The sequence below is a fragment of the Spongiivirga citrea genome (assembly GCF_010671565.1).
Taxonomy (GTDB): domain Bacteria; phylum Bacteroidota; class Bacteroidia; order Flavobacteriales; family Flavobacteriaceae; genus Spongiivirga; species Spongiivirga citrea.
In genome coordinates this window covers 288,358-346,028 of the sequence record NZ_JAABOQ010000003.1, presented here as the reverse complement: position 1 = coordinate 346,028, position 57,671 = coordinate 288,358, and the positions used below count along the sequence as shown (strand labels likewise).

At 36.6% G+C, this 57,671-nt stretch carries 53 protein-coding genes (2 of these 53 only partly in view); 32 read left to right on the top strand and 21 right to left on the bottom strand.

The window, feature by feature from the left end; all coding sequences use genetic code 11:
- Positions 1-554 carry the 3' portion of a UDP-2,3-diacylglucosamine diphosphatase gene (locus GWK10_RS08220; protein WP_164031434.1) on the top strand. 202 nt of this gene lie to the left of the window's left edge, so only the last 554 of its 756 coding nucleotides appear in the window; the start codon falls outside the window, past its left edge; it ends in the stop codon at positions 552-554.
- Positions 555-591: 37 nt separating this feature from the next.
- Here GWK10_RS08220 and nadD read toward each other — a convergent pair whose 3' ends face one another.
- The 10 genes from nadD to GWK10_RS08170 all read right to left on the bottom strand — a co-directional run bounded on the left by nadD (position 592) and on the right by GWK10_RS08170 (position 9,675).
- Positions 592-1,173, bottom strand: a complete 582-nt coding sequence (gene nadD, locus GWK10_RS08215; RefSeq protein ID WP_164031432.1) for a nicotinate (nicotinamide) nucleotide adenylyltransferase — start codon at positions 1,171-1,173, stop codon at positions 592-594.
- 5 nt (positions 1,174-1,178) lie between these two features.
- Positions 1,179-1,760, bottom strand: coding sequence for a guanylate kinase (gene gmk, locus GWK10_RS08210; RefSeq protein WP_164031430.1), 582 nt, complete (start codon positions 1,758-1,760; stop codon positions 1,179-1,181).
- Entirely contained in the window at positions 1,760-2,632 is an 873-nt protein-coding gene (locus GWK10_RS08205) for a YicC/YloC family endoribonuclease (protein WP_164031428.1), read from the bottom strand. Before GWK10_RS08205 ends, gmk begins: the two co-directional genes overlap by 1 nt.
- A gap of 628 nt (positions 2,633-3,260) precedes the next feature.
- Positions 3,261-3,683: a VOC family protein gene (locus tag GWK10_RS08200; protein ID WP_164031426.1), complete on the bottom strand. Its 423-nt coding sequence runs from the start codon at positions 3,681-3,683 to the stop codon at positions 3,261-3,263.
- A gap of 8 nt (positions 3,684-3,691) precedes the next feature.
- On the bottom strand, positions 3,692-4,441 hold the full coding sequence (locus GWK10_RS08195) for a 3-keto-disaccharide hydrolase (RefSeq protein WP_164031423.1): 750 nt from the start codon (positions 4,439-4,441) through the stop codon (positions 3,692-3,694).
- Positions 4,442-5,173, bottom strand: coding sequence for a 3-keto-disaccharide hydrolase (locus tag GWK10_RS08190; RefSeq protein WP_164031421.1), 732 nt, complete (start codon positions 5,171-5,173; stop codon positions 4,442-4,444).
- A gap of 12 nt (positions 5,174-5,185) precedes the next feature.
- A complete protein-coding gene (locus GWK10_RS08185; RefSeq protein WP_164031419.1) occupies positions 5,186-6,238 on the bottom strand; it encodes a sugar phosphate isomerase/epimerase family protein in 1,053 nt (350 codons plus the stop codon).
- Between the two features lie 35 nt (positions 6,239-6,273).
- Complete coding sequence (locus GWK10_RS08180) at positions 6,274-7,413, bottom strand: Gfo/Idh/MocA family protein (protein ID WP_164031417.1); 1,140 nt, start codon at positions 7,411-7,413, stop codon at positions 6,274-6,276.
- 29 nt (positions 7,414-7,442) lie between these two features.
- The gene (locus tag GWK10_RS08175) at positions 7,443-8,672 is read right to left on the bottom strand and encodes a nucleoside permease (RefSeq protein ID WP_164031415.1); all 1,230 of its coding nucleotides are present in this window, start codon (positions 8,670-8,672) and stop codon (positions 7,443-7,445) included.
- Positions 8,673-8,703: 31 nt separating this feature from the next.
- Positions 8,704-9,675, bottom strand: a complete 972-nt coding sequence (locus tag GWK10_RS08170) for a sugar phosphate isomerase/epimerase family protein (RefSeq protein ID WP_164031413.1) — start codon at positions 9,673-9,675, stop codon at positions 8,704-8,706.
- 174 nt (positions 9,676-9,849) lie between these two features.
- Here GWK10_RS08170 and GWK10_RS08165 point away from each other — a divergent pair, with 174 nt between their 5' ends.
- Together GWK10_RS08165 and GWK10_RS08160 are read left to right on the top strand one after the other, a co-directional pair.
- Positions 9,850-11,562 carry a GMC oxidoreductase gene (locus GWK10_RS08165; protein WP_164031411.1) on the top strand — a complete coding sequence of 571 codons (1,713 nt, stop codon included), beginning with the start codon at positions 9,850-9,852 and terminating at the stop codon, positions 11,560-11,562.
- A 9-nt stretch (positions 11,563-11,571) separates the two neighbouring features.
- Positions 11,572-12,213: a gluconate 2-dehydrogenase subunit 3 family protein gene (locus GWK10_RS08160; protein ID WP_164031410.1), complete on the top strand. Its 642-nt coding sequence runs from the start codon at positions 11,572-11,574 to the stop codon at positions 12,211-12,213.
- 109 nt (positions 12,214-12,322) lie between these two features.
- On the opposite strand, the gene GWK10_RS08155 is transcribed toward GWK10_RS08160, so the two are convergent.
- From GWK10_RS08155 to GWK10_RS08140, 4 genes are all read right to left on the bottom strand, one after another.
- Entirely contained in the window at positions 12,323-12,796 is a 474-nt protein-coding gene (locus GWK10_RS08155; RefSeq protein ID WP_164031408.1) for an OsmC family protein, read from the bottom strand.
- Between the two features lie 70 nt (positions 12,797-12,866).
- Positions 12,867-13,376, bottom strand: coding sequence for a plastocyanin/azurin family copper-binding protein (locus GWK10_RS08150; protein ID WP_164031405.1), 510 nt, complete (start codon positions 13,374-13,376; stop codon positions 12,867-12,869).
- Between the two features lie 25 nt (positions 13,377-13,401).
- Positions 13,402-14,361 carry a YheT family hydrolase gene (locus tag GWK10_RS08145; RefSeq protein ID WP_164031403.1) on the bottom strand — a complete coding sequence of 320 codons (960 nt, stop codon included), beginning with the start codon at positions 14,359-14,361 and terminating at the stop codon, positions 13,402-13,404.
- Positions 14,361-15,365: a bestrophin family protein gene (locus GWK10_RS08140; protein ID WP_164031401.1), complete on the bottom strand. Its 1,005-nt coding sequence runs from the start codon at positions 15,363-15,365 to the stop codon at positions 14,361-14,363. The genes GWK10_RS08145 and GWK10_RS08140 overlap by 1 nt, the downstream gene beginning before the upstream one ends.
- Before the next feature lie 104 nt (positions 15,366-15,469).
- On the opposite strand from GWK10_RS08140, the gene GWK10_RS08135 reads away from it, so the two are divergent.
- Both GWK10_RS08135 and GWK10_RS08130 read left to right on the top strand, forming a co-directional pair.
- Positions 15,470-16,459, top strand: coding sequence for a lipid A-modifier LpxR family protein (locus GWK10_RS08135; protein WP_164031399.1), 990 nt, complete (start codon positions 15,470-15,472; stop codon positions 16,457-16,459).
- A gap of 43 nt (positions 16,460-16,502) precedes the next feature.
- Complete coding sequence (locus GWK10_RS08130; protein ID WP_164031397.1) at positions 16,503-16,979, top strand: acyl-CoA thioesterase; 477 nt, start codon at positions 16,503-16,505, stop codon at positions 16,977-16,979.
- Here GWK10_RS08130 and GWK10_RS08125 read toward each other — a convergent pair.
- Positions 16,976-17,866 (bottom strand): DMT family transporter, encoded by an 891-nt coding sequence (locus GWK10_RS08125; protein WP_164031392.1) that lies wholly within the window; start codon positions 17,864-17,866, stop codon positions 16,976-16,978. The genes GWK10_RS08130 and GWK10_RS08125 overlap by 4 nt on opposite strands.
- Positions 17,867-17,875: 9 nt before the next feature.
- Positions 17,876-18,226 (bottom strand): arsenate reductase family protein, encoded by a 351-nt coding sequence (locus tag GWK10_RS08120; protein ID WP_164031391.1) that lies wholly within the window; start codon positions 18,224-18,226, stop codon positions 17,876-17,878.
- Between the two features lie 70 nt (positions 18,227-18,296).
- On the opposite strand from GWK10_RS08120, the gene GWK10_RS08115 reads away from it, so the two are divergent.
- From GWK10_RS08115 to GWK10_RS08050, 14 genes are all read left to right on the top strand, one after another.
- Positions 18,297-18,755, top strand: coding sequence for a DinB family protein (locus GWK10_RS08115; protein ID WP_164031390.1), 459 nt, complete (start codon positions 18,297-18,299; stop codon positions 18,753-18,755).
- 7 nt (positions 18,756-18,762) lie between these two features.
- On the top strand, positions 18,763-20,007 hold the full coding sequence (locus GWK10_RS08110) for a cation:proton antiporter (RefSeq protein WP_164031388.1): 1,245 nt from the start codon (positions 18,763-18,765) through the stop codon (positions 20,005-20,007).
- Between the two features lie 115 nt (positions 20,008-20,122).
- The gene (locus GWK10_RS08105; RefSeq protein WP_164031387.1) at positions 20,123-21,280 is read left to right on the top strand and encodes a cystathionine gamma-synthase; all 1,158 of its coding nucleotides are present in this window, start codon (positions 20,123-20,125) and stop codon (positions 21,278-21,280) included.
- A gap of 206 nt (positions 21,281-21,486) precedes the next feature.
- The gene (gene gdhA, locus GWK10_RS08100) at positions 21,487-22,830 is read left to right on the top strand and encodes an NADP-specific glutamate dehydrogenase (protein WP_164031385.1); all 1,344 of its coding nucleotides are present in this window, start codon (positions 21,487-21,489) and stop codon (positions 22,828-22,830) included.
- Positions 22,831-22,913: 83 nt separating this feature from the next.
- On the top strand, positions 22,914-23,633 hold the full coding sequence (gene recO / locus GWK10_RS08095; protein ID WP_164031383.1) for a DNA repair protein RecO: 720 nt from the start codon (positions 22,914-22,916) through the stop codon (positions 23,631-23,633).
- A complete protein-coding gene (locus tag GWK10_RS08090) occupies positions 23,617-26,169 on the top strand; it encodes a TonB-dependent receptor (protein WP_164031380.1) in 2,553 nt (850 codons plus the stop codon). The genes recO and GWK10_RS08090 overlap by 17 nt, the downstream gene beginning before the upstream one ends.
- A gap of 110 nt (positions 26,170-26,279) precedes the next feature.
- Positions 26,280-29,678, top strand: coding sequence for an isoleucine--tRNA ligase (gene ileS, locus GWK10_RS08085; protein ID WP_164031378.1), 3,399 nt, complete (start codon positions 26,280-26,282; stop codon positions 29,676-29,678).
- 4 nt (positions 29,679-29,682) lie between these two features.
- Positions 29,683-30,066: a TraR/DksA family transcriptional regulator gene (locus GWK10_RS08080; RefSeq protein ID WP_164031376.1), complete on the top strand. Its 384-nt coding sequence runs from the start codon at positions 29,683-29,685 to the stop codon at positions 30,064-30,066.
- 147 nt (positions 30,067-30,213) lie between these two features.
- On the top strand, positions 30,214-30,738 hold the full coding sequence (locus GWK10_RS08075; protein WP_164031374.1) for an RNA polymerase sigma factor: 525 nt from the start codon (positions 30,214-30,216) through the stop codon (positions 30,736-30,738).
- A gap of 5 nt (positions 30,739-30,743) precedes the next feature.
- Positions 30,744-31,529 carry a HEAT repeat domain-containing protein gene (locus tag GWK10_RS08070; RefSeq protein ID WP_164031911.1) on the top strand — a complete coding sequence of 262 codons (786 nt, stop codon included), beginning with the start codon at positions 30,744-30,746 and terminating at the stop codon, positions 31,527-31,529.
- 22 nt (positions 31,530-31,551) lie between these two features.
- Positions 31,552-32,307, top strand: coding sequence for a DUF4097 family beta strand repeat-containing protein (locus GWK10_RS08065; RefSeq protein WP_164031372.1), 756 nt, complete (start codon positions 31,552-31,554; stop codon positions 32,305-32,307).
- A gap of 51 nt (positions 32,308-32,358) precedes the next feature.
- Complete coding sequence (locus GWK10_RS08060) at positions 32,359-33,078, top strand: DUF4097 family beta strand repeat-containing protein (RefSeq protein WP_164031370.1); 720 nt, start codon at positions 32,359-32,361, stop codon at positions 33,076-33,078.
- A gap of 73 nt (positions 33,079-33,151) precedes the next feature.
- A complete protein-coding gene (locus GWK10_RS08055; protein ID WP_164031367.1) occupies positions 33,152-33,778 on the top strand; it encodes a DUF4097 domain-containing protein in 627 nt (208 codons plus the stop codon).
- 64 nt (positions 33,779-33,842) lie between these two features.
- Complete coding sequence (locus GWK10_RS08050; protein WP_164031365.1) at positions 33,843-34,517, top strand: lipoprotein signal peptidase; 675 nt, start codon at positions 33,843-33,845, stop codon at positions 34,515-34,517.
- Here the strand turns inward: GWK10_RS08050 and GWK10_RS08045 are convergent.
- The 3 genes from GWK10_RS08045 to GWK10_RS08035 are packed head-to-tail and all read right to left on the bottom strand — an operon-like array spanning position 34,493 to position 36,931.
- On the bottom strand, positions 34,493-35,068 hold the full coding sequence (locus GWK10_RS08045) for a 5-formyltetrahydrofolate cyclo-ligase (RefSeq protein WP_164031363.1): 576 nt from the start codon (positions 35,066-35,068) through the stop codon (positions 34,493-34,495). The genes GWK10_RS08050 and GWK10_RS08045 overlap by 25 nt on opposite strands.
- Positions 35,061-35,477, bottom strand: a complete 417-nt coding sequence (locus GWK10_RS08040) for a response regulator (RefSeq protein ID WP_164031361.1) — start codon at positions 35,475-35,477, stop codon at positions 35,061-35,063. The genes GWK10_RS08045 and GWK10_RS08040 overlap by 8 nt, the downstream gene beginning before the upstream one ends.
- Positions 35,478-35,482: 5 nt before the next feature.
- Entirely contained in the window at positions 35,483-36,931 is a 1,449-nt protein-coding gene (locus tag GWK10_RS08035; protein ID WP_164031359.1) for a sensor histidine kinase, read from the bottom strand.
- 144 nt (positions 36,932-37,075) lie between these two features.
- Between GWK10_RS08035 and GWK10_RS08030 the strand changes: the two genes are divergently transcribed.
- From GWK10_RS08030 to GWK10_RS07975, 12 genes are all read left to right on the top strand, one after another.
- Positions 37,076-37,630: a TetR/AcrR family transcriptional regulator gene (locus GWK10_RS08030; RefSeq protein ID WP_164031357.1), complete on the top strand. Its 555-nt coding sequence runs from the start codon at positions 37,076-37,078 to the stop codon at positions 37,628-37,630.
- Between the two features lie 68 nt (positions 37,631-37,698).
- Complete coding sequence (gene uvrC / locus GWK10_RS08025; RefSeq protein ID WP_164031355.1) at positions 37,699-39,498, top strand: excinuclease ABC subunit UvrC; 1,800 nt, start codon at positions 37,699-37,701, stop codon at positions 39,496-39,498.
- Complete coding sequence (locus GWK10_RS08020; RefSeq protein WP_164031909.1) at positions 39,491-41,716, top strand: patatin-like phospholipase family protein; 2,226 nt, start codon at positions 39,491-39,493, stop codon at positions 41,714-41,716. Before uvrC ends, GWK10_RS08020 begins: the two co-directional genes overlap by 8 nt.
- 77 nt (positions 41,717-41,793) lie before the next feature.
- Positions 41,794-42,951 carry a homogentisate 1,2-dioxygenase gene (locus tag GWK10_RS08015; RefSeq protein ID WP_164031353.1) on the top strand — a complete coding sequence of 386 codons (1,158 nt, stop codon included), beginning with the start codon at positions 41,794-41,796 and terminating at the stop codon, positions 42,949-42,951.
- Between the two features lie 48 nt (positions 42,952-42,999).
- Complete coding sequence (locus GWK10_RS08010) at positions 43,000-43,470, top strand: CCC motif membrane protein (protein WP_164031351.1); 471 nt, start codon at positions 43,000-43,002, stop codon at positions 43,468-43,470.
- A 144-nt stretch (positions 43,471-43,614) separates the two neighbouring features.
- Positions 43,615-44,754 carry a 4-hydroxyphenylpyruvate dioxygenase gene (gene hppD / locus GWK10_RS08005; RefSeq protein WP_164031350.1) on the top strand — a complete coding sequence of 380 codons (1,140 nt, stop codon included), beginning with the start codon at positions 43,615-43,617 and terminating at the stop codon, positions 44,752-44,754.
- 432 nt (positions 44,755-45,186) lie between these two features.
- A complete protein-coding gene (locus GWK10_RS08000) occupies positions 45,187-45,966 on the top strand; it encodes a DUF3108 domain-containing protein (protein WP_164031348.1) in 780 nt (259 codons plus the stop codon).
- 136 nt (positions 45,967-46,102) lie between these two features.
- Positions 46,103-47,074 carry a tryptophan 2,3-dioxygenase family protein gene (locus GWK10_RS07995; protein WP_164031346.1) on the top strand — a complete coding sequence of 324 codons (972 nt, stop codon included), beginning with the start codon at positions 46,103-46,105 and terminating at the stop codon, positions 47,072-47,074.
- Entirely contained in the window at positions 47,071-48,444 is a 1,374-nt protein-coding gene (locus GWK10_RS07990; RefSeq protein WP_164031344.1) for a peptidoglycan DD-metalloendopeptidase family protein, read from the top strand. The genes GWK10_RS07995 and GWK10_RS07990 overlap by 4 nt, the downstream gene beginning before the upstream one ends.
- Positions 48,377-50,029, top strand: coding sequence for a glucose-6-phosphate isomerase (pgi, locus tag GWK10_RS07985; protein WP_164031341.1), 1,653 nt, complete (start codon positions 48,377-48,379; stop codon positions 50,027-50,029). The genes GWK10_RS07990 and pgi overlap by 68 nt, the downstream gene beginning before the upstream one ends.
- 151 nt (positions 50,030-50,180) lie before the next feature.
- The gene (locus tag GWK10_RS07980) at positions 50,181-53,405 is read left to right on the top strand and encodes a TonB-dependent receptor (RefSeq protein WP_164031339.1); all 3,225 of its coding nucleotides are present in this window, start codon (positions 50,181-50,183) and stop codon (positions 53,403-53,405) included.
- Positions 53,406-53,510: 105 nt separating this feature from the next.
- Positions 53,511-53,960: a hypothetical protein gene (locus tag GWK10_RS07975; protein ID WP_164031337.1), complete on the top strand. Its 450-nt coding sequence runs from the start codon at positions 53,511-53,513 to the stop codon at positions 53,958-53,960.
- Between the two features lie 26 nt (positions 53,961-53,986).
- Here GWK10_RS07975 and GWK10_RS07970 read toward each other — a convergent pair whose 3' ends face one another.
- On the bottom strand, positions 53,987-55,048 hold the full coding sequence (locus tag GWK10_RS07970) for an endonuclease/exonuclease/phosphatase family protein (RefSeq protein WP_239540729.1): 1,062 nt from the start codon (positions 55,046-55,048) through the stop codon (positions 53,987-53,989).
- Complete coding sequence (locus GWK10_RS07965; RefSeq protein ID WP_164031333.1) at positions 55,038-55,181, bottom strand: hypothetical protein; 144 nt, start codon at positions 55,179-55,181, stop codon at positions 55,038-55,040. Before GWK10_RS07965 ends, GWK10_RS07970 begins: the two co-directional genes overlap by 11 nt.
- A 159-nt stretch (positions 55,182-55,340) precedes the next feature.
- Between GWK10_RS07965 and GWK10_RS07960 the strand changes: the two genes are divergently transcribed.
- Positions 55,341-57,671 carry the 5' portion of a TonB-dependent receptor gene (locus tag GWK10_RS07960; protein WP_204263106.1) on the top strand. Its footprint extends 384 nt past the window's final position, so 2,331 of the gene's 2,715 nt are visible here — the first part of the coding sequence; its start codon is at positions 55,341-55,343; its stop codon lies beyond the right edge, outside the window.

The window sequence follows — 57,671 nt, the reverse complement described above, 5'->3', positions numbered from 1 at the left end:
CTAGAACGCTCGGAAAGCTTGCTGAGATAACCGATAGCGGAATTCCTATTTATTATTTTGTAGGCAACCACGATTTATGGATGAATGGTTATTTTGAGGAAGAGCTCAACATACCAGTATTTCATAAACCAAAAGAATTCACATTCAATGATACCACATTTTTTATTGGTCATGGTGATGGCTTAGGCCCTGGGGATAAAGGCTATAAACGAATGAAAAAGGTGTTTACCAATCCATTTGCAAAATGGTTATATCGATGGTTACATCCTGATTTAGGAGTAAGGCTAGCACAATATTTTTCAGTCAAAAACAAGCTGATTAGCGGTGATGATGATGTCAAATTTCTAGGTAAAGAAAACGAGTGGTTGGTTCAATATTCAAAAAAGAAATTAGAAGATAAGCATCGCGATTATTTTGTGTTCGGCCATCGTCATTTACCTATGGAAATTAACCTTAAGGAACAATCAAAATATGTGAACCTTGGTGATTGGATTCACTACTACACCTATGGAGTTTTTGATGGAGAGAAGATGGAGCTAAAGGAATACAAATAATAATGGTTGTCTGGTCGAGCGCAGTCGAGACCAATCTCTATCTATAAAAATTCATCTCATCGACATACTGCCAAACATTTTCGGGTAATAGTGGGCGTATATTCTTTCCTTCTTTTATAGATTTTCTAATAAATGTGGAAGAGATTTCCATAATAGGCGCAGCAACATGGGTTATTTTAGGATGATCGTTAAACTGCAAATCGACTTTACTATTGGAAATACGAGGATACACAAACAGTTGGTGATTTTCGATAATCACTTCGTAGTTTTTCCATTTGTGAAAACTCTTCAGATTGTCTTCACCCATAATCAACGCAAATTGGTACTCAGGATATTTTTCTTGAATGTAAGCCAGCGTATCAACAGTATAATTAGGTTGTTTTAAACTGAATTCAATATCGCTCGCTTTTAGTTTTGGATAGTCTTTTGTTGCCTGAAAAACCATATCTAATCGCTGGCGATCATCTAGCAAGCTTGTTTTTTGTTTAAACGGACTTCTTGGTGTGACCACAAACCAAACTTCATCTAGCTCACTAAATTCCGCTAAATGATTCGCAATGGCTAAATGTCCTACATGGATAGGATTAAAAGTGCCAAAATATAATCCGACATGCTTCATAGTAATTACTTTGCACCAACAAAATCAGCCACCAATTCTTCAGCCTCTTGAAGGGCTACGTCAAGATCGTAATTTTTAATAACCTTATCAAACTGAGGTGCTGTCGCTAGCTCAACCGAAGCTTTAGCGATACGCATATTAATCTTATCTTCACTTTCTGTCTTGCGCTTTTTTAAACGTATTTTAAGCTCATCAACACTTGGGGGTTTTACAAAAACCGCAAGGGTGCGATCGGGGAATTTTTTCTTTATACGAAGTCCACCTACAACATCAATATCAAAAATAACATGCTTTCCAAGTGCCCAAATGCGTTCTACTTCGCTCTTTAAGGTTCCGTAAAAATTGTCACGATAAACTTCTTCCCATTCTAAAAAGTCATCGTTTTTTATGTGTTGCTTAAATTGTTTTAGCGACAGAAAGTAGTAATCTTTTTTATCCACTTCGTATTTGCGCGGTTCACGAGAGGTAGCTGATACTGAAAACGCTAAATTAAGTTGCTCAATATCTAAAAGGTGTCTTACGATGGTCGTTTTCCCTGATCCTGAAGGTGCAGAAAAAACGATGAGTTTTCCTTCAAAATCTGACATTACAATACATTTAGCATTTGTTCCTTAATTTTCTCAAGCTCGTCTTTCATTTGCACCACTAGTTGCTGCATAGCTGCATAATTAGATTTAGAACCAATAGTGTTTATTTCACGACCGATTTCTTGGCAGATAAAACCTAATTTTTTCCCATTACTATCAGCTGATGCAAGTGTTTCTTTAAAGTAGTCTAAGTGATTTTTAAGCCTTACTTTTTCTTCGGTGATATCGTATTTTTCAATATAGTAAATCAACTCCTGCTCAAAACGGTTTGGGTCGTGCTGCTCTTTTAACTCATTAATGCCTTTAGTAAGTCGCTCACGAACTTGCTCAATACGTTCAGGATCGATTTCTATTACTCGATTTAATAAACTGTCTATATTGCTAACACGGTCTAGGAAATCTTTTTCTAAAACTTTTCCCTCGTCTAAGCGGTATTTATTAATTGCCTCAAGGGCTAATTTAATCTCATTTTCAATAGCCTTGAATTCACTTTCATCAAGCTCTTCACGAGTAGTAGTTAATGAGTCGGGCATGCGAATTGCCATTTTGGCTAATTCAACTTCTTGATCTCCACCTTTAAAATATGGACTTAAATCTCGAATTTGGTTCATATATTCCTTAACAACCACCTCATTTACCTTACTAGATGTTTCTTCACCTGTAATTTCTAAATAAAGTGAAAAATCGACCTTACCACGGTTAAGCGATTTGGAAATAAGTTGTCTAATAGCAAGTTCTTTTTCCCGGTATAAACTTGGAATTCTGGTATTCAGATCCAGGTTTTTACTGTTTAAAGATTTGATCTCGATGGTGATTTTTTTGTTTGGAAGTTGAAGTACGGATTTTCCGAAACCCGTCATTGATTGAATCATAATCTAAAATATAGTTGTGCAAAGGTAGTGCAAAATTGGTTAGTGCGTTTGGTGGATTAAATCTTAGATGAAGGTGAAAATGGGAGCTTGTAGGTCTAAAATTAGATTTAAATTCGTAATCCACTCAAAAACAGCCTTATTTATTAATGTTACCGATTAAAAACAATTAAAATAGATTAAAAACACTAAATAACGTTAATAAAAGTGCATTTTATCGATATTAAATTGCATATAATCGATTTTATTGTACATTTGAACTATCGCACAAACAAAACTATATAAATCAATATTCCATTAAACATTTCTTACCATAAAGTTCTTCAATACTTCACTTACTCAAGCCATCAAAGCAATTGATGTACACGCAGAAGCTTTTGAAAAAGAATTGGACGCTGTTTTAGCAAGTGAGCCAAAAGAATATTAAGTATTAGGTAATGTACTTACAGCATTGTTCGTACTACCAATGATCGTTTTCTTTACCATCTCGGTATTTAACTAAGAGATAAAAGAAACGACGACTAAAACATTAGAGTTTGTTTGGATTAGTGATTAATAGTTTTGGTTAATTACCAAAAGAAAAAGCCTCTTTTTACCAAGAGGCTTTTTTATGTTTTTCAGTGAATTGAAATTATTCGACGGCATTTCCTTTGTCATCAAGTTCTAAAAAGGGATTATATGCAATTTCCCAAAGATTATCATCTGGGTCGGCCACATAACTACTGTAGCCACCCCAAAATACTTTTTGAGGTTCCTTGACGATTTTGACTCCTTTGCTTCTTAGCTCGTTTACGATAGTATCAACTTCTTGCTCGGTTTTAGTATTATGAGCTAAGGAGAATGCTTTAAATCCTGACCCTTCAGGACTCACTTCGGCATCTTCTGCGAGTTTATCTTTCGGATAGAGTGACAATAAAATACCATTTAGTTGGAAAAACGAAATGGATTCGTTGCTTGCGTTTGTTTTTTTCCAACCGAATTTTTGTTCATAGAATGCTGTAGACACTTTGAGATCGTTTACTCCCAATCCGATAATGGTCATTCGCTGTTCCATGAAAAGTTCTATAGTTTGCGAAGCCAAATATTTCGGTATTGCACTAGATTACCGTGATCTTGAAGCACGATAGATCCTACTCCATGGACGTCGTTTAAGGGTGGGCCAATATATTCTGTAGAGCCTTTTATTTCAACATGATCTTGTACCACAACACCATTATGGATTACTGTAAATGTGCCAGATTGTACTTTTTTACCATTGTGAAAAACAGGTTGATGGAAAATGATATCATAGGTCTGCCATTCAGTTGGTGATTTTGTAGCATTTGCCAGCGGGATAGTTTGCTTATAAATTGCCGTAGCTTGGCCATTGCTATAGGTGCGATTATTATAACTATCTAGAATTTGAACCTCATATTTTTCTTGAAAAAACACACCGCTGTTGCCACGACCTTGTCCTTCACTTTCAATTTTGTCTGGAGCACTCCATTCTAAATGCAATTGAATACTTCCAAATTTTTCTTTGGTTTTAATATCACCAGTGCCGGGTTTTACAGTCATGGTTCCATCACCATTTACTGTCCATTTAGCTGGAGTCTCTTCTTTTCTGTTTTGCCAAGCATCTAAGTTGGTGCCATCAAAAAGCACAATAGCGTCTGATGGGACGTTGTTTTCATTAAATGAGAGTTGCTTGGGTTCGTTGGTCCAATCTTCAGTTTCTTTCGGACTCATTTCTGATTTCTTTTCCTGAGCAGAAAGGCCAAGAAAACCAACTAATCCAATCGTAAAGAAAGTATAAATACGCTTTGAAGTCATTTATTTTAACTCTTTTATTTTAATATTTCGATACCAAACAATATCGTTGTGATCCTGCAAGCAAATCCTTCCTGTTCTAAATTCGCCAAAACCATCCCAGCCATTAAATTTACTATCAGCAACCATGGCATCCCATTCTGGACCATGCACCGCGAATTCTGAAATCTTTATATCATTTAGAGTGACTTTTCCTTTATTGGCATTATGATCTATTTGAATTACACAGGTATTCCATTCTCCAGCAGGCTTAGCAGCCTCTACTTTTGTTGGAATCATATCATATAATGCACCAGCCATTCTATCTGGGCCATTTTTGGCATCAGGATGACGCTCATTATCTAGTATTTGAATTTCTGGACCAGTTGCATAGGGCACACCAAACTTCTCATTCTCCTTTACTCCCCAGAAAATTCCACTATTACCACCTTCAGAAATTTTCCAATCGACTGATAACTCAAAATTAGTGTATTCACCATCGGTAACAATATCTAAGGGGCTATTATCAGAACGCTCTGTTGGTGGAGTGAATTTCATAGTGCCATTTTCTACAGTCCAATGTTCCATAACCGAGTCTTTACCATAGGAGTGCCAACCTGAAAGATCAGTACTATTAAATAGCAAAACCCATTCAGTAGCCTTTTCTTCAACTTCCGCTGTTTTTTCTTCCTTATTGGTTTGCTTGCACCCGCTAAGGATCATTAAAAGTGCTAGACCAAATATTGTTTTTTTCATTCTTTCAAAATATTAAATACCTAAAATCCGCTTTAATTTTTCTTTATCCACTTCACCACCGGCGAAATCATCAAAGGTTTTTTGTGTGGCTTCAATAATATGATCGGCTATGAATTTTGCGCCTTCGCGAGCTCCTTGCTCCGGGCTTTTTATACAGCATTCCCATTCCATTACTGCCCAAACATCACAACCATATTGTGTAAGTTTTGAAAAAATGGTTTTAAAATCGATCTGTCCATCGCCTAGAGAACGGTAGCGACCAGCGCGATCTCCCCAGTCTAGATAACCACCAAAAGCTCCTTTTTTCCCTGTAGGATTAAACTCAGAGTCTTTTACATGAAACGATTTTATAAACTCGTGATAATGGTCAATGTATTTAATATAATCTAATTGTTGAAGCACAAAATGACTCGGGTCATATAAAATATTTACGCGTTTGTGCTTTCCTGTCGCTTCTAGAAAACGCTCGAAAGTTACACCGTCATGAAGGTCTTCTCCTGGATGAATTTCATAACAAACATCAACACCTTGTTCATCAAATACATTTAAAATAGGAAGCCACCGTTTTGCCAACTCTTCAAATGCCATTTCAACCAAACCGTCAGGGCGCTGTGGCCATGGGTGCCATGTATGCCAGATTAATGCTCCAGAAAAAGTGGCGTGTGCATTTATACCCAGTTTTCTACTCGCTTTTGCTGCATTGGTTACCTGTTTAACGGCCCATTCCGTACGCTTCTTAGGATTGTTCTTACAATCATCAGGCGCAAAGTTATCGAACATGATATCATAAGCTGGGTGTACCGCAACTAATTGACCTTGTAGATGCGTTGAGAGCTCTGTAACCTCTAGTCCGTAGCTATTTATTTTTCCCTTTAACTCATCACAATAATCCTGGCTATCTGCAGCCTTATCAAGATCGATAAGTCGACTTTCCCAAGTGGGAATTTGAATACCTTTATATCCTAGATCGCTCGCCCATTTACACAATCCGTCAAGACTATTAAATGGTGCTTTGTCGTCCATAAACTGAGCTAAAAATACCGCAGGTCCCTTTATCGTTTTCATTTGTTACTATACTTTTTGGTTGGTTAGAATGGGTTTTATTTGTCAATATCCACCCAAACATTTCCTTTTTTATGAGAATCGACTGCTTTTTCTATAAAGTCCATTCCTCGAGTACCATCGATTACGGTTGGAAACTCCGCATGGTCGTATGCTTCGCCTTTGATAGCTTTGGCAACACCTTTATAGATATTTCCCATCGAATCGAATATGCCCTCAGGATGTCCTGGAGGTAACTTAGTACCGTCTAAAGATAGTTCAGTATTATATTCGTGTCCTGGTTTTAAAACACGAAGTGGCGTTCCATCTTCCAAATGATATAGATAATTAGGGTTTTCCTGTTCCCATTTTAATCCGCCTTTATCACCATACACTCGAATTGCCAAACCGTTTTCTTCGCCAGTTGCGATCTGACTAGCTCGAATAACACCTTTGGTATTTTCATCGAGTCTGATCAGGATGGTTCCATCGATATCCATTTGATTATCATCATACAGATAATTGAGGTCTGCTAGAATTTTACTAACATGTTTACCAGTTACGAACTCAACCATATCAAAGGCGTGAGTTCCAATATCACCAATGCAACAGCTGATGCCCGATTTTTTAGGATCAAGACGCCAAGTGCTTGAACGCTTTGATTTATCATGAATAATTGGGTTAATCCAACCTTGGTAATACCTGGCATCTATCTTTTGAATTTTTCCAATGGCACCACTAGTGATCATTTTACGCATTTGGCGTATCATTGGGTAGCCAGTGTAGGTATATGTGACAGCGAAGATGCTTTCGTTTTCTTGAACCAATTTTTTGATGATCTTAGCCTCATCATAGGTTGTAGTCATTGGTTTTTCACAAATGACATGAAATCCATTTTCGAGTAAGGTTTTTGCCATTGGGAAATGCAAAAAATTTGGCGTCAAAACTGATACTACCTGCATCCGTTGGCTCTCAGGAAGCTTGGTTTCCTCTGCGATCATAGTTTCAAAATCGGTATAAATACGATCGGTAGGAATTCCGATTTTATTAGCAAAAGCTAAATTGTCATCATAGTTAGGATTAAAAACTCCACCTACAATTTCATATTGATCGTACATGGCTGATGCTACACGATGCAGCACACCGATAAGCGAATCGCCACCGCCACCTAAAATTCCTAATCTTATTTTAGCACTCATTTGATTGATTTGTTGTGTTTAAAATTGAGCTATTCTTTGTATTCTATTTTTTCGTTTTTAAAGGCCAGTGCGAAAAGAACTAAAACACCCGCAGCAAATGCAGCTGGATAAATCCAGATATCTCCCCAGGAGTGAATTCCATCAGCATTAGTGAAATTTGCTGAGATTTTACCGGCTATCCAAAAGCCAATCAACATCCCAACTCCATAGGTTGCAAGTGTAATAAGACCCTGAGCCGCACTTTTATATTTTTCTCCAGCTTTGCTGTCTGTGTAGATTTGACCTGAAACGAAAAAGAAATCATAACAGATACCATGCAATGCAATACCTACAGCTAACATGAAAAACAAATCACCAGCATTACCATAAGCGAATAATACGTATCGAATTGCCCATGCTAGCATACCTACAAGAATGGTCTTTTTAAATCCGAATTTCTTAAAAAATATTGGTAACAAAAGCATGAAAAGGACTTCTGAAATTTGACCTGCCGAGGCCCATGCTGTCGAATTTTCTACCTTTAATTCGGTTAAAAACGGGCTCAAATTTTGGTAGTAGAAGGCCAAAGGAATACATATGAGGACGGATGATAAAAAGAAGATTAAAAAGTTTCGATCCTTTAGGAGTGAAAGAGCTTCTAAACCTAAAATATCGGAAATGGTAACCTTTTCACTCCTATCAATTCTTGGAGGTGTTTTGGGCAATGTAAAACTAAACAGCCCTAAAACCCCAGAAGCAATTGCAACCATCAAAAAAGTGTTTTTCAACATCCCATTAGCAATATTCTCAGGTGAATCCCATGCGAATGCAAGACTGATAATCCATCCAGCTAAAATCCATCCAATGGTTCCAAAAACACGAACTAGTGGGAAATCCTTAGCAGGGTCTTTCATCTGATTAAATGCGACAGAGTTTACCAAAGCTAATGTTGGCATATAGCCAATCATATATCCTAATACTAAAGGATAAAAACTACCAAAGTCTGTTGACTGGTACATTAAATACATTAGCCCAGCACCAATTAGATGAAGTACACCTAAAATTCGTTCGGCGTTGAAATATCTATCAGCAATTAATCCAATAATGAATGGGGCAATAATGGCCCCCCATGACTGTGTAGAAAATGCCTGTGCAATTTCTCCATCTGCTGCACTTAAGTTATTTCCTAAAAATGTTCCAAGTGTCACAAACCATCCTCCCCAAATAAAAAATTCGAGAAACATCATGAACGATAGTTGAAACCTAGTTCCTGCTTTCATATATAATTAGTTTGGTTATTTTACGCTGTGTTTATAACTCTTTAGCTACTTTTAGAAGTAAATCTCTAGTTGCAATAATACCTGCTTCTTCTGCTAGTGTTTGTCCTTCATATTCTACACCAACAAAGCCATTATAACCTGCATCCTTTACAATTTTCATCATTTTCACATAATCAGTTGCGGTTTCATTACCTTCAGCATTAAACTCATGTGATTTTGCACTCACAGCGAACGCCTTTGGCATCATTTCCTCCACTCCTTTGTAGCGGTCATATTCTTCAACACACTTCGCATCCCATTGCGCACCACCTTCTCTTTTTAAACAGAAGTTCCCAAAATCAGGAAGTGTACCGCAATTATCCATAGCTACTGCATTCATTACTTGCATTAATAAACCTGCATTGGAAGATAAGTATCCATGATTTTCAACTATAACACTGATATTTTTGGTAGCTGCATAATCCGATAGTTTTTTCAAACCATCAGGTGCGGTCTTTAACCAGGTCGCTTCGTCATTTGTGCCAAATAAATTGACTCTAACTGAATGACAGCCTAAAGTTGCGGCAGCGTCTACCCACTTTTTGTGATTTTCGACGGCAGCATCTCTGTCTTTTTCATCTTCAGCAGCAAGATCTCCTTCGCGATCAATCATTATTAGGACATTGGTAACACCATATTTTTCGCTTTCGCTTTTCATTCTGGAGACAACACTGTCCATTCCTACTTTTTCAATTTCTTTAGTGTATAGTTGACTCACATATTCAATGCCTTCAAAATCGAGTTCTTTAGCTTTTTTGGCAAAATCGAATGGACTCATTTCTCCTCCTCTAATAGCACGGTTAAAAGACCATTGTGCGAGTGATAATTTAAAGAAAGGTTCTGCGGCTTTTTGAGATTCAATTTGCGCAGTTTCGGCTTCAGAATTTTCCTTTTTGTCAGAATTTTTCTTGCATGAAACAAGAAAAAAAGTCAAAGCGACTAACGTAAAAACTATTTTTTTCATTGGTTGGATTTATAGATGTCTAATACTTTATCGTTTTCGTTGAAAGGTAGCGTAAAATTTAACGAAATCTAAATTTAAGCTATTTTCGAAAGCTGCAAAATAATACTTCAAATTTTATATATTTGATAGTCTTTTCGAGGAAAAATTAACAAATACCCAGTAATATATCAATCTATGGAGGAACAACCAAAATACGATGCTATCGTAATCGGTTCTGGAATAAGTGGTGGATGGGCCGCCAAAGAGCTATGTGAAAAAGGACTAAAAACCTTGGTTTTGGAGCGTGGTCGCATGGTAAGGCACCTTGAATACCCTACAATGAACAAGGATCCTTGGGATTTTAAATTTAAAGGAAGCCAGACAGCTGAAGAGGCTAAGAGACAAGAAAAACAAGCCCGTACAGGCTATACTACGAGAAAAGGAAGTGCGCACTGGTTTGTTGATGATATAAAGCATCCATATAATGAGACAAAACGCTTTGATTGGATGCGTGGTTATCACGTAGGTGGAAGATCGATCATGTGGGGAAGACAAAGTTACCGCTTGAGTAATCTTGATTTTGAGGCGAATAAAAAAGATGGTATTGCTGTCGATTGGCCTGTTCGTTATGAAGATCTTGAAAAATGGTATGATTATGTAGAAGAATATATCGGGGTTAGCGGAGAAAATCTTGGCTTACCTCAATTACCAGATGGTAAATTTCTGCCTCCAATGGAATTGAATTGTGTGGAGGAGCATTTAAAAAAGAATATTGCTGAAAATTATAAAGATCGCCTTTTAACTATAGGTCGGACAGCACACAATACCTCAGTTGATAAAGAATTTGAGGGGCGCAGCGCTTGTCAATATAGAAATAGGTGTATTCGTGGGTGTCCTTTTGGGGGGTATTTTAGCTCTAACTCTAGTACGTTACCTGCAGCAGAACGTACAGGAAATATGACTCTAAGACCGCACTCAATCGTAGCGGAAATTCTTTACGATGACAATACAAAAAGAGCAACAGGTGTAAAAGTGATTGATGCGGAAAGTAAAGAAACTATGGTATTTAATGCCAAGGTTATTTTTTGTTGTGCATCGGCAATTGCTTCTGCTTCAATACTAATGCAGTCTAAATCTAAGCGTTTTCCAAACGGACTTGGTAACGATAGTGGTGAATTAGGACATAATATTATGGACCATCATTTAGGTGCCGGAGCTTCAGGCAAGTATCCAGGTTTTGATGATAAGTATTACAAAGGAAGAAGACCAAATGGTATTTATATTCCACGTTTTAAAAACTTAGGAGATAAGGAAACAAAATCGGATAAATATATAAGAGGTTTTGGATATCAAGGAGGAGCAGGTCGCAACGGAATAGCCGAACATGTTGCAGAAATGGGTTATGGAGAAGAGTTTAAAGAAGGTGTGTTAAAACCTGGAGATTGGAGTATGGGCCTAGGTGGTTTTGGAGAAACACTGCCTTATCATGAGAACAAAATGACCTTAGATTACGATAAGCTTGATGAATGGGGTTTACCAACCGTGACCTTTGATGCAGAGTGGAAAGAGAATGAATATAAGATGCGTGAGGACATGAAGTCTGAAGCTAAAGAGATGCTTGAAAAAGCTGGTTTTGTCGATGTACAAACTTTTGATAATGTAGCTGCACCTGGAATCGGCATTCATGAAATGGGGACTGCCCGAATGGGTCGTGATCCTAAAACGTCTGTCCTAAATGCCAACAACCAATTGCATACGGTACCTAATGTGTATGTTACTGATGGTGCTTGTATGACTAGTGCTGGATGTCAAAACCCATCACTAACTTATATGGCATTTACTGCAAGAGCGGCTGATCATGCTGCAAAGTGGGTGAACGAAGAAAAATCAAAAGAAAACAATGCTTAATCATACGAAATGGATAGAAGACATGCATTAAAAAATATAGGACTTGGAGCAGGATTCTTGGTTGCTACTCCAACAATTTTAAGTATTCTAGAGGGCTGTAAAGAAGAAACTCCATGGATTCCGAGTTTTATGACAGAAGAAGAGGGTACTGTGGTTTCGAAAATGGTAGATATTATTCTACCAAAAACGGAAGGGCTTCCTGGAGCTAAAGAATTGAATATTGCGCAATTTATTGACTCATTCCATGATCAAGTGGTAGATGAAGAAGGACAGTCTATGTTTAAAAAAGGCATTGATGGTTTTATGAAAGTACTTGGTGTTAGTGGGGAAAACCCAGCTAAAAAACTTGATGATAAGGCTTATACCGATTTGTTTGACAAATATCTTCGATTGAATAAAGATGGAAGAAAAGTATATGATGAAGCAATTGGTGAAGCTTTTGCAGCAGCTGGAGAAGACGGTGAACCTGATTTGACTCAAGATCAACTGGCCTACTCATTTGCAAATGGAATAAAGGGAATGACTGTTTGGGCATTTCATACAAGCGAAGCAATAGGCGAACGACCAGAGGTGTACTTACCTGTTCCTGGCAGCTACAAGGGATGTGAGTCATTAGAAGAATTAACAGGAGGACAAGCTTGGTCGCTTTAGGCTAGATAATTGAATCCAACCAAAAACCTGGGTCTGTAATTATGTAAATAATGCGGACCCTTTTTTATTTGTTATGTTTGAGTGAGTGTAGTCTATACCTTCAGTTTAACTATTCACTTAATTGAATCTCTGCTTCGTGTAAAATCTCAAAATTACAGGAGTTCGCAATAAAACAAAGTCTGTTCGCTTCTTCATGAAGCTGGTGCGCTTTTTCCACATTACTTTCAAAGGAGATTACAATCTTGGGTTTTAATGTTACCGATGTAAAACGGCCACTACCATCTTTAGTTTCCTCCATTATGCCGCTAGCTTGATCAATATAATCTAATACAACGATCTTGTTTACACTGCATAAGTGCAAGTACCACAACATATGGCAGGACGATAAGGAAGCGACTAATAATTCTTCAGGATTATAATGTTCAGGATTCCCTCTAAATGAGGGGTCTGAAGATCCAGGAATTGTAGTTTTTTTATTGTTGGCTTTAATTTCGTAATCTCTGGAATAAGAGGTGTAGGAGGCTGTTCCTTTTCCTTTATTTCCTGTCCATTTTAAATTGGTTGTATAATGATGTGTTTTCATAGGTTTAAAAATAAAACCCCAAAAGCCATAAGACCTTTGAGGTTTGTTTAATACATTTTTATGGAAAATGCTATTCCACAATAAATTTTCCTTTCATTAATGCTAAATGCCCTGGGAAGCTACAAATAAAATCATAGCTGCCTGGAGCTGGTGCATCAAACTCGATTGTATCATTTTGACCACCACCTAACATTTTGGTATGTGCAATGGTTTCATCACCATCAGGGATATAGCCATTATCTTTAAACTCAACTGCATTTGAAACATATTTTTGTAGGTTGGTGCCTTGTTTCAGCAATACAAAATTATGTCCCATAATATTGATATCCATTTTACCAACGTGGGTCAAGGTTAGTTTTACTTTTTGACCAGCTTTTACTTTGATTTCGGTTTTATTAAAACGCATTAGATCATTACCTGTAATAGAAATTACTGCAGTATTCGGATCTTCTGACTCGCTAGAACTGCTTTGACCTTTAAGTTGAATTTTTGGTTTGTCTTCTTTTTTCTCTTTACCACCGCAACTTACTAATGCGATTGAAAGAACAAGCATGTAAGCTACTTTTACTACTGTTTTCATGTACTGATTAATTTATATGGTAAAGTTACAATTCATTCACGAAATTTAATGCGCGTTTTTCGTTATAATATTGATTGTTTTTGTCATAAAAACCAACGTGACCTCCATATTTTGGGGTTTCCAAAAACAAAAATTCATTTTGCTCAGCGATTTGAGTCGGAAAACAGGCTGGAGACAAAAAAGAATCATTGAGTGCATTAATCAGTAATGTAGGGGTCTTAATTTTTGCCAGATGTGGTAGGGCACTTGCTTTTTCATAATAATCTAAGGCATCCTCAAATCCGTGTGCCTTTGATGTGTAAAAATCATCAAAGTCTTTTAAGGTGATTATTTCATCGATGCGTTTGCCATTAAACCACTCCGGAAACTGCACTTTTTTTTGTTCTAATTTGGCGATTAGATTCCTTTTAAAGCGATTCGCGTATATCTTGTTTTTAAGTTTGTGTATTTCTAACATAGAGCCATACAAATTACAAGGAACCGAAATTGCAATTCCTGCTTTTATAGGTTTAGGAATCTCTCGACCTTCACCCAAATATTTCAACGTTAGATTACCACCCAAGCTAAATCCTTTAATGACGATATCATCATAACTGTACTTTTCAAGAATGTGATTTACAACAGCTTCCAAATCTTCGGTTGCTCCAGAATGATATGCCCTAAACGTAGCATTCGATTCGCCACTGCATCCGCGCATATTCATCGATACCGTGTCAAAGTTGTGTTGGTTGAAAATTTTTGCACTTCCTATAACATAAGGACGTTCTGCGCTGCCTTCAAGACCATGTAGAATAATACCCAATTTTCGCGAGCCATTTTTAGTAAAGCTCCAATCTAAATCTATAAAGTCATTATCTGGCGTTTTGATACGTTCTCTCTCGTAGTTTACACCATTTACTTTGCGTATCAGGCCCGCATAGATCGTAGAGAAGTGCCCATTTTTAAATAAATGAGGCGGATTGTAATGAGAAGGTACTAATGGCATTAATACAGGATATTATCTTGTGGAGTTATTTTTGGAGGTAGGTCTTTTTCATCAAGCATATCGCATAAATCGATTTCAATAGTTCGGCATAGCGCCGTCATCGGAACATCATTGATTCGACCTTCAAAAGGATCTTCACTATTACTACCAACCTTTTCCATGGTGGTGAAAATCCAGGAAATTAATACAGAAAATGGAACCATTAACAATAAAAACCATTCCTTTTTAAAATTAGTAGGCAGTTGATCAATCTGACTTTCGAAAACTGATAATAAACCGAACGGAAGCAAAAGCACAAAAATCCATGTAAAGACCGTGCTGAAATATGCATATTGTCTTGGAAACGGAGTGTTTTTAATTCGCTCACATTTGCCTTGAAGATTATAAAATTCTGCTAGGGTATTGTGAAAAGTCTGCTTATCAAACTCGGTAATCTTGCCGTCATTTAATAGCTGTTTTAAATGCTGCGCTTGGTTTTTGATTAGGTGTGTCGCTACATTTTTTCGGTTCTCAAGGTCTTGTTCTTCGGCATCACTTAGATAATGCTCAAGCCCGATACAAGTTGGGTTGCGTTCGCCATGACGATCAAACATTCGCTCGACTGATCGTGATTCTCTAATACTAAATGAACTAGGTTGACGAAGTTGAATTCGTAGGGCATTAAGCCAAGCAATATGACGATAAATCAAAATGCGCTTTGTTTCTGGAACGTCATCTACAATTGCTAAAACCTGATTTGCCCATGTACGAGAGTAGTTGACAATACCACCCCAAATTTTTCGCCCTTCCCAAAAACGATCGTAACTCTGACTGTTTTTAAATCCAATATAAAAGGCAACAGCAATACCAATAACACTTAAAGGTTGAAAGGGGATGTAAATACTATTCCATCCTAAAAAGTAGTAAAATGAAAATATTAATGCTGCCCAAAAAGTGAAGAAAACAAGATTTTTCCAGGCATAGCGCATAATAATACCCCAGCCAATATTTCTTTTTATGTACATAGATTGATGATTGTATAGTGTTGGTTAAAATTAGCTAAAATTATCCTTAATTGCAGTTTAAGTTTGTGAATGAAAATATATTCTGTGTACATTGCAATCACTAAATGAAAAAGAAAGTTTTACGATTATTTAAAAGTAGTTTGCTGGCGTTTTTTGCTGGCATTTTTTGTGTTGCAGCCCAAGAGACAGATACGTATAAAAACCAGCTTAGTTTTTCTACTGACAATGATATATTCGTTATCGGTCGCGACTTCGATCGCTATTATTCGTTTGGGATAAAATTAGGGTATCAGTTTAAAACAGAACGGTTTCTTGGACTTCAAAAATTGTTTAAAAACAAAATAGATCAGTCTTATACAATTGATGCCAGTCTTGAGGGTTTTACTTCTTCGAATGCTGAGAAATTTGCCGCAACTATTGATATAGAAGGGCCTGAGAATTTTGACCGACCGTGGACTGGAATTCTTTATGCGCAGCTTAAAACGACCTATGCTTTTGAACGATCTTTCGTTAGGCTAGGATTATTAACAGGTATCATGGGCCCCTCCTCTCAGGCAGGAGCATTACAGCTGTATTGGCATGCCGATATTTCTAATGATCTAGAATACGAGGGTTGGCAATTTCAAAACCCTGATCAGTTATTGCTTAATATTTCAAGCGAATACATTTACGATCTTACGCCGACGAGTAAAACCTTTGGTTTATTTGCGGGAGGTCAAGCCCGTTTTGGGAATTTGTATATTGATGCAATGCCTGTTTTCGGTTTTAGGTTAGGATTATTTGAGTCTATTAGTAAAACGGCATCATTTGGTAACCAATTAATGGCAAATAAGAAAGTGACGGAGTACTTTTTTCAATCTAAATTCGGCCTTGGTTTAGTGGCTTTCGACGGAACTGCACAAGGAAATTTGTTGCGATCTGATAGTCCCTATAAAATTGACGATCTTAGTAACAGTTTTGCAACCATGATTCATGGCATTCATTTAAATGCAGATTGGCTAACCCTTGGGTTGGTTTATACATGGGAGTATGGCAGAGTAGTGCCTAAAAGCACTCATATCTATGGAGGCCTTCATGGTAGTGTCCGGTTTTAAATGGGCTCCCTAACTAAATATAGAGCGATCTAAAAAAGGAAATATGTATTATAAAGAATTCGATATTCGATGGAATGATCTTGATGCCAATAGGCATTTAGCTAACTCATCATATATAGTATTTATGGCTCATACCCGTATGAGTTTTTTGGGAGAAAATGGCTTTGGTCAAAAACAGATGCAGCAATACAATTTAGGCCCAATCGTATTTCATGAACATGTGTATTATTTTAGAGAAGTGATGGCCGGTTCTGTGATACGGGTATCGATGGAACTAGGAGGAATGTCAGAAGATGGTATGTTTTATGAATTTCGACATAACTTTTATGATGAGAATGGGCGAAATATGACATATGGGAACATGATTGGCTCTTGGATTGATCTTAAAACAAGGAGGCTCACGGCATTACCCAAAGAGTTATTAGCTATTGTAGATAAACTTCATCACGCCGATGATTTTAAAATACTAACAAAAGAAGATACTAGGAAAGCAGCTAAAATACCTAAGGATCTCAGCTAGTTGGAAGCTGATTTTTTGGTGACCAAATATACTCCTGCTAAAACAGTAAAGGCGGCTATTATCTTTACAACGTTTAGGGAATCTGAGCCAACAATAACGGCGAAAGCAATTGCCATTAATGGTTGTAAATATACAAAAGCACCCATCGTAGAAGCTCTTAGATGACTTAATGCAAATACACCAAGTAAATAGGTAGAAAACGTAGTTCCCACAACAACAAATATCATTCTCCATATAGCATCAAATGGGAGTGTTGTCCATTTTACTTCAGTGAATTCATTGATGGTGAAGGGTATATTAATTAGCAACCCGAATAAAAAGAGCCATTTCATTAAGGTAAAAACGTTGTATTTTGCAGTGAGTGGTTTTACCATAACTAAATAGAATGCATAGGCAATGGCGTTGACTACAAAAAGTGAATTGCCAAGAGGGATATTAGGCGCATCCATTCTAATTTCTTGGCCAAAAACAATTAAAACAAGTGCCCCTGTGAAACCCATAAAAATACCAATCCAACGTAAGCCTCTTATCTTTTCTTTTATCAAGTAAGCAGATAAAATAAAAACTACAATTGGAGTTATAGTAATTACAATAGAACTTTGTATAGGGGTAGATAAACTAAGTCCTTTAAAAAAGGCAAGCATATTAATGAACATACCAAAGCAAGCAGCACCTATTATGCGAAGCCAATCTTTCTTATCAATTTTTTGCTTTGGTGCCCAAATGCTAATTAACCAAAATAAGATAGTCGCACCTACAACTCGCAGTAAAATAAAGCCGAATGGTTTTATATAAGTCGGCATAACATCTTTTGCTACAGTATGATTAATAGCATAGATTAAATTAGCGCCAAGTGCGGCTAAAATAGCCAGCGTGCGTTTGCTCATTATGATATTTTAGTGAATAGCATTTTTAGCTGCTTCAACCACACTTTTATTATTGCCAACAAAAATCTTGTCATCAACAATAATTACTGGTCGCTTTAGAAAAGTGTAATGTTCTAAAATGAGATTTTTAAAGTCGCTTTCATCAAGATTTTGATTCTTTAGATCACGTTGTTTGAACAATTGAGCTCTTTTACTAAATAAGGTTTCGTAATCGCCAGCCATGTCCTTCATCTCCGCTAATTGAGCTTCGGTAATTGCTTCTTTCTTGATATCCTGTAAAATAAAATCTGTTGGCAAATTCAGCTCTTTAATAATGCGAATACAGGTGCTGCAAGAGCCTAAGTGATATATTTTTTTCATTGTAGTAGAATTGCTAAGCAAAGAAAATTCATTTAGGGCAAATTCAGCTATATTTATAAAAAAATAAAAGATGAGTTTAGTTTTAGAAGCTACCTTACAAAATCGAAAATTGCTATACTATTTTCTCAAAACAATTCCATTAGAAAAGCTAAATCACATTCCAAACGGATTCAATAACAATATTTTTTGGAATATTGCCCATTCAGTTGCAACGCAACAACGTTTGGTATATGGTTTATCTGGCAAGAAGTTGTTGGTAGATGATGAATTTGTAGGGGCCTATAAAAAAGGAACAAAACCAGAAAAAGATGCTACGATCGATGAGGTAGAGGAACTAAAAAAATCGGTTTTTACAACTATTGACCAGACTATTTCAGATTTCCAAGATGGATCGTTTACAACCTACGAGCCATATGATCTTTCAACAGTGAAAATGACATTAAAATCAGTAGAAGATGCCATGCAATTTAATCTGTATCACGAAGGATTGCATATTGGATATATAATGGCACTTATAAAGGCGGCATAAATTAGGTATGGATTATTATTCAATTGCGACTGTTCTCATAGTTTTATCGGCACTTTTTGGTTTTGTAAATGTGCGTTTTTTAAAACTGCCAATTACTATAGGATTAATGTTGATTACTATAGTATTTACTTTGCTAATTCTTGCCTTAGGATATTTTGATGAAACGCTATTAATCAAAGAAAAAGAGTTTATATCTCAAATAGATTTTAAGACTGTATTACTAGATGGCATGCTTAGCTTTTTGTTATTTGCAGGTGCGCTGCACACAAATTTTGAACAATTAAAAGTTCAACGAAAGCCAATTTTCATTTTTGCAACATTAGGAGTATTAGCTTCTACTTTTATAATAGGAGGCTTAATGTTTATGATTTTGAAGTTAATCGATTTTCCGGTCGATTTTATTTACTGTCTACTCTTTGGAGCACTTATCTCGCCAACCGATCCTATTGCGGTTTTAGGAATTTTGAAAAAAGCAAACGTTCCTAAAAAACTAGAGACAAAAATTGTAGGCGAATCACTTTTTAATGATGGCGTAGGCGTAGTCATTTTTTTGACTATTTTTTCTATTGCAAAATCGGCTGATGCCTCTTTTGAGGTTGCAGAAGTTGCCAAATTGTTTGGTTTAGAGGTATTGGGTGGAATAGCACTTGGGGCTGCTCTCGGCTTTGGTGCATATCGAATGATGAAGTCTATCGACAATTACGACGTGGAGGTTATCATTACGCTTGCGGCTGTAATGGGGGGGACTTTATTAGCACATCAAATTCACGTTTCCGCACCATTGGCTATGGTTACTGCTGGATTGATTGTAGGAAATGATACAATTAGAGGGACCTCAATGTCAGAAATAACCGAGGCCTATGTCGACAAGTTTTGGGAATTAATCGATGTGCTTCTAAATACTGTTTTATTCGTCATGATCGGTATGGAAATGTTGGTGCTAACCTTCGAAGGTAAATATGTTATCGCTGGCTTACTCGGAATTCCTATCGTTTTACTATCTCGCTATATCTCACTCTGGTTACCAATCAATTTTTATTCTAAAAAATTAGACTTTGTTCCAAAAACCAACATAATAATGACATGGGGTGGACTTCGCGGCGGAATTTCGATTGCGTTGGCACTAAGTCTGACCGCAGATATGAATAGAGAACTCTTTTTAGTAGTCACTTATATTATTGTGGTTTTCTCAATTATCGCGCAAGGACTCACTGTAGGCCCTCTTGTAAAACGGCTAGCGAGTAAATCATAATTAAGGCTTGTAAGGACTCTAACTTTTTTACCACAAAAGGCATCAGCCAAGTTGCAAATTAGTATATGTTAACCCATATAATAAATGTAATTTTGTGCCGACTTAAACACATATTATGAGTTCTGAAAAAACAAACTTCAACACAAAAACAATACATGGTGGGCAAGACAATATAGATCCTGCATATGGTTCAGTAATGCCACCTATATACCAAACAAGTACCTACTCTCAAACGACTCCGGGAGGTCATAAAGGCTTTGAATATTCTCGTTCAGCGAATCCGACGCGTACTGCCTTGGAAAAGAGTTTGGCCAGTATTGAAAATGGGAATTTTGGACTTGCTTTTGGCAGTGGCCTTGCAGCAATCGATGCGGTTATAAAATTGCTGAAGCCTGGCGATGAGGTTGTGTCTACTAATGATCTTTATGGTGGTACATATCGTTTATTCACCAAAGTATTTGAAGATTTCGGTATAAAATTTCATTTCATTGGAATGGAAAATGCCGCTGATATCGAGAATTATGTGAATGATAATACGAAGCTTATTTGGGTAGAAACACCAACAAACCCGATGATGAATATTATTGATATTGAGTTAGTAGCATCAGTAGCTAAAAAACACGATATTTTGCTGGCAGTTGATAATACATTTGCGACACCGTATTTGCAACAGCCAATAGATTTAGGGGCTGATATTGTAATGCACTCAGCGACAAAATATCTTGGCGGACATAGTGATGTAGTTATGGGCGCATTGGTAGTTAAGGATAAAGATCTAGCCGATCGTTTATACTTTATCCAAAATGCAAGTGGCGCTGTTTGCGGTCCAATGGATAGTTTTTTAGTACTAAGAGGAATTAAAACACTACATGTACGCATGCAACGCCATTGCGAAAATGGCAAGGCGATAGCTGAGTATTTAGCAAAGCATCCAAAAATTGAAAAAGTATATTGGCCAGGATTTGAATCACACCCAAATCACAATATAGCAAAACGACAAATGAATGATTTTGGAGGGATGATTTCTTTTGTGACCAAAGGAAATGATTATGACGAGGCTATTCGAATTGTTGAAAACCTTAAAATATTCACACTAGCCGAATCTCTAGGCGGTGTAGAAAGTTTAGCAGGACACCCTGCGAGTATGACGCACGCATCTATCCCAAAAGAGGAGCGCGAAAAAACAGGAGTTGTCGATTCTTTGATCAGATTAAGTGTTGGTATTGAAGATGTAAATGATCTTATCGATGATTTAAAGCAAGCGATAGGTTAATTATCTGTATATCAATAATTTAATGTATATTTCTTCTTGAATTATGCAATAATATGGCATTGATGAAGTGGTCTTCTTTCATTAGTGGAGAGGATTTTTGTTGAGATTTATTAATATGAAAAAAATCACACCTTATTTTTATCAATATCATATCTTTGCACTCAAATTTTAATCAATAACTACGAATCCAATAATCAACCACACGTATGCAAGCTAAAATCGATGCATTTATGGAAGAGGTTCGTGCGCGGAATGCTCATGAGCCAGAATTTTTACAAGCAGTTCAAGAAGTTGCTGAAACGGTGATACCGTACATTGCCTCACAGGAAATTTATAATGGTAAAAATATTTTATTGAGAATGGTTGAGCCTGAGCGTGCGATTCAATTTCGCGTGCCTTGGGTAGATGATAAGGGAGAAATACATGTAAACCGGGGGTATCGTATCCAGATGAATTCTGCTATCGGTCCTTACAAAGGTGGATTGCGTTTTCATCCAACTGTTACGATGAGTGTTTTAAAATTCTTAGCCTTCGAGCAGGTCTTTAAAAACAGTTTGACAACGTTGCCAATGGGTGGCGGTAAAGGTGGTTCTGATTTTGATCCTAAAGGAAAATCGGACGATGAAATCATGCGGTTCTGCCATAGCTTTATGAGCGAACTTTTCCGACATATCGGTCCAAATACCGATGTGCCTGCAGGTGATATAGGAGTTGGTGGTCGCGAAATCGGATTCTTATTCGGGATGTATCGTAAAATGCGAAATGAGTTTACAGGGGTATTAACCGGTAAAGGATTAAGTTGGGGTGGATCTAAAATCCGACCAGAAGCAACTGGTTATGGTACTGTATATTTTGCACAAAACATGCTCGATACCAAAGGAGAATCTTTTGACGGCAAAACAGTTGTAATTTCTGGTTCAGGAAACGTAGCGCAATATGCAGCAGAAAAAGCAACACAACTAGGTGCTAAAGTGGTAACACTTTCTGATTCATCAGGATTTATTTATGATAAAGACGGAATCGATGCCGATAAGTTAGCTTTTGTGATGGAGCTGAAAAATGTAAAGCGCGGACGTATTCATGAATACTGTGATAAATATCCTTCGGCAGAATTCCATAAAGGAAAAACTCCTTGGGGCATAAAATGTGACATCGCATTGCCATGTGCAACACAGAATGAATTAAATGGAGATGATGCAAAAACCTTAATGGATAATGGTTGTATGTGTGTCAGCGAAGGCGCGAATATGCCTAGTACACCAGAGGCGATGCATGCTTTCCAGAAGGCAAAAATATTATTTGCACCAGGTAAGGCATCAAATGCAGGTGGTGTTGCTACTTCAGGTCTTGAAATGACACAAAACTCATTGCGTTTTAACTGGACACGTGCAGAGGTTGATGAAAAACTAACGCAAATTATGGCCGATATTCATGCGAGTTGCGTGGAATATGGAACAGAAGATGATGGAAGTGTTGATTATGTGAAAGGAGCGAATATTGCAGGTTTTGTAAAAGTTGCAGATGCTATGTTAGCACAAGGAGTGGTCTAAGAATTTAGTCATTTAGCTATATATAAAAAGCCCTGCTGAGAAGCGGGGTTTTTTGTTGAATAAAACGATGTATTTTTGAATTCATGCTACTCACCACAAAAGCCATAGTTATTTCTTCTTTAAAATACGGCGATACTAGTTTAATCGTTAAGTGTTTTACGCAGGAAGCTGGTTTAAAATCATATATGTTGAAGGGTGTTCTAAAGTCAAAAAAAGGAAAGCTTAAGACAGCATATTTTCAACCTTTATCACAGTTGGTTATCGATGTTAACCACAAAAATAAAGGCACTTTGGAAAGTATACGAGAAGTGAAAACGGCCTATGCTTACAAAAGTGTTCATACAGATATTAAAAAAGCATCCATTGCGATGTTTTTGTCAGAGATGTTGAATGTATCTATAGTTGAAGAAGAAGCTAACGAAGCGCTATTTGAATACTTAGAAATGGCATTTCAATGGCTTGATGCGCATGATCAGGTTGCTAATTTTCATATGCTGTTCTTACTAAATCTTACCCGTTTTTTGGGTTTTTATCCAGATACAAGTGAGTCAACATTACCAGCTTTTAGTCTGTTGGAAGGCGCGTTTATAATATCCCCTTTTGAGCTTCATTCCATTAGCGATAAAAATTTAACACTGTTTAAACGCCTATTGGGTACAACTTTTGATGCATTAGATGAGACAGGGTTTTCCGGAACGGATAGACAGCAATTACTTGGAATACTAATTGAATATTTTGAGTTACATTTGCAGGGATTTAGAAAACCCAGATCTTTAGCGGTTTTAAATGAAGTTTTTAATTAGTTTTTCTCCAAATTTTCCTGAACAAAGCCGGCTGTTTTTAATAGCAATGAAGGCACATATATTTAGGGTCGCACTAGTGCTTATTTTTCTGTCATCTTTTTCAGCTTCCGCTCAACAAATTACAGTAAAAGATCAGGTAGAAGATGAAATTCTTATAGGTGTTGCTATTTACAATCCCGATGCCTCTAAAAGTACTATTACTAATGAAAATGGACAGGCAGATCTTTCACAGTTTGATTTGGGAGAAGAGATCATATTTGAACACATAGGTTTCATTAAAAAGACGATTACCAAAGCCCGTTATTTTCGCAATGGCTTTATCGTTTATTTATCACCGGAAGCAGAGCGACTGAATGAAGTAGTACTATCTGCTTCTAAAACAGGCGAGGCAAAAACGCGCGTAGCTGAAAAAATTGCAGTACTATCTAGTCAAACTATCCAACGAAGCGCACCACAAACGAGTGCAGATATTCTTACAGAAGCACCAGGTGTGCGTATTCAAAAATCGCAAGGTGGCGGTGGGAGTCCTGTTATAAGGGGATTCGAAGCCAATAGAGTGCTTTTAGTTGTAGATGGAGTTAGATTAAACAATGCCATTTTTCGATCTGGGCATTTACAAAATGCAATTACGATTAGTCCAAACGGCCTAGAACGAACTGAAGTAATCTTCGGGCCATCCTCGGTTATTTACGGATCAGATGCCTTGGGTGGAGTTGTTCATTATTATACGAAAACTCCACAAATTAATGATACAAAACGCTTTTCAGGCGGGTTTTTAAGCCGATACAGTCAAGCGACCGATGAAACGACTAATAGTCTAGATATGCAATTTAGTTTTGGTCGCTGGGCATCTTTCACAAATATATCATATAGCAGTTTCGGTGATATTAGAATGGGCCGCAATCGAAAACATGGTTTTGATGATTGGGGTTTGGTTAACCTGTATTCTAATAATACGGAGGAATTTTACAATCCGGATCCAGTTGTAAATTCGAATCCCAATGAACAAAAAGGAACGAGCTACGATCAATTTGATTTGTTGCAAAAGTTTTCAGTAAAGTTGAATGATAAAACGAGCTTCGGATTAAATATTCAGTTTTCAGAGTCATCAAATGTCCCAAGGTTTGATCGTCTAGCTGAGTATAGAGATGGAACCTTGCGTTTCGCCCGTTGGGATTACGGTCCTCAAAAACGGTTTTTGGTTTCTCCACAGCTACAGATTAATCCAAAACGTAAATGGATGTCTAAGGGGACAATTACTGCAGCCTTTCAAAGTATTGAGGAGTCGAGAATAGAACGAAGTTTTGGTAGCATTACTCGAGAGAGTCAGATAGAAGATGTAGAGGTTTACAGTTTAAATGCTGATTTTTTTGCTGACCTGAGAGCGAAACGAAACCTAAGTTACGGGCTTGAATTTACCTATAACGATGTGCAATCTACCGCGTTTTCTGAAGATCTCGTTTTGCAAGGCAATCGCATTGTTGGATTAGAAGAACGGCAGGCAATTCCAACGAGATATCCTAGTGATGGTAGTAGTTATTCTACTGCTGCTGCTTACGCTAATTATCGACAAGACATCAATAAGAATTCAACCTTTAATTCGGGTATTCGGTACACCTTTACCAAGTTGAAAGCGGCTTGGAATGAGCAAGCGCTAGTCGATAGTAATCTAGATGAGGTTATGACTAGCAACAATTCGGTAACCGCGACCTTGGGGTATGTTTTTAGACCGACTAAAAATTGGCAATTAAATGCAGTGTTGTCGAGTGGGTTTAGGTCACCAAATATTGATGATATAGGTAAGATTCGCGAACAAGGAGGTACATTAACAATACCAAATCCATATTTAGAGCCAGAGTTTGCCTACAATGGTGAAATAGGTATTACTAAGTATCTTGGAAGAAAATCAAACGCCATATCATTTACCACTTATTATACTTGGTTACGAAGTGTAATAGGGCGTGATGATTTTGTGGTTGAAGGAGATACAACTACTGCTGACGCTAATACCATATTATTTAATGGAGAAGAAGTTGAGACTTTGGCCAATACGAATTTGGGGAATGCCTATATTGTTGGTGGTACTTTTGATGTCAATACTCAAATAGTTAAAAACTTACGATTTAAAAGTAATCTAACCTATACCGCCGGACGTATTTTTGACGGAGATCGTTCATTGCCTTCTATACTGCCATTTTTTGGTAGCGCGACCTTGAGTTATGATAAAAACAAAATTGATTCACAATTATATTTTAGATTTTCGGGGAGTAAAAATCCGGAGGATTTTAGTGAAGGTGGTGAAGATGGTCTAGAAGAAACACCATTAATTAATCCGAATGCAACTGAGGATGTTGATAGATATGCAGGATTGCCGTCTTGGAATACCTTAGGTGCTGCTATAGCATACAACTTTTCTTCATCTTTGCGACTACAACTTTCTATGGACAATATTTTTGATCGTCATTATCGTGAGTTTGCTTCTGGAATTAGTGCTCCTGGCAGAAATTTTAGAGTGATGGCTTCGGTAAATTTTTAAAACGCATACTTTTTAGCCTTTCAATTTGACTCTTAGCACTTCATTTTAGGCATCTTTTCGCTCAAAATCCTTAATTTCGCGCATCGTAACAAGCGATTGATTTTTAAGGCATGAAGTTTACCGAATATAGCGGACTTGATCTACCGAAAGTAGCAGAGGAAATCCTTACCTATTGGGAGGAGAATGATCTTTTTTCTAAAAGTATAACCGAGCGCGAAGGAGCTGAACCTTATATCTTTTTTGAAGGACCACCTTCAGCAAATGGCTTGCCTGGTATTCACCATGTAATGGCACGTACCATTAAAGATATTTTCCCTCGCTATAAAACCATGAAAGGTTTTCAGGTAAAACGTAAGGCGGGATGGGATACCCATGGCTTACCGGTTGAACTTGGGGTTGAAAAAGAGCTTGGAATCACCAAAGAAGATATCGGCAAAAAAATTTCAATTCAAGATTATAACGAGGCTTGTAAGAAAGCCGTAATGCGCTATACAGATATTTGGAATGACATGACCCGTAAAATTGGTTATTGGGTAGATATGGATGATCCTTATATCACCTACAAGCCAAAGTATATGGAGAGTGTTTGGTGGTTGTTAAAGCAGATTTATGATAAGGGATTGCTTTATAAAGGATATACCATTCAACCATATTCGCCGAAAGCGGGGACAGGACTTAGTTCACATGAATTAAATCAGCCTGGAACTTATCAAGATGTTACTGATACAACCGTCGTTGCTCAATTCAAAGCTAAAGAAGAAACCTTACCTGATTTTCTTCAAAATGAAGGCGATGTGTACTTTCTAGCTTGGACGACAACGCCTTGGACACTACCAAGTAATACGGCACTTACGGTTGGGCCTAAAATTGATTATGTTTTAGTAGAGACTTACAATCAATACACATTCAAACCTATGAATGTTGTGCTTGCAAAGGCTTTGGTTGGAAAGCAATTTTCTGGGAAGTTCACCCAAGTTGAAGAGAAATCAGATTTATTCGCCTATCAAGATGGTGATAAGAAAATCCCATTTTACGTGGTAAAAGAATTTAAAGGGAAAGACCTTGTTGAAATAAAATATGAACAGCTTTTAGATTATGCCCAGCCAAATGACAATCCAGAGAATGCGTTTAGGGTAATTTCTGGTGATTTTGTAACTACTGAAGATGGTACAGGAATCGTTCATACTGCTCCAACTTTTGGTGCAGATGATGCTTTAGTGGCTAAACAAGCTAGTCCTGAAGTGCCACCGCTGTTGGTTAAAGATGATAATGATAATTTAGTTCCTTTAGTAGATTTACAGGGTAAATTCACTAAACATGTAGGTGAATTAGGAGGCAAGTATGTTAAAAATGAATACTATCCTGATGGTGAGGCTCCTGAAAAATCTGTTGATGTTGAGTTAGCCATCAAACTTAAGACAGAAAATAAAGCTTTTAAGGTTGAGAAATATGTCCACAGTTATCCTAACTGCTGGCGTACAGACAAGCCTATTTTATATTATCCTCTTGACTCTTGGTTTATAAAAGTGACTGAGATTAAAGATCGGATGCATCAATTAAATGAAACTATAAACTGGAAACCAAAAGCGACTGGCGAAGGTCGATTTGGTAACTGGTTGAAGAATGCCAACGATTGGAATTTATCGCGATCACGTTACTGGGGAATTCCACTTCCTATTTGGAGAACAGAAGATGGAAAAGAAGAAATATTGATCGGGTCTGTTGAAGAACTAAAATCTGAAATGGAAAAGTCAGTTGCTGCAGGAATAATGTCAGAAGATATTTTTGCTGATTTTAAAGTTGGTGATATGTCCGAGGACAATTACAATACTATTGACTTGCATAAAAACATCGTCGATGAAATCACATTAGTGTCCGCTTCTGGGAAACCAATGAAACGGGAAAGCGATTTAATTGATGTTTGGTTTGATTCTGGTTCTATGCCTTATGCACAATGGCATTATCCGTTCGAAAATAAAGATATGATAGACGGCGGGAAGTCTTATCCAGCCGATTTTATTGCTGAGGGAGTAGACCAAACTCGAGGATGGTTCTATACGCTACATGCGATAAGTTCATTAGTTTTTGATCGTGTTTCGTATAAAAATGTAGTATCTAACGGACTTGTTCTTGACAAGAATGGTCAAAAAATGTCTAAGCGTTTAGGCAATGCTGTCGACCCATTTTCTACACTTGAAAAATATGGGCCAGATGCTACACGTTGGTACATGATTTCAAATGCCAATCCTTGGGATAATTTAAAATTTGACCTAGAAGGAGTCGCTGAGGTAAGACGTAAGTTCTTTGGAACCTTATATAACACTTATTCGTTTTTTAGTTTATATGCCAATATAGATGAGTTTTCATACAAAGAAGGTGATATTGAATTAAGTAAACGACCAGAGATTGATCGATGGATACTTTCGGAGTTAAATAGTTTGACCAAGGTTGTTGATGAAGCATACTCAGATTATGAGCCTACTAAAGCGGCTAGAGCGGTATCAGAATTTGTTCAAGAGAATTTGAGTAACTGGTTTGTGCGATTAAGTAGAAGACGTTTCTGGAAAGGCGATTATCAACAAGACAAAATTTCGGCCTACCAAACCTTACATACCTGTTTAAATACGGTAGCTAAACTAATTGCGCCTATAGCGCCATTTTTTGCTGATAGATTATACAAAGATTTAAATGCCGCAACATCAAGAGAGACATTTGAAAGTGTACACTTAGCAGATTTCCCTGTTTTTGATTCAGCCATGATCGATACCGAATTAGAACATAAAATGCAAAAAGCGCAAGCAATATGTTCGTTGGTTTTATCGTTACGAAAAAAGGAAATGATCAAAGTGCGTCAACCATTACAACGCATTATGATTCCGGTGTTAGATGCAGCTGAAAAAGAAGAGATTTTGGCCGTGGCCGATCTTATTAAATCTGAAGTCAATGTCAAGGAAATTGAATTACTAGATGATGCTTCAGGTATTTTAGTAAAGCAGATAAAACCCAATTTTAAAGTGTTAGGGCCTCGTTTCGGAAAAGATATGAAACTGGTAGCCAATGAAATAAAAACTTTTGGTCAGGATGAAATCGTCAAAATCGAGCAAAATGGCGAGATTGAGGTCGAAATTAATGGAAAAAGTATTACATTAGGGTTAAACGAAGTTGAGATTACTTCGCAAGATATAGAAGGCTGGTTAGTTGCGAATTCAGGAGCATTAACGGTAGCTTTAGATGTAACGATTTCAGATGATCTTCGAGAAGAAGGCATCGCAAGAGAATTGGTAAACAGAATTCAGAACCTAAGAAAGGATTCAGGATTTGAGGTTACAGATAAAATTAAAGTTCAGTTAGAGCGTGACGGAAATATCGAGAAAGCAGTAACTACTAATCTAGCGTACATTAAGGCAGAAACACTTACTGCGGTACTAGATTTTGAAGATGCTGTTTCGAATGGAATAGAAATTGCTTTTGATGAGGTAAACACCAAATTGTTTATTGAAAAATTTTAAAATTATGGCAACAGAAGATAAAGTAAGATACTCAGATAAAGAGCTTGATGAGTTTAGAGTATTGTTAGAAGAAAAAATTGAAAAGGTTGAGCATGACCTAGGATTGATACAAAGTGCATATAAAAATGATGGTAATAATGGTACAGATGATACCTCACCTACATTTAAGGCGTTTGAAGAAGGTTCAGCAACGATGTCCAAAGAAGCGAACACTCAATTGGCCATCAGACAAGAAAAGTTTTTACGTGACCTTAAAAATGCGATGATTCGTATTGAAAATAAAACATATGGCGTATGTCGTGTAACAGGAAAGCTAATTAACCCAGAGCGTTTAAAGCTGGTACCGCATGCTACGCTAAGTATTGAAGCAAAAAACATGCAGAAGTAATTTAACCATTATTGACAGCAGCAAAAATCCCTTTCAGTATCCTGGAAGGGATTTTTGTTTTTAAATAATTTGAATTTTTTTACCTCTTCCTGTAACCTTTTCAAAAAACAGGACTATATAGTAATGTAACCGAACCAAACTAGCGATTTGAGCCAATTAACTGACGAAGAATTAATGACCGCAGTGTCTAAAGGAAATTTAGATAGTATGAGCTTTCTTTTTGAAAGATATCATCTACGCATATTTAATTTTTTGTGTCAAATGACAAATGGCGATCGTGATTTGAGTGAGGATATTACTCAAGAGGTGTTTTACAAGGCGATAAAATATAAGTCGACTTACCATGGAGGGAAATTTGCCTCTTGGATGTTTACAATAGCTAGAAATAGTTTGAATAATCATCATCGAAAAAAGAAAGAAAAGATTGATCGCTTAGACGATGTAGCCTATAAACTTAGTGAAGTAAATAACGGTAAGCATGATGACTTATCACATTTAAGTTTAATGTTGAATAAGCTAGATGATCAAGATAAAGAACTTATAGTTCTAAATAGATTGCAAGAAATTAAATACGATCAACTTGCAGAAATGATGGGTAGCACTGCTGGTGCTGTTAAAGTTAAAGTGCATAGAGCAATTAAAAAATTAAAGACATTTTATTTTCAAGATTAATAAAGATGAAGAACGATCATGTACATAATGTATTGATAGATTATTTAGAAGGTAATCTTGATAAAGAAAGAAGAGCATTAGTGGCTAATCACTTATCTGTGTGTGATGAGTGTAATATAGAACTAGTGCAAACAAAAGAATTGTTGGCAGAACTTAAAAATGTACCCCAACAAATACCATCCTCTAAATTAAGAGACGGGTTTTACGAAATGCTGGAAAATGAGAAGGCAGATCAGGATAAAATAGTGTCCCTTTCAAAACCAAATAATTTTAATTGGAATAGAGTTTGGCAGTCGGCCGCAGTAATTGCGTTTATTTTTTCGGCTTTTATGTTTGGCAAATATCAACAACAAAATAAAAACCAAGAAAAGATAGATGCCTTGGTAAAACAAACGGATAACATAAAACAGTCTATGTTATTGGCATTAGTCGAAAACCAGTCGGCCAGTAAAAGGGTACAAGGAGTGCACTATGTAAATCAAGTACAAACACCAAATAGCGACGTATTAGATGCATTAATAAAGCGCATGCATTTAGATGAAAACGCAAATGTAAGGCTAGCTGCAATCGAGGCCTTATCAAAATTCACTAATACCAAAATGGTACGCGATGAGCTTATAGTTGCGCTGGGACAAGAAAAAGATCCTGGTTTACAAGTAAGCTTAATAGAAATTTTAGTCAGCATTCAAGAAAAAGGAGCAAAAGAATCCATGGAGCGTCTTTTACAAAAAGAGGATACCCCTACCTATGTAAAAGATCAAGTAAAAATAGGGTTACCATCAATCATTTAAAATCAAATTAAAAAACAAACAGATGAAAAAACGAACATTATTAGTCTTATTTATAATTGCAGCATTTACCATAAACGCTCAGGATTATACACAGTCATTACAAGGTATTAGCAAAATAAAACTTGTTTCTAATAATGACATTACTATTAAGTCTCATGACAAAAATGAGATTATTATTAAAGGAGATGATCACAAACGTCCTGAAAAGGCAAAAGGCTTAACAGCAGTGTATGCCAGTGGAACTGATAATACCGGTTTAGGTATTTATGTAGAAAAAAATGGGGATGTACTAGAAGTAACAAATCTTAAAAGTATGCATGGTCCTAAAATGGTAGTGTATGTTTCAAAATCGGTTGCCATATATGCAGACAGTAATCAGTTGGGGGATTTGAGTGTCGATGGTTTCACTTCAGAAATTGAAGTAAAGACGAGTACAGGAGATATTAAAATTACCAATGTTACTGGGCCGGTAATTGCTAAAGCAGCTACTGGAGATATTACAGTCGATTTTAGTGATGTAAGTCAAAGTTCGCCTATTTCTTTGTATTCATCGACTGGCGATGTTGATATTAAACTACCTAAGAGCACACCTGCAAATCTTGACCTAAGATCAACTATGGGAGAGATCTATACTGATTTTGATCTAAAGTTTCCTAATGAGAAAAAGGACATGAAAATTATTTCGGGAAAAAGACATTTAACTTCAGAAATAAACAGCGGAGGTGTGTCAATTACATTACGATCATCAACAGGAGATATTTATTTACGCAAGAAATAATCTCTTTTAAAAACCATTTTATAAATCAATATCAATCGAAAAAAATTAATCATGAAACGAACAGTTTTAATGCTGATATGCTGTCTAGCAATGACAACAATTAGCGCACAAAAAGTAATTGAAAAGAACATTAAACCATCAAGTGATGCTGTTGAGGTAGAATTCAAATTCGCCGAAGACATCAATATCAAAACATGGGATAAGAACGAAGTATATGTAAAAGCAGAGGTATCTATAAATGATGGTGAATATGATGACTATTTCACAATTAAAGTTGATAATGATCGTCCAGCATTAAGAATTGATTCTGATTATGGAGACTTATTTAAAAAGCAAAATACTTGGAGAAGAAATAAGGATAAAGACGGGGATTGTAATTGCTGTTCTCTGGATATGGATGTGATCATTACACTTTACGTTCCGAAAACAGCTAGACTTAGAGTAAAGAGTATTTCTAGTAACGTAAGCTCAGAAGCTTATCAAGGAAATTTGAATATCGATATTATTAGTGGTGACATCAACATTAAAAACTATAGTGGAGATTTTGCCTTAAAAACCATTAGTGGTGATATTGATGTGAAGGTTAAAAAATCGAGTGTCTACGCTCAAACTGTAACTGGAACTATTTATGCTGATGATAAACTTAGTTTTAATAAAAGTGATAGCGGCAATAGATGGGGCGGAAGTAAAGTAAAAGGAACAGTTGGCAACGCAGATAATGAATTGAAACTTACTACGGTTAGCGGAAGTATTTTTTTAAGAAAAATATAGACAACGCTATCATTTTAAGAAATATATATTTTGTAAAATGCTCCTCAGGGAGCATTTTCTGTATCTTTACACTATGCGATATCTAGTCATTTTATTATGTTGTCTTTTGGGAGTTCAAATAGGGTTTTCCCAGAATACAGTAGTTAAAACCATTAGTACGTTTGGGGTGAATAAAGTTGATTTTGACATCGATAAGGTCTTCGATTTACAGTTGGCAACCGGTGCTGTGGATCAAATTGAACTTGAAGTGCAAACAGAAGGCGAACATAGCGACCAACTGGTTGTTTCGGCTAACCAACATGGAGACGTGATTACCATTAGTGTTGATTACCATGCTGGATTTAAAAATTTTAACGATAAGTTGAGCGCGCACAAAGTAATTTCTGCAAAGATGATTGTCACTATTCCTGAAAAAAAACAAGTACAAATAACCAGCGATATTGCAAATGCTCAGGTAAAAGGAAAGTTCGATAATTTAATTGTTGATTTACGAGGAGGAAATTTTGTTGGTCGCGATTTTTATGGGGATGCAACCATAAATACCTACAATGGTAAAATTGCTTTGGAGACAAATTTTGCGCAGGTAGTAATCAAGTCAACAAGTGGTAAGATAATTAAGCAGAATCTTACTCCAGGACCTAATATTATTTCGTTAAAAACGGTAAACGGACCAATTGTAGTGACTACGCCTAATTATTAAATATTTAAAAATAGGTTCGATATAATATTCTTATTTTTGGCGCGCTTAACCCTGCACATATACCATGAATCTTAAAAAAGCTGGTTTACTCATTTTTTTGATCTTGTTGGTCGATCAACTTTCAAAATTTTATATCAAAACACATTACGTTTTAGGTGATGGAGTTGAGGTTGCGGGTTGGTTTCGTATCGTATTTGTAGAAAATCCTGGGATGGCTTGGGGTAAAAAATTAAGTGATTTTATCTCGTTTGTAACCGAGCCGCAATCAAAGATTATTTTAACAACTTTTAGGTTATTTGCTATAGCAGGAATCTTTTATTGGCTGCATAGTTCAATTAAAAAGAATGCACCGAAGATTTTAATTATTTCAATCGCATTGATTTTTGCAGGCGCTTTCGGTAATATTATCGATTCTCTTTTCTATAACTATATTTTTGACTCAGGTACTATTTATAATGCCGAGCTAGATCGATGGGTTGACTATGGCGGAGTTTCTCAAGCTAATTTCGAGGGATATGCTGGTTTTATGCAAGGGTGTGTAGTTGATATGCTTCAATTCCCAATGATTGATACCACCTTGCCCGATTGGTTTCCTGTTTGGGGCGGTAAGCGGTTTACCTTTTTCGATCCTGTTTTTAATATTGCAGATATGGCTATTAGTACTGCGGTAGGAATTCTTCTAGTATTTAATAAAAGGGCTTTTGCAAAACCTGTTCAATCAGAAGTAGTAAATGAATAAGCCTTATTAGGCGTAATGCAATAATCTAGTGGCTTATCGAATTCTGAAACATCAATTGTTTCTTCTTCTGCATCAAAAAAAGACAAACCTATTTTAAGGGTCTTCTCACTGCATTGATTTAAAAACCGATCATAGAATCCCTTTCCGTATCCAACTCTATTTCCTTTTTTGTCGAATGCTAGAAGTGGTACAAATACAACATCAATTTTAGAAATTGGTACTTCAATTCCATCGACAGGTTCCGGAATTCCATAGCTGTTTGGTTTGATTTTTGTATTGTCGGTCAGCAAAAAATGTTGCATGCTGTGGTCTTTGAAATCACTTTTAGAAATGATCACATTTTTATCTTTTCCCGATAAAATATTTAGGACAAACTCAGTATCTACTTCACGTTGTTTTTCAATAGGAAGAAAAAGATGGTAGTAGCTAAAATCCCAAATGGAGAGTTGTAATAGTCTATTTGCAATTGCTATACTGCGTTCATCTATTTCGATATCATTAAGTATTGATCGTAGTTTTTTATAATGATCACGAAGTGCTTTCTTATTCATCTTCAAAAGAAAAAACCTTTTTTAATGCATCAATGGATAATGGTTTTACCAAATAGTCTTCGACTGTATCAAATGATTTTGCACGGTTAATGTCCCTCGGGTCGATAGACGAGCTTACCACATAAAGTGTAATTCGCTTGCGGACATCTGCATTAATTTTTAGAAATTCTTCTAAAAACTCCCATCCGTCCATAACTGGCATGTTTAGATCAAGAAATATAACATCGGGCACTCGTTTTGCTTCAGGCTGTTGAACGATGCTACTAAAATGGTCGATCGCTTCTTTACCATTTTTAAAAATGACAATTTCTTTACAAAGGTCTTTACTTTCAATAATACGGCTTACTATTTTCAAGTAAAGGTTGTCATCATCAATAATACAAGTCAGGCCGGGCTTTGTCTGAGACATATGGGTTAAAAGATAATTTTAAATGTAGAGCCTAAATTGGGTTCACTTGTAACTTCAATACTTCCATTAAGGGCTTCTACCTGGCTTTTGGTCATAAATAACCCGATACCTCGGGCGTCTTCATTACCGTGAAATGTCTTATACATTCCAAAAAGCTTATGTTCATTTTTTACAAGATCAATTCCTAAACCATTGTCACTTATAGTTAACACTGTTCTGTTATTTTCTTTAAAAGTGCTAACCGTAATTTCTGGCTCTCTAGAAGGATGTTTATACTTGATTGCATTGGTTAGCAAATTAAGTAAAATACTGTCTAGATAGGCTGGGATATGGTCTATATGTGTTACCTCAAAGTTAGTAATTATTTTGGCGTTATTGGCGATAATAATTTGATGAATTGCGTTTTGTATTGTTGAAAAACAGTCATTTATATTAATAGCAACTTTCTCATCATGATCGTCGTGCATGTTGACGACTTCATTTAAATGAGCAATCGTTTCGTTAAGACTATTTGAGACCAATTGAAGGTTCTCAGTGTATTCTTGCTTATCTGTTTTATTAATATCCGGGTCATTTAAAAGTCCAAGAATTAATTCGAAATTCCCGGAGTGTGAACGCAGATTATGTGATACAATATGAGCAAAATTAAAAAGGCGCTCGTTTTGTTTTAAAATAATATCAAACGACTCTTTTAGCTTAATTTCTTTTCTTTTTTGGCGATCTATGTTTTGAATGATACCTCTGGCCTTAATTATATTGTGATCATCATCATAAACTGGTTTGCCTTTGGTTCGAATCCAAGTAGTTTCGCCGTCTTCTCGCTGCAGTTGAAGTTCCATATCATAATGGATGCCTTCCTGAATACATTTTTGAAAAGCACTTTGTAACAGCTCTTGATGTTCGGCTGTATAAAAACGAATCACTTCGTCAAATTGAGGCCGGTAATTGAAAGTTACGTCGTATATTTTTTTTGTTTGTTCATCCCAAAATACCTCAAGCGTTTCAGCATCAACCATCCATCCTCCGGTTTGCGTCATATTCGCGGTTTCTTTGTAAAAGAAATCAGATTTGTCAGGATCATGAACGTTAGACTTAGAAGTTGATGTGCGTTTCATACGCAAGGTCAACTCGTAAGCCGATTCTACCAACTCAGCTTTGCCTTTACATTCAAACAAGGCATAAGAATTGTTTTTGCGTTTTATGCGCACCTTGTAGGTAAAGCGTTCTTGTTGTTGAAAGAAAGCGTTAATGAGGTCAGAAAAATGATCACGATCATCCAGATGGATTACATTTTCAAAAAAGTATGTTGGCAGATCATCGATTCCTTCGCAACTAATATTTAGAAAGCAGAAAAGCGATTTCCAAGTCGTGTTGACAGAGGTGACTTTTTCTTCCCAAATAGGTCGATTACGTAAAAGCCTTAGCGAAGGCTGCAAAGTAGATTTTAGGGTCATATTGTTTGGGGGTAACAAATATTTAACTTCAAACAAATATATAAAATTGGAGTTAAAACCCTACAATTTATAAATGGTTAATAAATAGTGGATTAAACATAGACACAACGGTCTACCTCCTTTTGGTTTTTTGTAAATTTGAGTATGGGAAAAGCAATGCCAGCAAGAGAGCGGCTTATTAGTGCTGCCTCCTTGTTATTTTATCAAAAGGGGTATAATACAACGGGTATAAACGAAGTTATTGAGAATGCCAATGTTGCCAAGGCAAGTTTATATGCACATTTTAGGACAAAAGATGACTTGCTGCTTGCATACTTAAAGCGCAAAGAGAATAATTTTTTTATCGATCTACAGAATTTTGTTGAAATGCGTGTGCAAGGGCGTGATCAAATTATTTGTTTGTTTGATTATTTGTTAGAGGTATATCGAGATACCGATTTTCGTGGATCATGGAGCACAAATGCTTTAGCGGAAATATCTAAGGACAATGAAAAGTTACGCAAAGAAATAGCTGATTTTAAGGAGCGATTTCGCTCATATATTAAAAACCTAGTCAAAGAAAATCTATATCGGGACGATGCGCATTCAATAGCAAATAAAGTGTACATCTTATTTGAGGGCGCAACGACCGAGAGTTATTTGCATGATGCATCATGGCCAATCATGGAAGCTAAAGATTTGGTAAAGACAATGATCTAAACATTAAACTTTTATTAAAACTAATTGAATAGTAGCACACTCTGGCATCAAATCATAATTTTATCCTGATGGACGCACCCTCGCTTCAACTTCAGTTAGATACATTGCCCAATAGTCCTGGGGTATATCAATTTTATGATAAAAATGGGGTTGTTATCTATGTTGGTAAAGCAAAGAATTTAAAAAAGCGCGTTTCATCTTACTTTCAGAAAAATCACGAGTACGGCAAGACCAGAATTTTAGTCAAAAAAATAGTCGAGATACAGCATATCGTAGTCCCAACTGAAACTGACGCTTTGTTATTAGAAAACAATCTGATAAAAAAGTACCAGCCACGCTACAATGTGCTTTTAAAAGATGATAAATCCTACCCTTGGATTTGTATAAAAAATGAACGTTTTCCAAGAGTATTTCTCACTCGTAAATTAGTCAAAGACGGATCAGAATATTTCGGACCATATACCAGCGTAAAAACGGTCCGGGCATTGCTTGATCTTTTTAAAGGCTTGTATCCTTTACGCACTTGTAATTACGATTTATCAAAAGAGAAAATAGAAGCAGGAAAATACAAATTGTGTTTAGAGTACCATTTGGGAAATTGTCTGGGCCCATGCGAGCAAAAACAGAATGAGGAATCGTACAACGAAGGGATTGCTGCCATAAGGCAAATAATTAAAGGGAATTTTAAAGAATCTTTAGGAGATTTTAAAAGGCAAATGAAAACACTTGCCGCAGAAATGAGATTTGAAGAAGCGCAAAAAGTAAAAGACAAGATCGAAATTATTGAAGGCTATCAGGCAAAATCTACCATCGTGAATCCTAAGATTACCAATGTGGACGTATTCTCGATCGTATCTGATGATAGTTATGGATACGTTAATTTCCTGCAAATAGCACATGGTTCGATTATTCGATCTCATACACTAGAAATTAAAAAGAAATTAGAAGAAAGCGACACAGAGTTACTCGAGTTAGCGATAGTTGAGATTCGCCAACGCTTTAATTCCCAATCTTTAGAGGTGTATGTTCCTTTCGCGGTCGATCTTGGTGAGAAAATTAAAGTAACTATTCCTAAACTGGGTGATAAAAGACGCATTGTCGAACTATCAGAACGCAACGCAAAATTCTACCGAATGGAGCGCTTTAAACAGGTCAAGATAACAGATCCTGACAGGCATGCGAATCGCATAATGGCTCAAATGCGAAAGGATTTGAGGCTTAGCCAAGAACCGCGTCATATTGAATGCTTTGATAACTCAAACATTCAAGGAACACATCCGGTTGCAGCTTGTGTTGTTTTTAAAGATGGGAAACCCTCCAAAAAGGACTACCGTCATTTTAACATTAAGACAGTCGAAGGTCCTGACGATTTCGCATCAATGGAAGAAGTTGTTTATCGCCGTTATAAAAGATTGGTTGAAGAAGAGCAACCTTTACCGCAATTAATCATCATTGATGGAGGAAAAGGACAGCTTTCGTCAGCATTAAAAAGTTTAGATAAATTGGGGTTACGAGGTACAATTGCTATTGTAGGGATTGCAAAAAGATTAGAAGAGTTGTTTTATCCTGATGATCCTATCCCTTTGTATCTCGACAAAAAGTCGGAAACCTTAAAGATTATTCAATATTTACGTAACGAAGCACACCGTTTTGGTATTACATTTCATCGAAATAAACGAAGTAGTGCTGCCATAACAAATTCGTTAGAAAATATCCCCGGAATAGGAAAACAAACAGCAGAAAATCTGCTTAAAAAATTTAAATCAGCCAAGCGGGTATCCGGCGCTTCATTTAATGAATTAGAGGAAGTTGTAGGAAGGTCGAAAGCTATGAAACTCAAAAACTATTTTGAACATAACAATGCTTAAAAAGGTCTTATTTGTAGCGTTTCTGTGCATCAGTTTGTTGGGTATATCTCAAGAGCAGACTGAGCCACTAAAGCAAAAAATCGGGTTGGTTTTAAGTGGTGGCGGAGCAAAGGGACTTGCTCATATCGGGGTACTCAAGGTTATTGATAGCCTGGGGATCAAGATCGACTATATTGGTGGTACCAGTATGGGTGCAATTGTAGGAGGTCTTTATGCATCGGGTTATACTGGTAATCAGCTTGATTCTATATTTAATGCCGTAGATTTTGCTAAAGTAATACAAGATAATCTGCCTCGTTCGGCCAAGACCTTTTACGAGAAAGAAGATACAGAGCGCTACGCTGTTACAGTTCCGTTTGAAAATTTTAAAGTGAGCTTTCCTTCTGGCTTATCGAAGGGGCAAAATGTGTTTGGGCTCATTGCTCAACTCACGAAACATGTAAGCGATGTCAACGATTTTCGTGACCTTCCAATCCCATTTTTTTGTATTGCAACCGATGTTGAAACAGGTCAAGCAGTAAAACTAGATAAAGGGTATCTAGCAGATGCAATAAGCGCAAGCGGTGCATTCCCCTCACTTTTTGAGCCTTTCGAACTGGACGGACAAATGCTTATCGATGGAGGTGTTACAAATAACTATCCCATTAATTTGGTGAAGGAAATGGGTGCGACAGTCGTTATAGGTGTGGATGTACAAGATGACTTACGTAATAGAGAACAGCTAAAAAGCGCGCCAGATATCTTATTGCAGATAAATAATTACCGAACCATAACCGATATGAAATTGAAGTCATTGCAAACGGATGTCTATATCAAGCCAGATATTAGTGATTTTACGGTTATTTCATTTGAAGAAGGAACTGAGATTATTCGCAAAGGAAAAATTGAAGCACTAGCTGAAATAAATAAGCTTAAAGCACTTCAAGCTAAACAAGATGAACCTTATATAAAGGAAAAATTACCCTCGTCGGCTCCAGAAGTATTCATAAAAAATGTTGTTGTTCTGGGTGATCAAAAATACCCGAGAGGCTATGTCACGGGCAAATTACGAATTAATACTCCTGACACTATTTCTTTCGAAAAACTAGATCAAGGTATTAGTAATTTGGCTGCAACAGGCAACTTTAAAAGTATTCGCTATCGTTTTCAACAAACAAAGGATATAGATAATTTGATCCTGTACTTGAACAAAAGTGAGGGTAGTTCGTTCTTGCGTTTTGGGCTTCATTACGATAACTTGTACAAAAGCGCTGCAATGGTAAATTTCACTAAAAAACGACTGTTTTTAGATAATGATGTAGCTTCTTTAGATCTTATTTTGGGAGACAATTTGCGGTATAACTTTGAATACTATATTGATAAAGGTCGGTATTGGAGTATCGGACTTAGATCGCGATATAATAGCTTTAAGCAAAACATACAGGCCGATGTTTTGACCGATGATATGGGCTTAATGTTGGGATTAAATAAAATAGAATTAGATGTAAGCGACTTTACAAATCAGTTTTATATTGAAACTGTTATTAAGGAAGAGTTTTCCTTTTCAGTCGGTGCAGAACACAAACGATTGAAATACGACACTCCTAATTTATCTGATAACTCTGATGAAAACTTGGTTTTTGATAATAGCGATTACGGGAGTGTATTTTCACAATTGCGTTTTGACACTTACGATAGTAAGTATTTTCCGCATCGCGGCCTTTATTTCGAAGGCGATGGGCACTTATATCTATTCTCATCCGATTTTAATGATAATTTTAGCGAATTCGCTGTTGTTAAAGGTGAAATTGGAGCAGCAATTCCCGTTTCTGATCAACTTACTGTGGGATTAGGATCATCAATGGGATTCAAAATAGGGATAAGTGATGTGCAATCCTTTGACTTTGTTTTAGGCGGGTATGGTAATAATCTGATCAATAACTTTATGCCATTCTTTGGCTATGATTTTTTAAGTTTTGGTGGGGATAGTTTTATAAAGGGTAACATAAAGTTGGACTATGAGTTTTTTGATAAAAACCATATCAATTTTGAAGCCAACTATGCCAATGCTGGTATTAGCATCTTTAATGATGGTGAATGGTTTACAGAGCCAAACTTTAGCGGTTATGCCATAGGATACGGGTTAGAAACCTTTTTGGGTCCTATTGAAATAAAATATGCCTGGAGTCCTGAAGGCAAAAACGATAATGTATTTTTTAATCTTGGTTTCTGGTTTTAAAACTCGAATTCTGTAACATTTAGGACTGAAATGTTCGATAATCTTTTCCGATATTTGTTATCTAAATCGATTTCGTTATGCCATTCTATCATAAACTGGGTAAAATCCCTCATAAACGTCATACCATTTTCAAAAAAACCGATGGGAGTTTATACTACGAGCAGCTCTTTGGAACGATCGGTTTTGATGGGATGTCATCTAATTTATACCACGAACATCGTCCTACTCAGGTAAAAGAAATTAAAAAACAGTATAGTGTAGCGCCTAAAATAGCGAAGGCTAATAATATGACTTCATATCGCTTTCGTGGATTTCAAGTACCCACCGAAAATGATTATTTGGAAAGTAGAAAAGCTGTTCTAACCAATAGCGATTGTACCATTATTTTGGCAGCACCAAAACAGTCGCAAACTGATTATTTTTATAAAAATACGGACGCAGATGAATTAATCTTCATCCATAAAGGCAGTGGGAAATTAAGGACGCACATGGGAAATCTCGATTTCAAATATGGCGATTACTTGCTTATCCCTCGCGGAATTATTTACAAAATAGAATTTGATGATGAAGATAATCGCTTGTTTATCGTAGAGTCACGAAGACCTATTTACACGCCAAAGCGTTACCGGAATTGGTTTGGTCAGTTGCTAGAGCATTCACCTTTTTGCGAAAGGGATTTGCGTAGACCAGAGGAGTTAGAAACGCATAATGAAAAAGGCGATTTCTTAATGAAGATCAAAAAGCAAGATGAGATTTTTGATATGGTGTATGCCACACATCCTTTTGACGTTGTAGGCTATGATGGCTATAACTACCCATACGCATTTTCAATTCATGATTTTGAGCCAATAACTGGTCGAGTGCATCAACCACCACCAGTGCACCAAACTTTTGAGACCGATGCATTTGTAGTTTGTTCCTTCTGCCCTAGATTGTATGATTATCATCCTGAGGCAATTCCTGCACCTTATAACCATAGTAATATAGATAGTGATGAGGTATTGTATTATGTCGATGGTGACTTTATGAGTAGAAATGATATTGAAGCCGGACACATTTCGTTACACCCAGCGGGAATTCCCCATGGTCCTCACCCAGGAGCGACGGAACGCAGTATTGGGAAAAAATCAACCGAAGAACTGGCAGTAATGGTTGATACTTTTAAGCCTTTGCAAGTTACCGAAGAAGCTATGAAAATTGCTGATGAAACCTATCATAAGTCCTGGGTAGAATAAACGGCGTTTAATCAAAATTATATACATTCGCAGCATCAAAATTTAACTATGCAAAAATTACCTGCTGATCCAACTTCCCTTGTCTTAGGGATTATTGCAATTGTAGTATCTATTACTGGATGTTGCTGTTCTCCATTATTTATTTTGCCGATGGCTCTTAGTATTATTGGTCTTGTCATGGCTAATAAAAGTTTAAAGGAGTTTCATCAAAATCCGGATGCATATAGCCCGGCCAGTAAAAGTAATGTGAATATTGCCAGAGTTTTGAATATAGTGGGCTTAGTTATTAGTTTTCTGTTGTTGGCATATCTAATTGTTCGACTTATTTGGTTTGGTTCTATATTGAATGATTCTTCAATATGGGATGAAATCCAAAAAAACCGAGATAATTATGAAAACTATGAATATGATGAGAATGATTGGGAATATGAAGAAGATCAAGACTCCATCCAACAACAAAGCGATACTTTGGTTATCGATAAGATCGAATTAGAAGAAACTGAGATTCCTGAAAACTAAAAAAGAGTTAGTATCTTTATAAAGAATACTGTGTTAAATAATAGAATAGATATCACTTCACATTTACGGGCTATGTGGTAAGTATTTTCGACTTACGACGAGCATATCTATGTATTTATTTAGTAACACCAAATTCTTTTAAAAATGACAACAGATAATTCTTCTTTACAGTTAGAAAAAATAGTACCACAAGCCGATGACTTTTTGCCATTGTTAGGCACCGATTATGTCGAGCTATATGTAGGTAATGCAAAACAAGCTGCACATTATTATCAATCCGCCTGGGGTTTTCAACCGTTGGCTTATGCAGGGCTTGAAACTGGGCTTGATGATCGGGTATCTTATGTTTTAGTGCAAGATAAAATTCGGCTAGTACTAACTTCTCCACTTAAAAAAGGTGGTGATATCAATAGGCATATTGAGGCACACGGAGATGGTGTAAAGGTTGTAGCACTTTGGGTAGATGATGCTACTAAAAGTTATAAGGAAACGACAAGCCGTGGTGCTGAGTCCTATATGGAACCTAAAACCGTAAAAGATAGCAATGGTGAGGTTGTATTATCAGGAATTCATACCTATGGTGAGACTGTGCATATTTTTGTTGAGCGCAAAAATTATAATGGGGTTTTCCTGCCAGGTTACCAAGCTTGGAATCCTGAATACAAACCCGAAAGTGTAGGGCTTAAATTTATTGACCATATGGTTGGTAATGTCGGTTGGAATGAGATGAACAAGTGGTGTGAATTTTACGCCAAAGTAATGGGCTTTGCACAACTTATCTCATTTGATGATGAAGACATTTCAACGGAATATACTGCGCTAATGAGTAAGGTAATGAGTAATGGGAACGGACGTATAAAATTCCCTATTAACGAACCTGCTGATGGCCGTAAACGATCACAAATTGAGGAATATATTGATTTTTACAACGGTGCTGGTGTGCAACATATAGCGCTGGCAACCGACAATATTATAGAAACAGTAACGGCATTAAAAGAGCGTGGGGTAGAGTTTTTATATGTTCCAGAAAGTTATTATGATACCGTTTTAGATCGTGTAGGTAAGATCGATGAAGATCTTGCACCTTTAAAAGAGCTAGGTATTTTAATTGATCGTGATGATGAAGGTTACTTACTTCAGTTGTTTACTAAGCCAGTTTTAGATAGACCGACTATGTTTTTTGAAATTATCCAGCGAAAAGGAGCACAATCCTTTGGAAAAGGTAACTTTAAAGCGCTGTTTGAAGCGATTGAGCGAGAGCAAGAAATGCGTGGAACGCTATAAAAGCATCATTTTTTTATCAATTTCTTAAAGAAATCAAAATAACATTATCAACTAGGCTAATGTTGTGTTAAAATCAATTTACTATGCTTGCATAATAAATTTGTCGGCGTATATTTGCACTATCAATCAGGGGTGGTTCCCTGATTAGACTTTAAAGTTTTTCATAATTTAAAGTTTTGGTTGGTTAATAGAATGAAAATCCCTGGTAGCGATGCCGGGGATTTTTATTTCCGTTAGTTTTAAAGTCCTTCAAGCTGTACTGGATTTCTTTGTTGAAAAAAATAAGATACTGGAGCCTTGTCACCAAGTATTTTGAAACCTAATGGTGTAGGTGGTCTTGTTTTTTGGTACGATAGTTGTTTTTTACACAATGCAAACACATTATTAACAATAAATTAGTAATGCATTTGTTATTTTTATATCGAACACACAATGATGAAACACCTACTTGCCCTTTTATTCGTTTCTGTAACCTTTTTTGGTAGCGCCCAAGAAAAGCAAAATTGCTTTAAAGAAGGTGAATGGTTTAAATTTCGTATTCATTACGGATTGCTAAATGCTGGCTATGCCACAATGGAGCTCAAAAAAGAAACACTCAATGATAAACCCGTTTACCACGTTATTGGCAAAGGAAGAACTACGGGGTTTTCTAGATTATTTTTTAAGGTAGAAGATAATTATGAAAGCTACTTTGATAAAGATGCACTAATTCCATATAAGTTTATACGTCAAATAGATGAGGGTGGTCACACAAAAGACAAAGTAATCTTTTTTGACCATGAAGCCGAAGAAGCGTTGGTCCATAATAAAAAGCATAATACTAAAGGTAAGTTCGATATTAAGTCTGGCGTACAAGACATGATATCGGCATTCTACTATTTGCGAGCAAACTATGACATTGATAAAATAAAAGTAGGCGATGAGCTTGCTCTCAACATGTTTTTTGACGAAGAGACCTTTCCTTTTAAATTAAAGTATTTGGGTAAGGAGACAATAAGAACCAAGTTTGGTAAGGTAAATGCATTAAAATTTAGGCCTATCGTTCAAGCGGGGCGTGTTTTTAAAGAAAAAGAAAGTGTTACCCTTTGGGTGAGTAATGATGATAATAAGGTGCCTCTTCGTATCAAGGCAAGTCTTGCTGTAGGTTCCCTAAAAGCCGATCTTGATGGATTTAAGGGGTTGAAACATTCTTTTAAGGTTGTGGTCAAATAACGGTAAAGGATGAAGTGTTTGGAGATACAAACGCTAGATCCAAAAAATTGTTTTTAAATCATTGTTAATTAAAACATACTTCACCCCCAAAATTTAGTTGCATAATTAGTAGTTTTGCTATTAAAGCATCACTTTAATGCCGATTAAGCCGGATATTGAGAATAAAATTGACAAACTAGAGCAGAAGTTTAAAAACTCTGGTCAGGATATGGGTGCTTATCTCGATGGTTTGTTGTACGAACGTTATTTAACCTATTGGGATTATATTCATTTAGACACCCTATTAAGCCTTCAAATTCCTCGTACTTATTTTCCTGATGAAGAAATTTTCATCATGTATCATCAAATTACCGAGTTATATTTTAAGCTGATTATTCATGAGGAAAAACAGCTGATTGATGATAAGCTTCAAAATGCTGAATTTTTTATACAACGCATAACAAGAATCAATAATTACTACAAAGCGCTTATTTCATCATTCGAAATAATGATCAATGGTATGGATCGCGAGCAATTTTTGCGCTATCGAATGTCATTGTTACCCGCAAGTGGTTTTCAAAGTGCTCAGTATCGTATGATTGAGTTTTATGCAACAGGCATGGAAAACCTTGTGCATCATACTGTTAGAGATCAATTTAATGAAACTTCTTCTCAGGATGAGCTTTACGAAAACATCTACTGGAAAAAGGGAGCTACAGACTCCGAAACCGGTGAAAAAACGCTTACACTAAAACAGTTTGAATACCGTTATACACCTAGGTTCATGCGTATAACTAGTGAGGTAAAAAATAATACTATTTATCACAAATATTTACAACTACCTGACAACGAACGATCCAACCAATATTTGATTAATGCCCTAAAAAAACTCGATATAGATGCAAATGTAAATTGGCCTTTAATGCACATGGGGTCGGCTTACCGCTATTTAAAAAGAGAAAAATCTGCTGTACAAGCGACGGGAGGAACAAACTGGAAAGAATATTTGCCACCTAGCTTTCAAAAAATAATTTTCTTTCCTTCGTTATGGTCTCATGAAGAAAGAGAAGAGTGGGGTAAAGAATGGGTTACCCATAGGTTTAATACAGAAAAGGAACAAAGAGTTTGAAAAAATTATGGGCTTTAGGCGCTGCAGCTATTTTAGTTGTAGTGGCATGTAAAAATGACAAAAAGGATGAGGATGTGCCAAGTTTAGAAACGGATTTGGTTGTTCAAGAATTGAAAGCAGAACCGATTCAGATTATTGAGTTTGGGTATAATTTGAATGAATACGAGGTCTTGAATGATACGGTTACTAATGGTGATAGCTTTGGCTGGATAATGGAAAAAAACAATGTATCTAGGCAAAAAGTATATAACATCGTACAATCGGTTAAAGACTGTGTAGATCTTAGAAAGATAAGAACTGGAAAGCCATATACCATTCTTGCCAGTAAGGATTCCCTAAAAACACCACAAGCATTTATATATCAGGCCAACAATATAGATTATTGGGTAGTCGATTTTAAAGATTCTATTCATGGTTATAAATCTCAAAAACCGGTAACCATAAAAGAAAAAACTGCTTCAGGAGTTATTGAAAGTAGTTTGTCAGAGGCTATTACTGAGGCGGGATTACCGTATAATCTAGTGAATGAATTGTCAACCGTCTATGCATGGACGGTTGATTTTTGGCGGCTTCAAAAAGGGGATAAATTTAAAGTGGTTTACGACGAAAAATTTATAAATGACACACTTAATGTTGGGATTGATAAAATAAAGTCGGCGTACTTTGAGCATAATGGAACACCTATTTACGCATTCGAATTTATTAATGATAGTATTGTTGGCGGGGTTGATTATTTTGATGCTGAAGGAAAAACTTTAAGAAAAGCATTTTTGAAAGCCCCTGTAAAATTCAGTTATGTGTCATCAAAGTATAATTTAAGAAGAAGAATTGCCTATTATGGAAATCGCATTCGCCCCCATCGCGGGACTGATTATGCTGCAAGATTGGGTTCCCCAATTATGGCGACTGCTAACGGAACGGTAACAAAAGCTTCTTATACTCGCGGGAATGGAAATTATGTAAAAATTAGACATAATGGGACCTACAGCACGCAGTATTTGCATATGAAAAAGCGCAATGTCAAAAAAGGGCAATTTGTAAAGCAAGGCGATATCATCGGATGGGTCGGTATGACTGGAAATACCTCAGGACCACATGTTTGCTATCGTTTTTGGAAAAATGGACGTGAAGTTGACCCTTATAAACAAGATTTACCAGATGCGGAGCCTATGAAAGAGGAAATTAAGCCAACATTCTTTAAATTTGTAGCCCCTTTAAAAGAACAGCTGGATAGTATTCCTTTTCCTGTAAAAGAAATTCCGGTAGATACAACTCAAATAACTGACCTAACTAATACTAAAAATGGCCTTACAATCGATCAACCCAACGACTACCAAAGCTTGGAAAAAACTTCAAAAACAATACGATAAACTAAAAGACATACATGCCGCTAGTTTGTTCGAGGCTGACAAGGGTCGAGCAGCTGATTTTACCATTAGGTGGAATGAATTTTTAGTTGATTACTCAAAAAACATAGTCGATAAGGACACACTGGATACACTGGTAGAACTTGCCAATGAAGTGGATTTAAAAAATGCGATCTCTAAGTACTTTGAAGGCGATATTATAAACGAGACCGAAGGTCGTGCAGTACTGCATACTGCTCTTCGTAACGATATCTCAAATCCCGTTTTAGTTAATCGAGATGATGTGATGCCTGAGGTATATCAGGTAAAAAGTAAGATCCAAAACTTTACAGAAGAGATATTAGATGGTACTCGTAGAGGGTTTTCAGGCAAAAATTTTACCGATGTCGTTAATATAGGTATTGGAGGGTCTGATCTTGGACCACAAATGGTTGTTGATGCTTTAAAATTTTATAAAACAGATTTAAATATCCATTTTGTAAGTAATGTTGATGGTGATCACGTACAAGAAGTAATTAAGAATCTTGATCCGACAACCACACTCTTTGTTATTGTATCAAAAAGTTTTAGTACTCAAGAAACACTTAGTAATGCCCAGACCATAAGAAAATGGTTTATCAAATTAGCAGATGAGGAAGCAATAGGTAAACATTTTGTTGCCGTTTCAACAAACCTGGAAAAGGTTCAAGAATTCGGCATTTTACCTAAAAATATCTTCCCTATGAATGATTGGGTTGGTGGGCGTTTTTCATTATGGAGTGCAGTCGGGTTGTCTATTAGTCTCGCTGTTGGTTATAACAATTTTGACGAAATGCTATATGGCGCAAGTTCGATGGACTCTCATTTTAAAGAAGCTCCTTTTAATGAGAATATTCCAGTTACCCTTGCATTGCTAAGCATATGGTATAATAATTTTTTCGGTGCGGAGAGTGAAGCGATTATTCCGTATACTCAATACCTACATCGTTTTGCGGCCTATTTGCAGCAAGGTATCATGGAGAGTAACGGTAAAAGTGTTGATAGAGCTGGAAATCGAGTCGACTATCAAACTGGAACCTTGATATGGGGAGAGCCAGGAACGAACTCACAACATGCATTTTTTCAACTAATTCACCAAGGAACAAAATTGATTCCAGCTGACTTTATTGGCTTCGTAAAATCGTTGCACGAGGATAAAGATCACCATGATAAATTAATGGCGAACTTTTTTGCTCAAACCGAGGCTTTATTGAGTGGAAAATCACTCCAAATTGTTAATAACGAACTAAAGAAATCAGGTTTATCAACTGAAGAAATAGAAAAATTAGCGCCGTTTAAAGTATTCGAAGGGAACAAACCAACCAATACTATTTTGATCGAGCAGCTCACGCCAAAAACATTAGGTGCCCTCATAGCAATGTACGAACATAAGATATTTGTGCAAGGCGTAATATGGAATATTTATAGTTATGACCAGTGGGGAGTAGAGTTAGGCAAACAATTAGCCAATAAAATTTTAAAAGATTTGAGCACCGAAAATATTGCGAATCATGATGCTTCTACCATTAATTTGATTAATTATTATAAGGAAAATTCCGATAGCCGATAATTTTTCTTAATAAAACTGTTAAAAACCCGCCTTTCAATTGTTAAGAAAGACGGGTTTTTCACTTCTTTTTGTTAATATATTTAACGTTTAAGTAACAAACTAAGGCTTAAAAAACATAATTTTGCCGTGCGTAATTAAACTAATTTACTCAATGAAAACAATTAAGAGTTTATTTGCTATCGCGGCCATTTTTTTAATGACCACTGTAGCGTACTCGCAAGGGGTTACAACCTCTGCGATTAACGGTCAGGTAACTGACAACTTAGGCGAGCCCTTGCCGGGTGCCAATGTAGTTGCAATACACAACCCATCAGGGACGAAGTATGGAGCGACTACAGATTTTGACGGGTTTTACCGAATCTCTGGTATGAGAACTGGTGGACCATACACTATTACTATTAGTTATGTAGGTTTTGAAGATTCCGTTGAAAACAACGTATTTCTTCAATTAGGACAAACACAACGTTTCAGTAAGAAAATGGCAGAATCTGCCACTGCCCTTGAAGAGGTTGTTGTAACAGGTGTAGCTGCTGGGAGCGTTTTTAATCAAAACAAAACTGGTACAGAAACTAACATTTCACAACGTGAGATTCAAACGATTCCTTCTGCTTCTAGATCTATTGCAGATTTCGTTCGTGTAACTCCGCAAGCTCAGGTGACTGAAGGGAATGATGGATTTTCAATTTCACTTGGTGGTCAAAACAACCGTTATAACGCTATTTATATTGATGGTGCTGTAAATAATGATGTTTTCGGTCTTGCAGGTTCAGGTACTAACGGTGGTCAAACTGGAGTGAATCCTTTTTCGGTTGATGCAATCGAATCTTTTCAGGTAGCAATTGCTCCTTTTGATGTTCGTGTTTCTGGTTTTGCCGGTGGTGCAATTAGTGCCGTAACGAGATCAGGTACCAATGAAGTTAAAGGTAGTGCATACTATTTTGTAAGAAATGAAAGTTTAGCAGGTAAAACTCCTCCTTCTTTAGTTGGTAATGGCGAATCTGCAGAAAAACTTGATGAATTTACTGCTCAAACATATGGTGTACGAGTTGGAGGTCCTATTGTTAAGGATAAATTGTTTTATTTTATTAACTACGAAAGACAGGATGATGAAACTCCACAACCGTTTAATGTTTCTAACTATGTTGGAGATACAGATGCTGCAGGAATTGAATCACTTCGTCAGTTTTTGATTAATACTTATGGTTACGATCCAGGAGGATTCCAAAATAATACAAGAACTCTAGTAAGTGATAAATTAACAGCTAAGTTAGACTGGAATGTTAATGACAATCATAAGATTAGTCTTAAACACAGTTTAGTAAAAGGTGATAACCTTGAAGCTAGAAATTCATCGAATTTTAGAGTTGGATTTATTAATGGTTCTGAACTGTTCAATACAACCACTAATTCTACTTCATTCGAATGGAATGGTACATTTGGAAACAAATTCTCTAACAACTTAGTAATTGGTTATACAGCAGTACGAGATGATAGAGACCCTGCAGGTAGCCCATTCCCTACTGTTGATATTCGTGACGGATCTGGTACTATCTCGTTTGGTGCTGAGCCTTTCTCAACAGCCAACTTGTTAGATCAGGATATTTTTACGTTTACAAACAACTTCTCTATATACCAAGGAAGACATACTATTACATTAGGTACACACAATGAGTATTCTAAAGTAAAAAACTTGTTCTTCGCATTTAACTTTGGAGATTACACATATAACAGTGTTTCAGACTTTATCGCAAATCAAAATCTTGACTTTTACCAAAGAGGATACTCTCTAGTAGGTGGAGGTGGAATAGGTGATGAGTCATCAGGTTCTGCTGATTTTGATTTATTCCAGCTAGGTTTCTATGCTCAGGACGAAGTTCAGATGACTGAAAACTTCAAAATGACATTTGGTGTTCGTTTTGATACACCATTCTGGAATGACGGACCTGTAAATGATGATTTTAACAATCGTACTATTCCATTATTGGAAGCTGCAGGTAAAGATCTTCAAGGTGCGAAAGTTGGACAAGGAGTTTCTAACTACATGCACATTTCACCACGTGTTGGTTTTAACTGGGATGTTAAAGGAAAACGAAGCACACAAATTCGTGGTGGTTTAGGTATTTTTACTTCAAGACTACCATTAGTATGGCCGGGTGGTACATATAACAACAATGGTGTTACAGGTGGATTCACAACAAACTTCGACCTACCAGGTGAGGTAACTTTCAATCCAGATGTAAATAACCAGCCAGTTGATGTTACACCAGGCTCTGGTGGAACAGGGGGTAATGTTGATTTATTTGCTAGAAACTTTAAGTTGCCGCAAGTATTCAAGGTTAACCTAGCAATTGATCAAAAATTACCTATCTGGGGCTTAGTTGCTTCCGTTGAAGGTGTATTCAATGACAATGTGAATGCTATTTTTTACGAAAACTTAAATGTTGGAGCCCCTGTTGGAACTTTGAATGGTGCGGATAACCGTCCGTTCTACAACCGTCGTGACGAGGTAGATGATACTTATGGTAGAATTATGCTTGCTTCTAATACTAGTGCAGGATATTCTTACAATACTACTTTCACGTTAAGAAAACCATTTGAAAATGGATTCGCTGGGAGTGTATCATATACCTATGGTGATGCGATGGGTATTTTTGATGGTACTTCGTCTCAAAACAGTTCTCAGTGGAGAAATATTCAAACTGTAAACGGTAAAAACTCGAATCTTCCTGTTACAAGATCTGATTTCGCACAGGGTAGCAGATTCATAGCGAATCTTTCTTATGCTAAGCAATGGAATGATAATCTAAAGACTACTATCGGTTTATTCTATGAAGGATCACAAGGCCTACCATTCTCATATACTTACAGAGAAGGAAGAGACTTGTTAAATGATGATTCTCGTGACAATGCGTTAATCTATGTTCCTGTTGATGCTAGCGAAATTACTTTAGTAGATGGAGCTAATGGCTTGACTTCTGCTCAGCAGTGGGAAGCTCTAGATAATTACATATCCGGAAATGAGTATTTAAATAGTAGAAGAGGAGATTACGCAGAGCGTAATGGTGATAGAGGTCCTTGGAGTCATATTGTTGACTTGAAGTTCTTACAAGATTTTTCACTTAACTTCAACGAGACTAAGCACACATTCCAATTATCTCTTGATATCTTCAACTTTACAAATCTTTTAAACGAAGATTGGGGTAAGAAGAAGTTCATCGCTCAAAATGTACAATTGTTACGTACTGAAAATGATGGTCCTGATCCAGAATTTAGTTTTGATCCAGGTCAGTTAGACAGAATCGAGCAGTTAGATGATTTAGGAATTCAGTCTTCAAGATGGCAAATGCAAGTAGGTTTACGTTATATCTTTAACTAAGCTGCTTCATAAACATAGTATAGAAACCCCGGCCAATTTGGTCGGGGTTTTTTGTTTTCTACCATTGGGAAGTTATCTTTACTTAAAATAACAAACTATACCACCATGTACGACATCATAAGAACGCTGCACTCCTATTGGGCATTTTTAGTTATACTAGCACTAGCAATTGCAGTAATCAATTCAATCATAAAGTTATCGACTAAGAAAGAGTTCGAAGCAAAAGACATACGCTTAGGATTGTTTGCTTTAATATTTTCTCATATACAATTACTCATCGGGCTTGTTTTATACTTCGTAACACCATATTTTTCTCAATTTGGTGAACAAGGTATGGGCGCGGTTATGAAAGACCCCACACTGCGTTTGTATTTGGTTGAGCACCCATTAATTAACATTTTAGCTATTGTGTTTATTACTATGGGGTGGAGTAAGCATAAAAAGAAAGTTGCTAGCGACTCAAAATTCAAGATGTTTGCCATTTTTTATACCATCGGATTAGTATTGTTGTTAAGTCGAATTCCTTGGAGTACTTGGTTGGGACAATTTAGCTAAATAGAGGTTTTCTAAATGAAAGCGAGTTACAGCTCCTTAATCAAGTAAACATACACTGGGAAATGATCACTAAACCCTCCAGCGTACACACCATTGCTGTAGGCTCTGAGTGGATAGCCCTTATATTTCCCTTCTTTGGCAACCAAATAATCCGGATTATAAATACCAGCCTTCCAATAGCGAAAGCCCTTATTTGTGATGTCCAACAATTGTGGACTCACTAAAAATTGATCAAATAGATTCCAGTTATCCCGATAAGCCAAAGTACCAAGGCCTTTTTTAAACATTCTCATCATGGGGTTGTACAATCCTATGGAATCAGTTGGTTTGATCTTTTCATTTGCCCTCAAAACCTTGTTAATGCTCTTGTTATTTGGGTCATCATTAAAATCACCCATGATTAGTATTTTTGGTTTTGTGGTGATGTTAGAAATTGAATCGATTAATCGCTTGGTTAAATATGCCGCCGCTTCACGTTTATAACCACTTCTAGCGGTTCCGCCTCTTCGAGATGGCCAATGATTTACAATAAAACTGACTTCATCACCTTCTAAAATACCCGTTACGACCAATTGATCTCGAGTGTACTGCCTTAAGTTTGTTTGGCTATCGACGATATGTAGTTCATGTTTATTAAAGGAAAGTATATTAAAAACGTTTCGCCTATAAATAAGTGCAACATCAATACCACGAGCATCTCTTGAGTTAAAGTGAACAATACCATAATCCCATTTCGAGAGGTTAGGATGCGCAATAAGATCTTCAATGACCTGTCTGTTTTCAATTTCTGCAAGACCTACAATAGCAGGAGCATTTTTTGAAATTTCAGCACCAATATTGCTAATGACTCCAGACAGCTTATCAATTTTATCTAGATAGTTTTTCTTTGTCCATCGATCCTTACCCTCTGGTGTGCGATCATCATCAAAGGTGTTAGGGTTATTAATAGTATCAAAGAGATTTTCAACATTGTAGAATGCGATGGTGTGGACTTTAAATTTTTTCTCTTTTAACTGAGCAGAACTAAAATATGGAAGAAAAAAACATACAAGTATGATTATTATAATATGATTCAATTTAATCCTCAAGCCCGTGCCTCTTTTTAATAACATCGATAGAAACATATTCTAAGCTGCCAGCTTCTACTCGGTCTAGCATATCATCCATCATCGTTTTATATGAGCCTGATAATTCTGAGGAATTCGTATTTCTTAAATTCATATTATATTAAATATAAGTTCAATTAACAATTTTTCTAAAGATATTGCAATTATTTTGCATTTTAACGATTAAATAAGCAATATATAGTATTTTTTCCATAAATATTATGCATGCATAGTATATTCACAGCTCCTGCCGCCACTTTTAATCTAATGTATTTTGAGGTTATTTGTACTCACATGCTGCTTGTGTGTCAGCTATTGCTGCTATTCACAGCCAGAAACGGTTATCGTAGGAACAGTTTTAAACGAACGAGATGTCAATCCAATTGTTGGAGTTGAAGTATCCGTTGGCACATCTCAAATTTTCGCTATTACTGACGAAAAAGGTGTATTTCGTATCGAAAAAACTGGTTTTGGCACCCATATCCTTAATTTTATCAAACGAGGATTCCTGACACAGCAACTCCAAATAAAAATTTCTGATATTGGTAAAATTGATATCGGTCAGATCTTATTACAACCCGACATTCAAACGGATCAAGAAGAGAATTTCATTAGTCTTAGCAACGCAGATTTTGCTGAAGACGATATTCTAGCCCAAAATACTCCGAGCTTGTTACAGGCAACCAAAGACATCTTTTTACGCACTGCAGCTTTTGAATTTAGCAGCTCATTTTTCAGGTTAAGAGGCCTTGATGCCTCCAATAATACCATTTTGATTAATGGCATTAAAATGAATAAGTTTCAAACGGGTAGGCCACAATGGAGTAATTGGGGTGGACTTAATGATGCAACTCGAAATCAAGAATTTGTAAATGGTTTGGGAGCTTCAAATGTTGATTTTGGGAGAGCCTTAGGTTCTACAAATATCAATATGCGCGCATCGCAAATGCGAAAAGGAACAAGTATTTCATACGCAGCGTCCAACCGTTCGTATCGCAATCGAGTGATGGCCAGCTATAATTCAGGAGAAAGCAAGTCGGGTTGGTCGTATTCATTAGCACTTTCAAGACGTTGGGCAGAACAAGCTTATGTTCAGGGTAGTTTGTATGATGCCAATTCGGTTTTTATTGGTGTTGAAAAGAAGTTGGGAGATGATCATTCTTTTAATATTACAGGAATCTACACGCCCAATCGTCGAGGTCGAACATCTCCTGTCACACAAGAGATATTCGATTTAAAGGGAAATCAATACAATGAATATTGGGGTTTTCAAGATGGTGAAATTCGAAATTCACGTGAACGAAAGGTAGAAGAACCAATAGTCATGCTCAATCATTTTTGGAATGTTTCTGATAAACTAAATATGAACACCAATGTTGCATACCAATTTGGAAATAGTACTTCAAGCCGATTAGATTATCGAAATGCCAATAATCCTAGTGCGACATATTACCGAAAATTACCAAGTTATACTTTAAGCAGGAATCCGATAAATTTTGAAGAAGCATTTACCAATGAGCAAGAATTTGTAGCAAATGGTCAAATAAATTGGCAATCGCTTTACGAACAAAACCTAGGCGATACTTCCGATTATGTCTTATATGATGACCGAACTGAAGACAAAACAATTGCCACAAATACCATTGTCAATTATCGACTAACAGATAAGTTGGCGCTTAATGCTAAAGCCAAATATCGTCAATTAAACTCCGCCAATTTCGCTCAGTTAACGGATTTGCTGGGAGGCGATGATTATATCAATACCAGTACGTTCGACAATTATCAATATGACTTACTAGATCCAGATAGACGAATTGCTGAAGGTGATATTTTTAGATACAACTATGCAATTAATGCGCAAGTGACAGAGGGTTTTGTCCAGCTTCAAGGCAAATCAAATATGTTAGACTATTTCGTTGCGTTTTCTGGAGCCACTACAACATATATAAGAGAAGGTTTTTTCGAAAGTGAACCTTATCAAGGGAGTTCTTTTGGAAAAGGAGAACAACTCAATTTCGTTTCATACGCAGGAAAGGCAGGAGCAACTTTCAAACTATCAGGCCGGCACCTTTTTCAGCTAAATGGGATGTATGAGCAACGCGCTCCTAATATTAGAAACAGTTATGTAAATCCTCGGGAAAGTCATGAAATCGTAGCGAATATTCCAGAGGAAAAGTTGTCAAGTGCAGATGCTAGCTACATTTTCAGATTTCCATTTTTAAAAGGAAGATTAACCGGTTTCTATAGTCAGATCGATAATGCAAACGAAGTCTCTTTTTACTTTACCGATGGTATTGGTGGTGATGCGGCAGCTTTTGTGCAAGAAGTCATTCAAGGGGTTGGTAAGACTCATTTTGGTGGCGAATTAGGTATCGAATCCCCAATTACATCCACTTTAAAATTAAAGGGAGTAATCTCATTTGGTCAATATACATATAGTAATAATCCCAATTTAATACTGAGTTCTGAAGATCTAGAGAATGGGTTTTTAGATATAGGTCAAACGAACCTTAAAGACTATAAACTTGCCAACGGTCCACAACGAGCTTACTCAGTCGGCTTCGAATATCGCGATCCAGAATATTGGTGGTTTAGTCCAACAGTA

Coding starts and splice junctions, on each gene's coding strand:
- nadD (WP_164031432.1), bottom strand. CDS start 1,173: ATGAAGCATGTCGGATTATATTTTGGCACTTTTAATCCTATCCATGTA.
- gmk (WP_164031430.1), bottom strand. CDS start 1,760: ATGTCAGATTTTGAAGGAAAACTCATCGTTTTTTCTGCACCTTCAGGA.
- GWK10_RS08205 (WP_164031428.1), bottom strand. CDS start 2,632: ATGATTCAATCAATGACGGGTTTCGGAAAATCCGTACTTCAACTTCCA.
- GWK10_RS08200 (WP_164031426.1), bottom strand. CDS start 3,683: ATGGAACAGCGAATGACCATTATCGGATTGGGAGTAAACGATCTCAAA.
- GWK10_RS08195 (WP_164031423.1), bottom strand. CDS start 4,441: ATGACTTCAAAGCGTATTTATACTTTCTTTACGATTGGATTAGTTGGT.
- GWK10_RS08190 (WP_164031421.1), bottom strand. CDS start 5,173: ATGAAAAAAACAATATTTGGTCTAGCACTTTTAATGATCCTTAGCGGG.
- GWK10_RS08185 (WP_164031419.1), bottom strand. CDS start 6,238: ATGAAAACGATAAAGGGACCTGCGGTATTTTTAGCTCAGTTTATGGAC.
- GWK10_RS08180 (WP_164031417.1), bottom strand. CDS start 7,413: ATGAGTGCTAAAATAAGATTAGGAATTTTAGGTGGCGGTGGCGATTCG.
- GWK10_RS08175 (WP_164031415.1), bottom strand. CDS start 8,672: ATGAAAGCAGGAACTAGGTTTCAACTATCGTTCATGATGTTTCTCGAA.
- GWK10_RS08170 (WP_164031413.1), bottom strand. CDS start 9,675: ATGAAAAAAATAGTTTTTACGTTAGTCGCTTTGACTTTTTTTCTTGTT.
- GWK10_RS08165 (WP_164031411.1), top strand. CDS start 9,850: ATGGAGGAACAACCAAAATACGATGCTATCGTAATCGGTTCTGGAATA.
- GWK10_RS08160 (WP_164031410.1), top strand. CDS start 11,572: ATGGATAGAAGACATGCATTAAAAAATATAGGACTTGGAGCAGGATTC.
- GWK10_RS08155 (WP_164031408.1), bottom strand. CDS start 12,796: ATGAAAACACATCATTATACAACCAATTTAAAATGGACAGGAAATAAA.
- GWK10_RS08150 (WP_164031405.1), bottom strand. CDS start 13,376: ATGAAAACAGTAGTAAAAGTAGCTTACATGCTTGTTCTTTCAATCGCA.
- GWK10_RS08145 (WP_164031403.1), bottom strand. CDS start 14,361: ATGCCATTAGTACCTTCTCATTACAATCCGCCTCATTTATTTAAAAAT.
- GWK10_RS08140 (WP_164031401.1), bottom strand. CDS start 15,365: ATGTACATAAAAAGAAATATTGGCTGGGGTATTATTATGCGCTATGCC.
- GWK10_RS08135 (WP_164031399.1), top strand. CDS start 15,470: ATGAAAAAGAAAGTTTTACGATTATTTAAAAGTAGTTTGCTGGCGTTT.
- GWK10_RS08130 (WP_164031397.1), top strand. CDS start 16,503: ATGTATTATAAAGAATTCGATATTCGATGGAATGATCTTGATGCCAAT.
- GWK10_RS08125 (WP_164031392.1), bottom strand. CDS start 17,866: ATGAGCAAACGCACGCTGGCTATTTTAGCCGCACTTGGCGCTAATTTA.
- GWK10_RS08120 (WP_164031391.1), bottom strand. CDS start 18,226: ATGAAAAAAATATATCACTTAGGCTCTTGCAGCACCTGTATTCGCATT.
- GWK10_RS08115 (WP_164031390.1), top strand. CDS start 18,297: ATGAGTTTAGTTTTAGAAGCTACCTTACAAAATCGAAAATTGCTATAC.
- GWK10_RS08110 (WP_164031388.1), top strand. CDS start 18,763: ATGGATTATTATTCAATTGCGACTGTTCTCATAGTTTTATCGGCACTT.
- GWK10_RS08105 (WP_164031387.1), top strand. CDS start 20,123: ATGAGTTCTGAAAAAACAAACTTCAACACAAAAACAATACATGGTGGG.
- gdhA (WP_164031385.1), top strand. CDS start 21,487: ATGCAAGCTAAAATCGATGCATTTATGGAAGAGGTTCGTGCGCGGAAT.
- recO (WP_164031383.1), top strand. CDS start 22,914: ATGCTACTCACCACAAAAGCCATAGTTATTTCTTCTTTAAAATACGGC.
- GWK10_RS08090 (WP_164031380.1), top strand. CDS start 23,617: ATGAAGTTTTTAATTAGTTTTTCTCCAAATTTTCCTGAACAAAGCCGG.
- ileS (WP_164031378.1), top strand. CDS start 26,280: ATGAAGTTTACCGAATATAGCGGACTTGATCTACCGAAAGTAGCAGAG.
- GWK10_RS08080 (WP_164031376.1), top strand. CDS start 29,683: ATGGCAACAGAAGATAAAGTAAGATACTCAGATAAAGAGCTTGATGAG.
- GWK10_RS08070 (WP_164031911.1), top strand. CDS start 30,744: ATGAAGAACGATCATGTACATAATGTATTGATAGATTATTTAGAAGGT.
- GWK10_RS08065 (WP_164031372.1), top strand. CDS start 31,552: ATGAAAAAACGAACATTATTAGTCTTATTTATAATTGCAGCATTTACC.
- GWK10_RS08060 (WP_164031370.1), top strand. CDS start 32,359: ATGAAACGAACAGTTTTAATGCTGATATGCTGTCTAGCAATGACAACA.
- GWK10_RS08055 (WP_164031367.1), top strand. CDS start 33,152: ATGCGATATCTAGTCATTTTATTATGTTGTCTTTTGGGAGTTCAAATA.
- GWK10_RS08050 (WP_164031365.1), top strand. CDS start 33,843: ATGAATCTTAAAAAAGCTGGTTTACTCATTTTTTTGATCTTGTTGGTC.
- GWK10_RS08045 (WP_164031363.1), bottom strand. CDS start 35,068: ATGAATAAGAAAGCACTTCGTGATCATTATAAAAAACTACGATCAATA.
- GWK10_RS08040 (WP_164031361.1), bottom strand. CDS start 35,477: ATGTCTCAGACAAAGCCCGGCCTGACTTGTATTATTGATGATGACAAC.
- GWK10_RS08035 (WP_164031359.1), bottom strand. CDS start 36,931: ATGACCCTAAAATCTACTTTGCAGCCTTCGCTAAGGCTTTTACGTAAT.
- GWK10_RS08030 (WP_164031357.1), top strand. CDS start 37,076: ATGGGAAAAGCAATGCCAGCAAGAGAGCGGCTTATTAGTGCTGCCTCC.
- uvrC (WP_164031355.1), top strand. CDS start 37,699: ATGGACGCACCCTCGCTTCAACTTCAGTTAGATACATTGCCCAATAGT.
- GWK10_RS08020 (WP_164031909.1), top strand. CDS start 39,491: ATGCTTAAAAAGGTCTTATTTGTAGCGTTTCTGTGCATCAGTTTGTTG.
- GWK10_RS08015 (WP_164031353.1), top strand. CDS start 41,794: ATGCCATTCTATCATAAACTGGGTAAAATCCCTCATAAACGTCATACC.
- GWK10_RS08010 (WP_164031351.1), top strand. CDS start 43,000: ATGCAAAAATTACCTGCTGATCCAACTTCCCTTGTCTTAGGGATTATT.
- hppD (WP_164031350.1), top strand. CDS start 43,615: ATGACAACAGATAATTCTTCTTTACAGTTAGAAAAAATAGTACCACAA.
- GWK10_RS08000 (WP_164031348.1), top strand. CDS start 45,187: ATGATGAAACACCTACTTGCCCTTTTATTCGTTTCTGTAACCTTTTTT.
- GWK10_RS07995 (WP_164031346.1), top strand. CDS start 46,103: ATGCCGATTAAGCCGGATATTGAGAATAAAATTGACAAACTAGAGCAG.
- pgi (WP_164031341.1), top strand. CDS start 48,377: ATGGCCTTACAATCGATCAACCCAACGACTACCAAAGCTTGGAAAAAA.
- GWK10_RS07980 (WP_164031339.1), top strand. CDS start 50,181: ATGAAAACAATTAAGAGTTTATTTGCTATCGCGGCCATTTTTTTAATG.
- GWK10_RS07975 (WP_164031337.1), top strand. CDS start 53,511: ATGTACGACATCATAAGAACGCTGCACTCCTATTGGGCATTTTTAGTT.
- GWK10_RS07965 (WP_164031333.1), bottom strand. CDS start 55,181: ATGAATTTAAGAAATACGAATTCCTCAGAATTATCAGGCTCATATAAA.